General features: G+C 48.9%; 57 protein-coding genes, 17 tRNA genes, 3 rRNA genes and 5 pseudogenes. 8 read left to right on the forward strand and 74 right to left on the reverse strand.

What is annotated here, in order from left to right; translation table 11 throughout:
- From ACTWJ7_RS00005 to ACTWJ7_RS00210, 42 genes and pseudogenes are all read right to left on the reverse strand, one after another.
- Positions 1–1,585 (reverse strand): annotated as a pseudogene (locus tag ACTWJ7_RS00005) (hypothetical protein); the annotation flags it as partial.
- A complete protein-coding gene (locus ACTWJ7_RS00010; protein WP_443145015.1) occupies positions 1,586–1,963 on the reverse strand; it encodes a Gp15 family bacteriophage protein in 378 nt (125 codons plus the stop codon).
- A gap of 298 nt (positions 1,964–2,261) precedes the next feature.
- Entirely contained in the window at positions 2,262–2,714 is a 453-nt protein-coding gene (locus ACTWJ7_RS00015; protein ID WP_443145016.1) for a phage tail tube protein, read from the reverse strand.
- A gap of 9 nt (positions 2,715–2,723) precedes the next feature.
- Positions 2,724–3,017, reverse strand: a complete 294-nt coding sequence (locus ACTWJ7_RS00020; RefSeq protein ID WP_443146322.1) for a minor capsid protein — start codon at positions 3,015–3,017, stop codon at positions 2,724–2,726.
- A 208-nt stretch (positions 3,018–3,225) separates the two neighbouring features.
- Positions 3,226–3,498, reverse strand: coding sequence for a hypothetical protein (locus tag ACTWJ7_RS00025; protein WP_443145017.1), 273 nt, complete (start codon positions 3,496–3,498; stop codon positions 3,226–3,228).
- A gap of 1 nt (position 3,499) precedes the next feature.
- Entirely contained in the window at positions 3,500–3,694 is a 195-nt protein-coding gene (locus tag ACTWJ7_RS00030) for a hypothetical protein (protein WP_443145018.1), read from the reverse strand.
- 132 nt (positions 3,695–3,826) lie between these two features.
- Complete coding sequence (locus ACTWJ7_RS00035) at positions 3,827–4,192, reverse strand: hypothetical protein (protein ID WP_443145019.1); 366 nt, start codon at positions 4,190–4,192, stop codon at positions 3,827–3,829.
- Positions 4,193–4,196: 4 nt separating this feature from the next.
- Positions 4,197–4,505, reverse strand: a complete 309-nt coding sequence (locus ACTWJ7_RS00040; RefSeq protein ID WP_443145020.1) for a hypothetical protein — start codon at positions 4,503–4,505, stop codon at positions 4,197–4,199.
- Positions 4,505–4,636 (reverse strand): hypothetical protein, encoded by a 132-nt coding sequence (locus ACTWJ7_RS00045; protein WP_443145021.1) that lies wholly within the window; start codon positions 4,634–4,636, stop codon positions 4,505–4,507. The genes ACTWJ7_RS00040 and ACTWJ7_RS00045 overlap by 1 nt, the downstream gene beginning before the upstream one ends.
- Before the next feature lie 97 nt (positions 4,637–4,733).
- Positions 4,734–5,687 carry a major capsid protein gene (locus tag ACTWJ7_RS00050; RefSeq protein WP_443145022.1) on the reverse strand — a complete coding sequence of 318 codons (954 nt, stop codon included), beginning with the start codon at positions 5,685–5,687 and terminating at the stop codon, positions 4,734–4,736.
- A gap of 26 nt (positions 5,688–5,713) precedes the next feature.
- Entirely contained in the window at positions 5,714–6,295 is a 582-nt protein-coding gene (locus ACTWJ7_RS00055; RefSeq protein ID WP_443145023.1) for a phage scaffolding protein, read from the reverse strand.
- Positions 6,296–6,413: 118 nt separating this feature from the next.
- Entirely contained in the window at positions 6,414–6,635 is a 222-nt protein-coding gene (locus ACTWJ7_RS00060; protein ID WP_443145024.1) for a phage minor capsid protein, read from the reverse strand.
- Positions 6,532–7,701 carry a phage minor capsid protein gene (locus tag ACTWJ7_RS00065; protein ID WP_443145025.1) on the reverse strand — a complete coding sequence of 390 codons (1,170 nt, stop codon included), beginning with the start codon at positions 7,699–7,701 and terminating at the stop codon, positions 6,532–6,534. The genes ACTWJ7_RS00060 and ACTWJ7_RS00065 overlap by 104 nt, the downstream gene beginning before the upstream one ends.
- A gap of 337 nt (positions 7,702–8,038) precedes the next feature.
- Positions 8,039–9,043: a hypothetical protein gene (locus ACTWJ7_RS00070; RefSeq protein WP_443145026.1), complete on the reverse strand. Its 1,005-nt coding sequence runs from the start codon at positions 9,041–9,043 to the stop codon at positions 8,039–8,041.
- Positions 9,044–9,154: 111 nt separating this feature from the next.
- A complete protein-coding gene (locus ACTWJ7_RS00075) occupies positions 9,155–10,489 on the reverse strand; it encodes a PBSX family phage terminase large subunit (RefSeq protein ID WP_443145027.1) in 1,335 nt (444 codons plus the stop codon).
- The gene (locus ACTWJ7_RS00080; protein ID WP_443145028.1) at positions 10,482–11,279 is read right to left on the reverse strand and encodes a terminase small subunit; all 798 of its coding nucleotides are present in this window, start codon (positions 11,277–11,279) and stop codon (positions 10,482–10,484) included. The genes ACTWJ7_RS00075 and ACTWJ7_RS00080 overlap by 8 nt, the downstream gene beginning before the upstream one ends.
- A gap of 228 nt (positions 11,280–11,507) precedes the next feature.
- Positions 11,508–11,816 (reverse strand): hypothetical protein, encoded by a 309-nt coding sequence (locus tag ACTWJ7_RS00085; RefSeq protein WP_301880966.1) that lies wholly within the window; start codon positions 11,814–11,816, stop codon positions 11,508–11,510.
- Between the two features lie 4 nt (positions 11,817–11,820).
- Complete coding sequence (locus ACTWJ7_RS00090) at positions 11,821–11,934, reverse strand: Acb2/Tad1 domain-containing protein (protein ID WP_443145029.1); 114 nt, start codon at positions 11,932–11,934, stop codon at positions 11,821–11,823.
- Positions 11,935–12,156: 222 nt separating this feature from the next.
- On the reverse strand, positions 12,157–12,324 hold the full coding sequence (locus ACTWJ7_RS00095) for a sigma factor-like helix-turn-helix DNA-binding protein (protein WP_443145030.1): 168 nt from the start codon (positions 12,322–12,324) through the stop codon (positions 12,157–12,159).
- 5 nt (positions 12,325–12,329) lie between these two features.
- Positions 12,330–12,716: a hypothetical protein gene (locus ACTWJ7_RS00100; RefSeq protein ID WP_443145031.1), complete on the reverse strand. Its 387-nt coding sequence runs from the start codon at positions 12,714–12,716 to the stop codon at positions 12,330–12,332.
- A gap of 23 nt (positions 12,717–12,739) precedes the next feature.
- Positions 12,740–12,964 carry a hypothetical protein gene (locus ACTWJ7_RS00105; RefSeq protein WP_301880970.1) on the reverse strand — a complete coding sequence of 75 codons (225 nt, stop codon included), beginning with the start codon at positions 12,962–12,964 and terminating at the stop codon, positions 12,740–12,742.
- Between the two features lie 3 nt (positions 12,965–12,967).
- On the reverse strand, positions 12,968–13,369 hold the full coding sequence (locus ACTWJ7_RS00110) for a RusA family crossover junction endodeoxyribonuclease (protein ID WP_301880971.1): 402 nt from the start codon (positions 13,367–13,369) through the stop codon (positions 12,968–12,970).
- A gap of 308 nt (positions 13,370–13,677) precedes the next feature.
- Entirely contained in the window at positions 13,678–15,999 is a 2,322-nt protein-coding gene (locus ACTWJ7_RS00115) for an AAA family ATPase (protein WP_443145032.1), read from the reverse strand.
- Between the two features lie 20 nt (positions 16,000–16,019).
- Positions 16,020–16,127 (reverse strand): annotated as a pseudogene (locus ACTWJ7_RS00120) (PriCT-2 domain-containing protein); the annotation flags it as partial.
- Between the two features lie 18 nt (positions 16,128–16,145).
- Positions 16,146–16,532, reverse strand: a complete 387-nt coding sequence (locus ACTWJ7_RS00125) for a DUF3797 domain-containing protein (RefSeq protein WP_443145033.1) — start codon at positions 16,530–16,532, stop codon at positions 16,146–16,148.
- A 130-nt stretch (positions 16,533–16,662) separates the two neighbouring features.
- Positions 16,663–16,968, reverse strand: a complete 306-nt coding sequence (locus tag ACTWJ7_RS00130; protein WP_443145034.1) for a hypothetical protein — start codon at positions 16,966–16,968, stop codon at positions 16,663–16,665.
- Positions 16,965–17,270, reverse strand: coding sequence for a hypothetical protein (locus ACTWJ7_RS00135; protein ID WP_443145035.1), 306 nt, complete (start codon positions 17,268–17,270; stop codon positions 16,965–16,967). The genes ACTWJ7_RS00130 and ACTWJ7_RS00135 overlap by 4 nt, the downstream gene beginning before the upstream one ends.
- Before the next feature lie 38 nt (positions 17,271–17,308).
- Positions 17,309–17,842 carry a hypothetical protein gene (locus ACTWJ7_RS00140; protein WP_443145036.1) on the reverse strand — a complete coding sequence of 178 codons (534 nt, stop codon included), beginning with the start codon at positions 17,840–17,842 and terminating at the stop codon, positions 17,309–17,311.
- Between the two features lie 29 nt (positions 17,843–17,871).
- Entirely contained in the window at positions 17,872–18,000 is a 129-nt protein-coding gene (locus tag ACTWJ7_RS00145) for a hypothetical protein (RefSeq protein ID WP_443145037.1), read from the reverse strand.
- Positions 18,001–18,014: 14 nt separating this feature from the next.
- The gene (locus ACTWJ7_RS00150) at positions 18,015–18,266 is read right to left on the reverse strand and encodes a hypothetical protein (protein ID WP_301880975.1); all 252 of its coding nucleotides are present in this window, start codon (positions 18,264–18,266) and stop codon (positions 18,015–18,017) included.
- A gap of 2 nt (positions 18,267–18,268) precedes the next feature.
- On the reverse strand, positions 18,269–19,849 hold the full coding sequence (locus ACTWJ7_RS00155; protein ID WP_301880976.1) for a DEAD/DEAH box helicase: 1,581 nt from the start codon (positions 19,847–19,849) through the stop codon (positions 18,269–18,271).
- A gap of 10 nt (positions 19,850–19,859) precedes the next feature.
- The gene (locus ACTWJ7_RS00160) at positions 19,860–20,456 is read right to left on the reverse strand and encodes a hypothetical protein (RefSeq protein ID WP_443145038.1); all 597 of its coding nucleotides are present in this window, start codon (positions 20,454–20,456) and stop codon (positions 19,860–19,862) included.
- 29 nt (positions 20,457–20,485) lie between these two features.
- Positions 20,486–21,586: an ATP-binding protein gene (locus tag ACTWJ7_RS00165; protein ID WP_443145039.1), complete on the reverse strand. Its 1,101-nt coding sequence runs from the start codon at positions 21,584–21,586 to the stop codon at positions 20,486–20,488.
- Positions 21,586–22,893, reverse strand: coding sequence for an AAA family ATPase (locus ACTWJ7_RS00170; protein ID WP_076328793.1), 1,308 nt, complete (start codon positions 22,891–22,893; stop codon positions 21,586–21,588). The genes ACTWJ7_RS00165 and ACTWJ7_RS00170 overlap by 1 nt, the downstream gene beginning before the upstream one ends.
- 15 nt (positions 22,894–22,908) lie before the next feature.
- Positions 22,909–23,064 carry a DUF6877 family protein gene (locus tag ACTWJ7_RS00175; protein WP_443146323.1) on the reverse strand — a complete coding sequence of 52 codons (156 nt, stop codon included), beginning with the start codon at positions 23,062–23,064 and terminating at the stop codon, positions 22,909–22,911.
- Between the two features lie 150 nt (positions 23,065–23,214).
- Positions 23,215–23,466, reverse strand: coding sequence for an AbrB/MazE/SpoVT family DNA-binding domain-containing protein (locus tag ACTWJ7_RS00180; protein WP_301880982.1), 252 nt, complete (start codon positions 23,464–23,466; stop codon positions 23,215–23,217).
- Positions 23,467–23,509: 43 nt separating this feature from the next.
- Positions 23,510–23,701 carry a hypothetical protein gene (locus tag ACTWJ7_RS00185; RefSeq protein ID WP_278297921.1) on the reverse strand — a complete coding sequence of 64 codons (192 nt, stop codon included), beginning with the start codon at positions 23,699–23,701 and terminating at the stop codon, positions 23,510–23,512.
- A gap of 15 nt (positions 23,702–23,716) precedes the next feature.
- Positions 23,717–23,926 (reverse strand): hypothetical protein, encoded by a 210-nt coding sequence (locus tag ACTWJ7_RS00190; protein WP_443145040.1) that lies wholly within the window; start codon positions 23,924–23,926, stop codon positions 23,717–23,719.
- Positions 23,926–24,444: a hypothetical protein gene (locus tag ACTWJ7_RS00195; protein ID WP_443145041.1), complete on the reverse strand. Its 519-nt coding sequence runs from the start codon at positions 24,442–24,444 to the stop codon at positions 23,926–23,928. Before ACTWJ7_RS00195 ends, ACTWJ7_RS00190 begins: the two co-directional genes overlap by 1 nt.
- 39 nt (positions 24,445–24,483) lie before the next feature.
- Positions 24,484–25,101 (reverse strand): BRO-N domain-containing protein, encoded by a 618-nt coding sequence (locus ACTWJ7_RS00200; RefSeq protein WP_443145042.1) that lies wholly within the window; start codon positions 25,099–25,101, stop codon positions 24,484–24,486.
- A gap of 100 nt (positions 25,102–25,201) precedes the next feature.
- Positions 25,202–25,474, reverse strand: a complete 273-nt coding sequence (locus ACTWJ7_RS00205; protein WP_443145043.1) for a helix-turn-helix domain-containing protein — start codon at positions 25,472–25,474, stop codon at positions 25,202–25,204.
- A gap of 74 nt (positions 25,475–25,548) precedes the next feature.
- Positions 25,549–25,743: a helix-turn-helix domain-containing protein gene (locus tag ACTWJ7_RS00210; RefSeq protein ID WP_405154747.1), complete on the reverse strand. Its 195-nt coding sequence runs from the start codon at positions 25,741–25,743 to the stop codon at positions 25,549–25,551.
- A gap of 265 nt (positions 25,744–26,008) precedes the next feature.
- Between ACTWJ7_RS00210 and ACTWJ7_RS00215 the strand changes: the two genes are divergently transcribed.
- The 3 genes from ACTWJ7_RS00215 (at position 26,009) to ACTWJ7_RS00225 (ending at position 28,575) form a co-directional block, all read left to right on the forward strand.
- Positions 26,009–26,761, forward strand: coding sequence for a helix-turn-helix domain-containing protein (locus ACTWJ7_RS00215; protein ID WP_443145044.1), 753 nt, complete (start codon positions 26,009–26,011; stop codon positions 26,759–26,761).
- Positions 26,762–26,765: 4 nt separating this feature from the next.
- The gene (locus tag ACTWJ7_RS00220; protein ID WP_443145045.1) at positions 26,766–27,239 is read left to right on the forward strand and encodes an ImmA/IrrE family metallo-endopeptidase; all 474 of its coding nucleotides are present in this window, start codon (positions 26,766–26,768) and stop codon (positions 27,237–27,239) included.
- 85 nt (positions 27,240–27,324) lie between these two features.
- Positions 27,325–28,575 carry a tyrosine-type recombinase/integrase gene (locus tag ACTWJ7_RS00225; protein ID WP_443145046.1) on the forward strand — a complete coding sequence of 417 codons (1,251 nt, stop codon included), beginning with the start codon at positions 27,325–27,327 and terminating at the stop codon, positions 28,573–28,575.
- A gap of 96 nt (positions 28,576–28,671) precedes the next feature.
- On the opposite strand, the gene ACTWJ7_RS00230 is transcribed toward ACTWJ7_RS00225, so the two are convergent.
- The 31 genes and pseudogenes from ACTWJ7_RS00230 to ACTWJ7_RS00380 all read right to left on the reverse strand — a co-directional run bounded on the left by ACTWJ7_RS00230 (position 28,672) and on the right by ACTWJ7_RS00380 (position 48,953).
- Positions 28,672–28,742 (reverse strand) — tRNA-Gly (locus ACTWJ7_RS00230).
- Between the two features lie 9 nt (positions 28,743–28,751).
- A tRNA-Pro gene (locus ACTWJ7_RS00235) sits at positions 28,752–28,825 on the reverse strand.
- 7 nt (positions 28,826–28,832) lie between these two features.
- Positions 28,833–28,911 (reverse strand) — tRNA-Leu (locus ACTWJ7_RS00240).
- 14 nt (positions 28,912–28,925) lie between these two features.
- Positions 28,926–29,002, reverse strand: a tRNA-Arg gene (locus ACTWJ7_RS00245).
- 6 nt (positions 29,003–29,008) lie between these two features.
- Positions 29,009–29,083 (reverse strand) — tRNA-Gly (locus ACTWJ7_RS00250).
- A gap of 10 nt (positions 29,084–29,093) precedes the next feature.
- Positions 29,094–29,174: transfer RNA gene (locus ACTWJ7_RS00255), tRNA-Leu, on the reverse strand.
- Between the two features lie 6 nt (positions 29,175–29,180).
- Positions 29,181–29,256, reverse strand: a tRNA-Lys gene (locus ACTWJ7_RS00260).
- 8 nt (positions 29,257–29,264) lie between these two features.
- Positions 29,265–29,350, reverse strand: a tRNA-Tyr gene (locus tag ACTWJ7_RS00265).
- Between the two features lie 9 nt (positions 29,351–29,359).
- Positions 29,360–29,435: transfer RNA gene (locus ACTWJ7_RS00270), tRNA-Thr, on the reverse strand.
- Positions 29,436–29,455: 20 nt separating this feature from the next.
- Positions 29,456–29,531, reverse strand: a tRNA-Phe gene (locus ACTWJ7_RS00275).
- 121 nt (positions 29,532–29,652) lie between these two features.
- Positions 29,653–29,730 (reverse strand) — tRNA-Asp (locus tag ACTWJ7_RS00280).
- A 27-nt stretch (positions 29,731–29,757) separates the two neighbouring features.
- A tRNA-Met gene (locus ACTWJ7_RS00285) sits at positions 29,758–29,831 on the reverse strand.
- A gap of 19 nt (positions 29,832–29,850) precedes the next feature.
- Positions 29,851–29,926 (reverse strand) — tRNA-Val (locus ACTWJ7_RS00290).
- A gap of 7 nt (positions 29,927–29,933) precedes the next feature.
- A tRNA-Glu gene (locus tag ACTWJ7_RS00295) sits at positions 29,934–30,005 on the reverse strand.
- A gap of 4 nt (positions 30,006–30,009) precedes the next feature.
- Positions 30,010–30,085 (reverse strand) — tRNA-Asn (locus tag ACTWJ7_RS00300).
- A gap of 1 nt (position 30,086) precedes the next feature.
- Positions 30,087–30,162 (reverse strand) — tRNA-Ala (locus ACTWJ7_RS00305).
- Between the two features lie 28 nt (positions 30,163–30,190).
- Positions 30,191–30,264: transfer RNA gene (locus ACTWJ7_RS00310), tRNA-Ile, on the reverse strand.
- 39 nt (positions 30,265–30,303) lie between these two features.
- Positions 30,304–30,420: ribosomal RNA gene (gene rrf / locus ACTWJ7_RS00315) — 5S ribosomal RNA — on the reverse strand.
- An 83-nt stretch (positions 30,421–30,503) separates the two neighbouring features.
- Positions 30,504–33,422, reverse strand: a 23S ribosomal RNA gene (locus tag ACTWJ7_RS00320).
- Positions 33,423–33,775: 353 nt separating this feature from the next.
- Positions 33,776–35,326, reverse strand: a 16S ribosomal RNA gene (locus ACTWJ7_RS00325).
- Together the 16S, 23S and 5S rRNA genes with 17 tRNA genes alongside form the textbook arrangement of a ribosomal RNA operon.
- A 682-nt stretch (positions 35,327–36,008) precedes the next feature.
- Entirely contained in the window at positions 36,009–36,554 is a 546-nt protein-coding gene (locus ACTWJ7_RS00330) for a GNAT family N-acetyltransferase (RefSeq protein WP_301880994.1), read from the reverse strand.
- 53 nt (positions 36,555–36,607) lie between these two features.
- Positions 36,608–38,212, reverse strand: a complete 1,605-nt coding sequence (locus ACTWJ7_RS00335; RefSeq protein ID WP_301880995.1) for a response regulator — start codon at positions 38,210–38,212, stop codon at positions 36,608–36,610.
- On the reverse strand, positions 38,209–39,036 hold the full coding sequence (locus ACTWJ7_RS00340) for a sensor histidine kinase (RefSeq protein WP_443145047.1): 828 nt from the start codon (positions 39,034–39,036) through the stop codon (positions 38,209–38,211). Before ACTWJ7_RS00340 ends, ACTWJ7_RS00335 begins: the two co-directional genes overlap by 4 nt.
- Complete coding sequence (locus tag ACTWJ7_RS00345; protein WP_443145048.1) at positions 39,000–40,199, reverse strand: cache domain-containing sensor histidine kinase; 1,200 nt, start codon at positions 40,197–40,199, stop codon at positions 39,000–39,002. The genes ACTWJ7_RS00340 and ACTWJ7_RS00345 overlap by 37 nt, the downstream gene beginning before the upstream one ends.
- 27 nt (positions 40,200–40,226) lie before the next feature.
- Positions 40,227–41,074 (reverse strand): annotated as a pseudogene (locus ACTWJ7_RS00350) (carbohydrate ABC transporter permease).
- The gene (locus ACTWJ7_RS00355; RefSeq protein WP_285079965.1) at positions 41,071–42,021 is read right to left on the reverse strand and encodes a carbohydrate ABC transporter permease; all 951 of its coding nucleotides are present in this window, start codon (positions 42,019–42,021) and stop codon (positions 41,071–41,073) included. Before ACTWJ7_RS00355 ends, ACTWJ7_RS00350 begins: the two are co-directional and overlap by 4 nt.
- Before the next feature lie 46 nt (positions 42,022–42,067).
- Positions 42,068–43,405, reverse strand: coding sequence for an ABC transporter substrate-binding protein (locus tag ACTWJ7_RS00360; RefSeq protein ID WP_301880998.1), 1,338 nt, complete (start codon positions 43,403–43,405; stop codon positions 42,068–42,070).
- A gap of 320 nt (positions 43,406–43,725) precedes the next feature.
- Positions 43,726–46,068, reverse strand: a complete 2,343-nt coding sequence (locus ACTWJ7_RS00365) for a glycoside hydrolase family 88/105 protein (RefSeq protein ID WP_301880999.1) — start codon at positions 46,066–46,068, stop codon at positions 43,726–43,728.
- Positions 46,069–46,321: 253 nt separating this feature from the next.
- Positions 46,322–46,645: pseudogene (locus ACTWJ7_RS00370) on the reverse strand (BslA/BslB family hydrophobin); the annotation flags it as partial.
- A 76-nt stretch (positions 46,646–46,721) separates the two neighbouring features.
- A complete protein-coding gene (locus ACTWJ7_RS00375; protein WP_443145049.1) occupies positions 46,722–47,900 on the reverse strand; it encodes an S-layer homology domain-containing protein in 1,179 nt (392 codons plus the stop codon).
- A 234-nt stretch (positions 47,901–48,134) separates the two neighbouring features.
- Positions 48,135–48,953, reverse strand: coding sequence for an endonuclease/exonuclease/phosphatase family protein (locus ACTWJ7_RS00380; RefSeq protein ID WP_301881001.1), 819 nt, complete (start codon positions 48,951–48,953; stop codon positions 48,135–48,137).
- A 290-nt stretch (positions 48,954–49,243) separates the two neighbouring features.
- Here ACTWJ7_RS00380 and ACTWJ7_RS00385 point away from each other — a divergent pair, with 290 nt between their 5' ends.
- The gene (locus ACTWJ7_RS00385; protein WP_301881003.1) at positions 49,244–51,013 is read left to right on the forward strand and encodes an SWIM zinc finger family protein; all 1,770 of its coding nucleotides are present in this window, start codon (positions 49,244–49,246) and stop codon (positions 51,011–51,013) included.
- Between the two features lie 5 nt (positions 51,014–51,018).
- Positions 51,019–54,035, forward strand: a pseudogene (locus tag ACTWJ7_RS00390) (DEAD/DEAH box helicase).
- A gap of 164 nt (positions 54,036–54,199) precedes the next feature.
- On the opposite strand, the gene ACTWJ7_RS00395 reads toward ACTWJ7_RS00390, so the two are convergent.
- Complete coding sequence (locus ACTWJ7_RS00395) at positions 54,200–54,670, reverse strand: hypothetical protein (RefSeq protein ID WP_301881005.1); 471 nt, start codon at positions 54,668–54,670, stop codon at positions 54,200–54,202.
- A gap of 392 nt (positions 54,671–55,062) precedes the next feature.
- On the opposite strand from ACTWJ7_RS00395, the gene ACTWJ7_RS00400 reads away from it, so the two are divergent.
- From ACTWJ7_RS00400 to ACTWJ7_RS00410, 3 genes are read left to right on the forward strand one after another with little or no spacing between them, the layout of a single operon-like run.
- Positions 55,063–55,599, forward strand: coding sequence for an RNA polymerase sigma factor (locus tag ACTWJ7_RS00400; protein ID WP_301881006.1), 537 nt, complete (start codon positions 55,063–55,065; stop codon positions 55,597–55,599).
- On the forward strand, positions 55,583–55,930 hold the full coding sequence (locus ACTWJ7_RS00405) for a DUF4179 domain-containing protein (RefSeq protein WP_443145050.1): 348 nt from the start codon (positions 55,583–55,585) through the stop codon (positions 55,928–55,930). Before ACTWJ7_RS00400 ends, ACTWJ7_RS00405 begins: the two co-directional genes overlap by 17 nt.
- 5 nt (positions 55,931–55,935) lie before the next feature.
- A complete protein-coding gene (locus ACTWJ7_RS00410) occupies positions 55,936–56,706 on the forward strand; it encodes a DUF5643 domain-containing protein (RefSeq protein ID WP_443145051.1) in 771 nt (256 codons plus the stop codon).
- The last annotated feature ends 3 nt before the right edge of the window (positions 56,707–56,709 follow it).

Genomic DNA, 56,709 nt, shown 5'->3' on the forward strand with positions numbered 1-56,709 from the left:
CTGCAATAAGTGGCATGTTGGTGACAAAGGCGTTCTTCACCTTCTCCAGACTCGGCAACCAGACGTTTTCCCACAACTTAATGGATTGATCCGTGGAATTCCGGAATGTCCGATCCAAGAAATCAAACGTCCATACGATCTGCTTCGCAATAACAGGAGCGAATGATTTAACGAATCCAGTAACGATTTTTGGAATAAAGTCACCCAAAATGTATTTGGCCATCGGGACAAGAACCTTGTCTTTCAGGTCCAAAAACGTCTTGCCCATGTTGGATACCGATTGACGAATAGGAACCATCATATCAATGAACGGTTGCAGTGCCGGCCGCATTTCGCCCCAGCCCGAAGAGATATACGCCCAGGCTTTTGAAAATCGGGATTTGACGTCTTCCAAGAACGCCGCCACTTGCTGCTTGATAGGATCGATCTCAATTGAAGGTGTGCCCAAGTCCAGGTCACCAAATCCGGCCATCGCACCCAGACCGCCTATTCCAGCGCCTGCGCCCTTAGCTTTTGACCCTGCATCATCCAGAGCGGACGCCGCGGATTGGGCTAGTGTATTGAGCTGGTCAAATCCGGCCAAGCTGCCCTTCATGTCTTTTCCGGCTTTCTTCGCCTTCTTGCCTGCCTTCTCAGCCGCTTTCCCTGTATCCTCCACGGCAGGAGCTGCCGCCGCTGCTGCATCACCCATGCCGCCCATCGCATCCGTAGCCACAGTCATTCCGGCGCCGCCTGCATTTACAGCATCACCGAACACTAATTCCGTGAATGCTTTGAAATAGGCTGCTGCAACCTGTAGTTTGGCTATGATCCAGTTGAGCCCTTTCAGGATCGGCGTCAGGATGTTAATGAATCCTGCACCCATAGTGCCCTTGAAGATGTTCCACTGTTCCGACATCATACGGACTTGGTTCGCCCAGCTCTGACCGTTACGGGCAAAGTCGCCCTGAGCATCGGCCGTAACCTGTAGCAAATAGCCATACCGAAGCATGGCCTGTTCCGATTGCGTCATGGCTAACCAAGACTTGGTGATGCCCTGTGACATCGCGTAGGCTTCCATGTTGACCACAGACATGTTTACACCCAATTGCTTGAGTGGTTCTGTCTCCCCGACCATACCGCTAAATACTTTGTAATACGCTTCGTCAGTACTCAGGTTATAAAAAGAAGCCATGTCAGCAGATAATTCCGTCAATTTAACGGACATCTGTTTCATGGCTTCACCTGTGATACCTGACGACTTGAGCATGGCCCCCATCGTCGATGCATATCGTTTACCCGACAACTCGGACAGACCGAACGACTCGATCAGGTTGGATGACCAGTTGTTAATCTGGTTGGTCATTGATCCAAACGTGACGTTAACCACGTTCTGGACCTCTGCCAAGTCGGATGCCAGATTTATGGCTTCCTTCCCGAACTCTTTTATGCTATGAACTGCGAACGCTCCAGCAACAATCCCGCCCAGTTTCTTAAATGCCCCGCCAACAAGGTTGGTAGCTGTACCAGAGATACCATTGAGTTGCTGTTGGAAAGCTCCGTAGTTCAAGCCCAAATCTAAATCTATGCGGCCTGCGCTTGACATTTACCCACCCCCAAACATCCGGGCCATTGCCGCTTCCATATTCTTCATCTGCTGATCAAGCTTCACTGGGTCATCCAGTTTCTTATCTGCTTGCAGTGTTCGCCATTCCCTGTGAATGCGGCGCTGATCTGCATTGAATCCCTTAATTGTCTTCGGGTCCTTCTCCGCTCGGATCGTCACAATGCTGCCCAGCGGCGTATCAGGCATTAGGCCACCAACCAATGTACAAAACTCTTCCCACGACATATCCCCGTGCTGCCTGATGCGGATGCCGTACTGTTTGGCAAGGCTGGCTTCAATTAAAGACCAGTCCTCGCGCAAATCGTACCAGTTTTCCGGCGCGGCGCTATTGTCGAAATCGGGCAGCGGCTTCCTCATAGGATAAACCCTGCATAGCTGCAACCAGACCAGACATAAGCACCTTCAAGTTTTCAACGTTCATTTTCCTTACACCGATTTCAGTTACGGCTTTCTCACCCAAAGACCCTTGAATTGCGTTCAGAAGCCCTTTCACAGAAGCGTCATTTGCCAGTTCTTCAAAGCCCAAAACAGCTTCAACAGAATTGTTAATTGGATACTTTTTGTTTCCAATCTGGATGGATAGCTACCTCGTCTTTTGCAAATTTATCTGTAAGATTAATAATGTTGGCCATCTTAAAATCCCCCTTGGTTTGAATTATGGTGTAGTTGGTGCTTTATCAAATTCCGGCTTACCGTCAGACAACAATTCAAATTCCAGACCGTCAATGTTGGTCGAATCGCCGCCTGCTGGCGTGGTCAGGTTAATCACGCAATCCATAGTCAGCTTCGCGCCGGATGGCATGGTCCATTCAAAGATGGTTTCAACCTCTTGCCCAGTACCCAACATCAAGCCTGCAACATAGTCGTTACCTAGATCGCCATAGTTCCGCTTGCCGCTGAAACTGAACGATAAGGATTTACCTGTTACCGCACGTCTTGTCCAGCCTGCCTGATCCATGGAACTCCACTCTTCGGTGTTACCGTCGATAGCTGGCGCGAAATTCTCCAGATCCTTGATCATCACCATTTCTGAATCTGTAGAAGCCCGGCCTTTGATACCCACTTTGAAAATATTGTTATGAACCGGAAATACGCCCGTTGTCGCCATTCCATTCCCCTACCTCTCGTAATAAATCGTTGTCTCAATCACGTATTCATAAATGCCTGCATCGTCAGTACCCACATCAATCGGCCATGGCGTGCGCATTTCAAAGGCAATAACGCGGTGCCCTGATATATCGCCATCAGAACGACCAAATAGCGCAGCATAGACCTCATGGGCCTTACGCTCCGCTGTATCTGCATTCTTTGACCAGTGAACCAGGATGGATATGGACTTGCTGGCATAGCTGGTATTCTCCAGCCCTCCGATGGCAATGTAAGGTTGTCCAGTGTTCAGGTTGTAAATCACCAACGGATTGTTCCTTCTTGCCGTCGATCTTACCAATGTACCAATTTGGGGAATCGATCTGCGTTTTCAGCCAATCCCGAATCTCGGACAGTATCATTTGATGAACCCACCCCCAAACTTCTTGACCAGCTTTTCAAACGTTTTGCGAATCCAACCTTTCTGTTCCTTCTGCCAAGCTTCCAGCCATAGCCCTTGGGCGTTGGCGTTCTTATCTCTGCCTGAAATTGTATTCTGGATGCCAGTAAAGACGGCGCGCATATGGCGTGTCATAGACAATCTTGACCTTGCCCTTTTTGAGCCCCGTAGTATCTACCCAGGCACTACGTTCCAGCTCACCTGTTTGCTTTGGCACGACCTGAGCGTTGGCAATCTCGGTCAGGATGCTTTCTGCTTTCCCGTTGGCGACTTGTTCCAACGCCTTGATCGGAGCCTGGCTTAGATCCCGCATGGCCTTGGGATTCATGGTCACTTTAACCTTCATATCAACTCAGCTCCAATTCGGTAGAAAATACGCTGCCGTCTGGATGTTGTGGCCGTGATGCGCTGAATATGATCCGATCAGTTCCACCAACCCGGACAAAACCCTCAATCAGTTCTCCAGGTAATATGTCACCACGGATAATCACCTTGCCGGACAGCGTAACCAAACGGCGCTCCTTATCCAACTTCTGGCGCATCTTCTCGTCATAGCAAACGAGCCCGTCAAAGATTAGATTCCTCGACAGGCTCCCCATCTTCTGACAGTTTGGTACGAAACACCTGAACAGGTGTCTTCAATATCCAATGTGGAAACGGAAACTTACCCCGCATCAACATAGCCCCCTATTCATCAACCCTGTGGCTCTCAGCAGGTTTGTAACACCTTCGGTAGTCTTAACCCCTCCAGCACCTTCAACGGCCTTAAATGACAAGCTCACGCTGCCTGCTGAGTATCCAGAGAGTGGGAAGTCCAAGTAATCCCCATATTGGAACTGAAAATCCGCTTGTTGACATACTGCCTTGACCACATTCCCCCGCTGAAAGGCTGTCAGGCCGTCCAGGCTACGTTGCACGATGCGATTATAGGTCAGGCTGTCTATTTGGTCGGATGCCCGACTGAGAGCCTTGTTCAAGTCCTCAGCCGGGATCATACCGATTCCATACAGTTCATACTCATCAGCCGTGGCATAAGCCATAGGATCACTTCCCAGTTTCAGCAATCTCAGCCTCAAGCGTTTCAGCGTCTTTCTCTGCTGCGCCCTCGATCCCAAGATCCGTTGCTCTCTTACGCAGAGCCTTCAGTCGCTTCTCTGCCTCTTTCTTCTCAAGCTCAGCGGCCTTTGCAACCTCGTCTGTCTGCGGATCCGATTCAGACCGATCCACCGTGTAGCCCTTCCCCTCAAACCACTGCAGCAAATGCTCGTCGTCCGTTTCCCCAACACCATTAATAAACATGATGCTGGCTGAAAGTCCCGTATAATGCTCGTTTGGTGCAAATACCTTAGTCATCAAGCGCCGCCTCCCTCTTCCGGATCATCCGTTGCCGGTTCCGGATAATTCGGTTCCAAGGCATCCGGCGTCACTGTACCTATGCGTTCAGTGCCTCGTGGAACCTCGTAACCGTCAGCTGTAGGTTCCAAGGCGTCCGGTGTTGGACTGCCCTGGCGTACGCCTACGTCAGTACCCGTTTACATACCCGTTCGGGATATCGTCTTTATACTTCATCCTAGCCCCTCCTTACTGAACTTTGATCTTACGCATAACCCCGGCTGCTTTCGTTGCTTTCAACGCAACAGCGGAAACCATCTCGACCTCGCCCTGTTTCACTGCACCTGGAGTTGTGAAATCAGGCAACCAGGTACGTACTGGTGGTTGACCCGCCATCGATACTCCGTGGAATCCATCCAAGCCAAGGCGCACAATGTACAGCGAAGTTTCGCCGGATGCATTCGTACCAACAACAGGATCATTCGATCCGGATTTAGCTCCGAGATCCACGAGTGGGGTTGTGCCATAAAACTCTACCTGATTCCCGAACTCGTCCTGTTTCGCCATGTACATGCCAGAGCGACGAGCAACGGCTCTGATCCGTGCGATCATTTTCAGGTTCCCCATGATAGCCGACGGCGTTCCATCCAATCCCATCAAGAACTCGTCCAGTTGGTCCAGGAACGATTTATAGTTAGAATCCACAGCTGTAGAAGAAGAAAGGTCAATCGCCGCTGTCGGGTTGTATTCCGTGCTGGAACCGGTCAGGGCTTTGTCCAATCCATCAAACACTTCATCATCCACAGCGCTGTCACCATTGATTACCGTATCGTTGAACAGAGCCTTTGCAGCCTTGATCTTCTGCTGCATTTGGAATTCTGTTTCACTCACGATGCCACCCATGCCTGCAATAACGCGGTCGATCCCAAACGTTCCACCGAATACTTTCAGGTCAACCGTGTAACGTTGCTTCTTAACCTCTTGTGCAGTGTATTCGCTGTTAACTGCCCGAAACTGAGCTGTTGGCTGCGTAATCGCTCGTGTATAGCCATAGGTCAATGTAGCACCGCCGCCTGTTGGGGAGACCGCATCATCAAAGGTCATATTGTCCAACAGATAGTTGTTTTTCCGAAATTCATCAATAACGCCCAGTGTAATTGCGTCTTGTACGTTTTTCTTTGCTTCGCTCAATGTAATTGCCATGTAAAATCACTCCTTGTTTTAATTGCTTATTTATTTTGGAAATGGGACGAAATCGCATCTTTTAAGGATACAGCCGCTCCTGGTGGATTCGGATTCCCACCACCGCCAAGCTTAAAACCACCAGCTCCGCCGCCTGCTTCTTTGTTCTCCTCTTCCTTGAACAGATAGGCATCAGATGTCTTCAATCCTGTTAACTGCTCATCAAGACCAACAATCTTGCCATCGTCTCCAAGGACCAGCTTCGTCTTATCGATCAGACCTGTTACAACTTTTTCGTTATGAACCTTACCCGCCAATGCAGCCGCAATGGCATTGCTGATCTTGACTTCCTGCAGATCGGATTCATATTGTGTCTTGGCTGTCTGATTCTCGGTTTTCAGCGTCTCGATCTGTTGTTTCAGATCTTCAGACAGTCCTGCGGTTTTGCCTAACTCTGCGATTTGCTTATCACGATCAGCAACGTCCTTCTCCGCTTTGCTCTTTGCTGTGTTTACTTCATCAAATCGGGTCTTAGGAATAAATCCTTTCAACTCATCTTGAGAAGCAGTAGCTGCTTTCTCCGCTTGCTCCTCCGTGAACCCCAATGCAATAAACTGTTCCTTGTTCATATCAATTGCCTCCCTATTCGTCTTCGCTTATTACCCGGTCGCGTCCGGTGACGTCCTGTTCTTTTACGCCGACAGTACCGAAACGGCTAACAGGCCCCAGCAGTCTCAGCTAGGGCCTTCAAACTCTTACCTTCTCCCGTTTGGGATCTCTACGTAAGTAATCATGTTCCTTCAGGTGAATCCGCAATTGGGCTTGCCACTGTCTAACCTTGGCCTTGTAATTCGCCTGGTTTCCTTCATCCACACTGCCCGCTTCCAGGCGCTTGTACTTGCGTATCTGGCGTTCCATGTAGCGCTGTTTCTGCTCTGCCTGGTAGTTGGCCAAAGCTTTCTGCATCATCAGCAGGCTTAGGCAGTGAGCTGGTCCCCACAATGAACGTAGTCATGTTATGGCGACAGTTCGGATGGAACAAACCAGCAGCAATGGCGGTACTCAGAAGCGGATACTTGCCATCAGCTTCGGTCCCGCCTGAATAAACGTCATCAATGAACACTTTGCCCTGATATGGCAGGCACAGCTTCGAACAGTTGGCGTGTGATGATATCACCACAGTTCGGATGCCGAGCTGATCCCGTTTGGCACCCTCTCCAGCAAACACTGCACGCTGGGAGGCAGTACGCAACGCCATTTCAGCATAACTGGCAACGTTGACTCTACGGCCATTGGCGTACGTGATGGAGTCGAATCCCTTTTCCAGAAAATCCTTAGTAGCCCGGTCAATAGCCTGATTCAGCGAAGCCGCTCCACTGTTCAGGTATACCTGGGATTTGTAGATGGTCTGTCTATACACATCATCCGCTTGTCTCAGCATGGCGTGGCGGGCTAATTGCAGATTGTTCTCTGCTGCATCTGCGAGAGCGTTAACCCGCTTCTCGTTGATCTTGAAGAAGCTACGGTCTGAACCATCTTCAGCTTCGATATCCGGCTTTTTGCCCGTGATCTTGTTCCACAAGCCCTTGACTGTGTTCACAACACGATCAGCCCCGCGCCGCCAGGAGCCTTTGACCTCTTCCTCTGCGGCCTTCTTCACTTCCGGCTCATACTTCTTGGATATCTGGCGTGTCTCCTTGCGGTACTGCTGGATGTCTTGCAGCTTGCGTTGTTGCCACTGCTCCCACTCTTTGCCCTCTCGTTCCTCGTCATCCTTGTGACGCTGCAGGTTACGCTGCATGGACTTGATCAGATCCATTTCCATGTCGCTGAAGATCTGGCGGATGTCATATTTCTTCTTCATGCTCTCATCATCTTCGTCGTCATCTCTAGGATCCGGCGGGTCGTCCCGTTTCAGAGACGGTTCATCAAAGGTGATCCCCTGTTCATCCTTCAGGCGTTTAACCTCTTCAGCCTTCTCATCGTCAGTCCAGGTATCGCCATACATCTCTTCCACCGCACGCTCTACGCTCATCACACCAAACGTCCTGGCCTTGCCTACTGTCTCAACCACGCTGCCAAAGTCTGGCGCAGCATACTCACCAAACTTGACGGATGCTTCATATTCGCCTGGCTGTTTGGCTTCTGCAGCGTGTCATAGCACCTTCAGATACCGTTTCCACCAGCTCAGGGCAATGACCTCGTTCAGCGCAGTCAACAATCTTCCCGCGTGTGTATAGCGTGGCTTTCTCCTTCTCGCGCTGCGCTTCAGCATTGTCGGTCTTCTTCAAGTCAATACCCAGCGTGCATGGCGACATAACGCCCTGCAAGACACATATCCAAGAGCGCTGGCATAAGACTCAACAAACGCCTCATACAGGATCTGCGGCTGCAACATAGGTTAATCTGGCCTTTACCTTCCTCAGCCAAAGGAGCATGCCAGTCTTGATGAACTGGTTATCGAACGGGTTTGGCCGTAATGGTGCCCCTGTATTCGAATCTCTCGGGATCATGTCCTCTGGGATGTACTGTTTCACTCGCCCCGATCGGATCGCATCCACCCACTGGCTGACTACCTCGTCCAATGCATCGAAGTTGTCTCCCTTTGTTTCGAAAATCGATTTCCCGCGCCCCGGCCATTTCGTCGATTTGAACACCATCAGCGGAACGGCCATCAGGAACTTCCCATCATACGTAATTTCCGGAATCAGGCCAGCCGTATCCGGCAGCGTGTTCAGCGGAACCTCTTTGCCATAGGCATCCAGCAGACGGGTGTGAACGTAACCAAGCCCAAACACCTCTTCCAGGCGGTAGTCCTTTTCCTTCACCCGGTAGTCTGTATAGAAAACAACCTCATGGAGCCTGCCACGCTTCCGCCTGTACTCGACCTGATCTCCGCTGTAAAACTCAATCAGCGGGTACTTGCTCACATCCGGATCAATCGAAATCTTGAACGCCCCGTCACCTGTTACCAGCGCACCTGATACCGACTCTGGCAGCAGCTCCTCAAAGTCGTTATCTTTGGCAATCTCTTCCCACTGCTTCGTGGCCTGTTCATTCTGTAGCTGAATGCTATCCAAATCTGCAACAACGATATCCGCCAATCGATCCGCAATCATAGCCGGTAATCCGGAATGGATCTTGCGAATCGACATATCCTCGCTTGGCACGGCTGCCCAGAATCGCGCTCTACTCACACTGTCGAATGCAGCCTGCTTGTAGAACTGATCCAGCTCGGACGCATCTCCCCTGTACCACAACTGGTTCCGCAACACATTGGTCTGATATCCGTATGGCTCCCGAATGGTGAACGTCTTATTATCCGGTGCTGGTTGAATCCTCAATATCTTCATGACCATATTCTGAAACCACCCCACTCTCACCACTCCTATCTACTGCACATGCTCCATCGCAATGCGGTAATTCAGCAGCCTTGCAAAGACGCAAAAATAGGCAATCCTTACACTGTCCGTCTGCCTTGAACATCCTCATACCTCCAATCTGCGCTTGAACGGCTGCACGGCATATTCACTACTATCCAAGCAGTCAACCGGGTAACTGCCGTCATCCGTCCGGACCCATTCGCCTTTCTGGCGCTCCTTCTCATCCCATGTCGCATTCTCTAGGGCTTCCTGCCACTGCTTTAGATGGGCCATCACCTTATATCTGCCCTGGTTGATGAGAATAGTTGTGAGCCGGATCCGGTCCACGATGCCCTCTTTCTTGTAAGCAGGCACAACCGGAATGTGTATACCCCGTCGCCTTAGCTCATTTGCCAACGCCTGTCGGAACAGTTTGTCAGCAGATTCAGCAAAAATATGAGCGCATGACAAAAAGGCCGGATAGGTTTCCGACCATTCGACGATCTTATTCACGACTTCCTTGGCGTACCGGTCATGCGTATAACCAGACTCCTTGCCCTGCTTATGGTAATAGCCGTCCAGTAGGATGACATCTTTATACCTTGGCGTGAATCCGGTCAGCGTTGCCACCGTGGCGTCAGTACCCCCAATGTCGATACCTATGGAGAACTCAATATACCGGAAATCCTTAATATCCTTACGAGTAACAACAACTCCCGGCTTAGTGTATCCCGTGTAGATCCGCCCTGTGGCCGCTGTTCGCTTACCCAAGATATCAGCTTGATACCACAGGCTGCCTTTGTCATACGTGGATAGCGTGGTCTTGAGACGGTCGTTAGGGATAGACAGGTTATCAAACACGGTAAAGTGTTCGTAATTGTATCCGGTATTCTCTCCAAGCTTCAGCAGCTCGTCCTGGTAATCCAGAATGTCACGGTAGAACCAGTGAGAAGGGGGTTTAGGATTCAAATCGAAGAACAGTTGCCTGAAGCTACTCGCCAGTGTCCGGTCAAAGACCTCTTGCACGAACGACTGGTGGCACTCGTTGACCTCGGTAATGTACACCGTACCATACGAATTACCTTTGATCCGGGCAGCGTCATTGGCTTTACCACCACCTGCGATTATGACCACTTTCTCACCGGTCTTGGTCTGAATATACAGTGCATCCCGGTTCTTGTACTCTCCCTCACGGCAACGCCCTGCAAATAGGTGCTGGAGCCCAAAGCCGTTCGAGTCTATGGCGTTCATCTTCGCTGCAGCCAAAGAAACACCCGCAACCAGATGCAGCTTGTCCGGATGAACCTCTAGGCACATCGCATAAGCAATCAGGTTGATAATGTTTTTCCCTGCCCGCTTACCGCCCTCAGCTACGTTCAGCCAGGCGTCTTTACTTCGGGCAATATAACTGGCCTGTTTTTGATTAAACGGCGCATACGGGATCAGAGCGGCCTCAGTCATCGTCCATCACCCGTTCAGCTACCGGATTATTAATCATATCAGCCAAAGCCACGATCTGAGCGCTTGGATTGAAGCCGTCTTTGTCCGGAACCTTCGATTTCAGCACAGCAACACGGGCTTTCTGCTCCTCGGTCATGTACCCAGCATACCGATCCAGCATCTTCAGGGCGTCCATCTTGTCAGCAAGCTTAACGGTGGTCCCACTCTTGCCTATCTTGATTTCACTGACAATCGCCCCATCCACCTCGTCTGCATTCTTGAAATCGACGAAGTTGATTTGCTGCGTGATCGGCTGGCCCTCTCCATCCTGGCCAACGGTTATTTCCTTGCGACCAAAGTCCACGAAATCCGTGATATCCGCAAAGGCAATTTTCATGTACTCAGCAATGATCCGTTGAATGTCCAAGCCCAGCGCCTCGGTATACATTTCCTTATGTCGCTGGATCTCCGCATGCACTTTAGGATTTCTTAGCGTCTCCCATCCAACCACATGCGCTGAACGTTTGCTATAGCCCGCTGCCATGGCTGCGCGTGTGATGTTGAAGTCTCTCAGGTACTCCATAATGAAAATGCGTTGCTTGTCAGTCAGCTGGCTGTCCTCTGAGACTTTCGGCGCTGCGTGTTGCAACGTTGCAACGTTGCGTTGCGTCGCGGCTCCTCGTAGCCAGTTCTCTCGGTTCTTGCGGCTACGGATCGTTGAATCCTTGATGCCGTATTGCTCAGCAAGCTCCTTCAGCGTTAAATTGCTTGTCTCAAACAATCGTCTAATCTCTTCCCAGTTCGGCGTCAATTCATCTTCACCACCTCCGCTATTGTGTTTGTATGTAAAAGAAAAAGCACCCCGAAGGATGCTTGGTTTACTCTTCTTCTTTGGAACACTTCTCACAAAATCCAGTTAACGCATTTTCATCTTCGTAAATAGGTCCGCCACATTTCGGACAAGTTGATTCTACTTTGCTCATGCTATCATCCACCTCCTGTCAAACACAAATTCGACAAAAAGGGATGTTTTTCCTCTTTAACAACGACTCCGTGCCACCTGAAGAACCGGCTTCCGGTTCAGAACCTGGTGCCTCATCGGTAATGTCTTCGGTAGATCCCGCAAACGAAGCGGCTTCTTCTTCACAGGCTGCTCTTCCGTCTGCCTGAACTCCTGAATCTGTTCCCACATTTTAGCGAAGACTTCATTGTTTGCTGCAAAGGAATTCATTACGGAAATGACAGCATCCTGCAGCCGTTTGCTTAGTTGATTTATAAAATCGAGAACAGCAACCTTCTGCTGATCCGTCATCAAATTCCAATCTGCAAGTAATCTGATCCGATCCATATCGCTATTCATTCCGTGCAATAGCCGCGTTCGCCCAGAATACAGCCTGCTCCAAGTTCGTCATCGCAAGCGACTGTTCACGAGACTTCGGCGTCTGCTCGTCAATCAATTCAGCCAACTCCTTCCCCTTAGCCCGGATAGCCTCGTACTTCGCCGGTTGACCTTCTTTGGGGAATGGTAGCTGAAATTGTTTTCAATCTGCGGATTCTTCATGAAATTGACCTCCTGAATAATTTTGTGAAACGCAAAAAAGAGCCCTCCGCAATGGAGAGCCCTGTTATAGACAGACTTATGGTGTACATGTTGTACGGCACGATGTACGGCAGTCCGTACGGCAAGATCACAAAAATTCTTTTGAAATCTTGTCTTTAGCCCGGTCCACATAGTCCTGAACCGTTCTCTTACTTAGGCCTAGTTTAGACGAAATCTCCAGAAGCGTCAACCCCTGAGCCATATGAAGCAGGAAACATGTCCGCTCCCGATCACTCAGGGCCAACAGTGCATCCACCAGCTTCAGCCGTTCAGCATCGGTGATCTCCTGCCGGACAGCTTGATATAGATTTCCCTTTGCCGATACACGTCGGTAATCTCAGCTCCACGGCGGCTGCCTGGCCGTCTCCCGCGTTTTAACCACGTCAGGGCATATCTCATGTCCGATAACATTTCAGAGACCGTATCCGCCTCTTTCGCCTCCTGGAGATCATTCAGATCCAGACTCTTCCGGTAATTATCCAAGGCTCGGGAATCCGTTGCATATTGACTGATCAGCGTCTCAATCCACGTTGCTTTGGTATTAATCATCTCTTCCCCTCTTTCGTCCCAATCCATCTCAAACGTAATCTGCTCTGCCGTGAAGCCGCAGCTCCTGCACACATGCAGATCCGGCTGGATCTCGCGCATATCGCTGCAGCACTCCGGACAGATCAACCTGCCTGCCTTTGTTTCTCGTATACTTCCTCCAGCCATTCAATCATCATGACCATTTGCTTTACGGCCAGTCGGTTATCCTCGTACTTCCTGCAGATCGCACCAGCAGAATCTGCAACCCACTTCCAGAAGTCAGGGCTCTGCATCCCGAACTGTCTCGCTGCATCGTTCACACCCTGGGTCCACAGGAACATGTCCCAGAAGAATGCTTTGTAGTCCATGGCCTACAGCTCCTCGATCTTGACGTAAATGCCTGGATGATCAGCCCAGAACTTCTCGATGATCTCACTGGCCACAATGGCGTCATCTGTCCAGAATCCCAGATCAGTCATAATATCAAACGGCAACTTGTTCAGGTTGTGTGTATCTGGCTTTGTCTTTTTCCACTCTCCGTCGTAATGCTTGCTACCCTTCGTAATCGGGAACAGCCACTTTACAATCACACGCAGCGCACCCGTATATTTTTTCTCAGGCACATGCTGACCCAAGTGAGCTGTTAACTTCGCACGAGCTGCCTTCAGATCATCTGGTTCGTAAAAGACAGGTTTGCCATTCACAATCGTTACCTTCTTCTCCTGGTGCGTCGCTGTCGGTGGTTTCATCGGCATAAAGAATTCAGTCACCATCGTAATCAACACCTTGCCACTTTGCTGTTTCCGGATTATAAAACGTCTTCGACTGTTTGAACTGATCCACAAGATTCTTGTATCGCTGGCTGCTTTATCAACCACTGAACAACTCGCTTCTGAATATCAAATTTCATCAGGCAGTTTGTGATAACCAGGAGGCATCGTCTTACCAATATCCAATTTCTTACTTCTCTTGAAAAGCATTTGCCATAGTTGTTACCTCCCATTTTATTCCATCTCATTTTGCAATAGCGTTAAATAATCAGGGAGGGGAGGATTTTGTACCCCTTCCCTTATCCTTATTATTATTTAATAACAGGGTCGCCGCCGCGTGTTGCGGCAATCAGGACGTACCTAAATCCCCGCAACTTTTCGCGGAATTGCGGCAACCATGTTTCGCAAGTTGCGGCGACCATAAAATGATGATCATTGCCGCAACTTTTTGCGGATTGCAACCACCATAAATTTATGGTCTCCCCGCAACTTTCATTAATCCTGCTTCCTCTTCTTTTTTGACGATGCGGAAGCCCATGGGAACGATCAATTTCATATCCATATTTCTTTATCCAATCTCTGACGGTACGCTCGGCCACTTCTTTTCCAGTAGATCCGTACCAAGACATGACATCCATTAAAGTCGGAGGTTCACCAAAATTACAATTGTTCACGACATCCTCAAACTCTTCCGCTTTGGTCCGACGTTCCTGCTTTAGCCTTATCTTTTCGTTTGCCGGAAGCCTTTTGCCAATTGCCGGCTTTGAATTTGCTTCATTGTCCGGATCGATGTCCTTCAGGCTGCCCACGTCATCGATGCGGTGAACCGGATACTGGAACCACATGTTAACTGGCTTGAACTTGGCATACTCCCGAAGCGTTCCCTCCACACGCCACGCTGAATGCCCGTGTACGGTTTCAATGACACGATCGATCTGTGGTTTGATATTCGCCATAACGCCTGGAATTGCACGCTTGGCGTGGTCCTCCATAGCCTTCGCACTGAGCTGATCATCCTGGGATATATGCTCCTGCAGGTATGGTGGGTTGTACTGTTTGAAGAGACGCAGGTACATCGAACAGATCGCCTTGTTCTCTTCCTGATTCCGCAACGCTTCCGGAATGTCCAGTTCCACCAAGTCAATCAGTGCATCCGGATCCCGAGCGAAAACGCCGCTACCACTTGCCCGGTCCATGGACTTCTTGCCGCCCTGAGAACCCTTAGAGTGATGATGACAGTAAATAACGCTGGCGCCCAGCTCAGTAGCCACTTTGTCAAACTGATTGGTGAAATGGGCCATCTGGTCCGCGCTGTTCTCGTCACCTGTCAGGACCTTATAGATCGGATCGATAATGACAGCAATATAATCTTTCTTTGCAGAACGACGAATCAATTTAGGAGCCAGCTTGTCCATCGGTACCGTCTTACCCCGAAGGTTCCAAATATCGATATTTCCGATGTTCTTCGGCGGTAGCCCAAGTGCCTGGTACACATCCTTGAACCGATGCAAGGCGCTGGCTCTGTCCAACTCCAGATTGACATACAGAACCTTACCCTTAGTACACTGCCAGCCCAGCCACTTATCTCCCTCAGCCAGGGCAATACTCAGCTCGATCAGAGCAAACGACTTACCAGCTTTCGAAGGACCAGCCATCAGCATCTTGTGACCTTGCCGCAGTACCCCATGAATCAAAGGTGGAGCCAACACCGGCATGTTATCCCAATAATCAGTCAGGCTCTCCGGATCCGGAAGATCATCATTCACACCCTCAATCCATTCATGCCATTCCGCCCAACTTGCACGGCCAATATTGGTATCCACAATGAACTGCTTTTTCCCGTTACGTTCAACGCCTGGCATCCGTGAAAGCCTCGAGGGATTCCGATTCTGCTTATCAATGTTCAGACCGTTTTTCTTACAAACGTTATATAGGTAGTCAACCCGCTTCCGGTACTCGTCATAATCAGCTGCATCCACTTTCACAATAGCGTGAACACTCTTCCCACCACTGTAGACCATGACAGCGATAGGCAGCTCTAGTTCCCGCATGATCGCGTTCTGCTTTTCAATGTCCATCGTGTCCGATTCAACAAGTGCGTACCGGAATTCGGTCACGTTATCGTTCTTAACCCCTTTACCATCCAACGGGTTGAACCGGATCCACGCGCCGGCAGCTGCATCGTAATCACCCAGCACGGAACCGATATCATCACCACTCTGATTGAGCGCCTGGATCAGCTCACCTGCTGTCCGATCGTATGCCCCTTTGGTGGGCAGATACTTGCCTTCATCGTTCTGCCAAGTATCCGTTACATAGCCCACGTTCTCCGATGCTTCGAACAACGTCTGCAGGTATGTGGTGAGCTGCTGAATCGGATTCCATACGGCTGGCTCGTGGATTTCCTTACCTTCAATCCAGTTCTTATCGACCACAACATAATCTCCGCCAGCAATTTCATCATCCCAACCGAGTTCCCGATCCTCTCGACCTGCAGAACGTGGTACCCATCCGTTATCCTTGGCCATCTGTGTAATCGTTGCACCAGTAACAGGGATGCCGGATCCTTCAAAGGAAGTCCACTTTCTGAAGCACTCCCCGGACGGTACCGGCCGCTGTCCCGTTTGCTCCAATCATCCCAATCACTGGCCGTATAACCTTCATATTTCAATGCCATGCCGACATTGACCCATTCCTGGTAATCCAAGAACGAAGGATCAACGTGGTCCAACAGTGCCATAAGATCCAGTTTGTGCTCCATCCGTTTCACTACCTTTACTTAGATATTAAAAAATCGATTTTGATCTACCCAACATTTACCTTCAGGCGTATTAATAAAATCGTTCGTCTTCTCGGTATGGTTAATTCGCTTCACATGACCCAATTTCTGAAGCTTGTTCACATCGACATAGCCATAGAATCTGCCCTGTCTATCGTGGATCTCATAGACTCGTTTCGGTCCGATCGTTGCCCAGCAAGCAACCTTCAGATCGAGCAAAGGCTTGCCATCCTCGTCCACTTCGATGCTCCACCCACACTTACAACTGCGTTTGAAAATGTCGTCTTCAATCAGCAGGACACCTTCTCCGTCTCCCACCAGCTCATTACCACAATCAACGCACGCAGCGTATTTCCGCATCAACTTAACTGATTTCATTGCAAGCATTTATTTAACGCCTCCTTCTTGACTCTCAGGCTTATTGTCGTGTAACCACTGGTAAATCACTTTTAAAGCAGCCCCGCTCTATCTGGTGTTCTGCCCATGCTCAAAATGTCCGTCACTTGCACAAGTAACCTCATGACTCTGGTACAACGCTCAGCTTCATTTTTAAGCTCCAATTCGAGACGGTCAGCTTCTTCCTTGTGCTTGTGTAGAGCAGCACAGGCTGCATCATACGCTTCAGGTGTCGGGTATTTCCGAAAAGCTTCTTTACGCCACTTTTCTTTTCCGATACCGTGTGATCAAGTAAGGCAAGTACATCATCTATGATCTCATCACCATCGGTTGTAATTGTCATACCTGTGTCAAGCTGAACACCGAGACATTCCTCGCTTACAATCAGGGTGAATCCGTTGAGTAATTTGTATCGTCGTTCACTCAATCTTCGTCCACTCCTTCCCCACCCATATGAGGCATAACGCGAGCTCTAGGCAAACTTATAACTGCGAAAGCCCCGAAATCCCCCAATGCATCCTCGCCATTGATTGCATCCTCCGGAATCCATATCTCACATTTAATACGGTGATATCCTTTGTGTTTGCCACGTTTTGATGGACCATAAACTGATGCCATACCAGAGAATGGAGCAACTACATACATCCGATCATCCCGTGGGTTTTCCTCCATTGACTCTTTAAGGTGTGTGGGTGAAACATCAAAAAGTACACTTTTGTCTTTACTCAAATGTATCCGCTCCTTTGAAGGGGCCGGAGCCCCATAATCTATGCCAAGTGATCTGCAATGAAGAAGTTGCCCCAATCGTCCTTTTGAAGTGGCTCACCGAAAACTGCTTCGCGCACCTCATGAACCGATCCGCAATCATAGCAATCTACTGTCTTCTCTTCCGGAAGAATATAATGATTGCCTTTACCTCTGCATTTAGGATTCTTGCACCAGTAACGGCACTTGTAGTGGGCCACGCCGTCCTTGTACTTAATGCCAGTCACTTTATAGTCATCTACCTGCTCGTTTGTCTCAGAAGAATTGGAGATCACGTTCAGAGACTCTGAATCGATGTTTTGGTAAGCCTCGGCCAACTTTTCACCCAGTGAAGTTGAGAGAGTACGTTCAGAATGAATCATGGCTGGCTTCGTGACCCTTTTTGCATTCTCTATAACAGCATCTTTCAATATTTCTTTTACAGCCTGCTTACTCTTAATCGTGCTGGCCATGACCTTCGTCTGAATCTCAGCAGCAGGAGTTATATCCGAGGCAGATAACGGTGGAGAGATAGCCAGCGTCCGAAGTCGGCGCAATCACCTCAGGCTTGCTCTCCTCTTCACCTTCAAGCCAAAGGCTCCAAAGAATCCATCAATAACTGCTTTCGTTTCAGTAGAGCTCCAAGCTGATCCATTTCCAGTTCACCAGATAATTGTAATTGACCATTAAAAATGTTCATGCGTACCCAACTCATATATGATTGCTCCCTTATTGGTTATTTGAACGACGTTTGATGCCCACAATCGGCCCTGTGTAACCCGCTAGTTCAAGCTGCCGCTGTGCCTTGCGGAAAACATAATCAATGTTCTCGCCTTCCTTTATCTGCCCATCCGCTTCGAGGTGTTTATTGGGAATCCACACATTCTGGTTCGTGCCACCAAGCGTATAACGCTTAGCAGCACGCCCCTCATATTTCCGATTGATCAGTTCTAATCGAATGCCCTTATAGTCCTGGATCATCGTTACTCACCCCGGTACTGTTTCGGCTCAACACCTGCAGGTACTTTCCACCCGTTCCCGGCGATCCGATCAATCATCTTTTTGGCCGAGTCAAAGGACCAGGTACCCACATGTTCAAAACCTCTGCCTTCCAGGAAGCGGATCTGCTTCGGCGTAGTCAGCCCTTCTTCACGACGCTTGTCCAAGCGTTCCAGAAGCTTCGTCGCCTTGCCGGCATTATCGATTTGTTCTGGCATGATGCCCAGCTTCTCCAATGTTTTCACTTGAGCATCAGAAGGGGGAGCCTGTTCCCAACCGAACGATGGTACATAGCTGGATAAATCCTCAGCCTGGATACTCATTTCAAACTGCAGAGGATCCACCAGGGCACGTTTACGGCGCTTCATCTCTGCCAATTGCTTGGCCAAAGCTTCCTCACGCTGGGCAACGACATCCTCAGCTGCCTGCTTCTCCACGTCTTCCAGATCCAGCGCAATACCGGCTTCCTCGATCTGCTTGGTCATGGCCTGGGCAATCTCTTCATTTTCCGCAATGAGATGTGCTGGATGGCAAAGCTCGTGCCGCTCGGTATGCCACAGGAAGTCCAACAGCAGAAGTTCTGTCTTGCCAGGGAATAGACGGGTACCACGCCCGACCATCTGACTGTACAAGCTGCGAACCTTCGTGGGCCGAAGCACTACGACACAATCGACGCTCGGACAATCCCATCCTTCGGTGAGCAACATGGAGTTGCAAAGCACGTTATATTTGCCGCCATCAAAGTCTTCTAATATCTGTGATCGATCTTGAGAATCCCCATTTACCTCAGCTGCTCGGAACCCAATCGAGTTCAGAATCTGGGTAAATTTCTGACTGGTCTTCACCAGAGGAAGGAATACAACAATCTTTCTGTCTTTAGCTACACGAAGCATTTCCTCAGCAATGGAATCCAGGTACGGATCCAATGCGGTACCCAAGTCCTGCGTTTTGAAGTCGCCTGCCTGTTGGCCAACTGCTGACAAGTTTATCTGCAGGGGAATGGTCATGGCCTTGATCGGGCTAAGGAACCCGGACTTGATGGCTTTGGGTAAAGTGTACTCGTAGGCTAAACTTTCGAAGAAGCTGCCCAAGTTTCGCATGTCGCCACGATCCGGTGTAGCCGTAACGCCAAGTACGTTGGCTGTTTCAAAATATTGCAGCACTCGTTGATAACTGTCAGATAAACAGTGGTGCGCCTCATCAATAATAATTGTGTCAAAGTGATTTGCCGCAAATTGTTGCAGTCGTTTATCTCGCATGAGAGTTTGGATACTGCCCACAACAACCCGGTACCAGCTGCCGATTGATGTCTGATCTGCTTTCTCGGTTGCTGTTTTCAGTCCAGTAGATTTCTCCAACTTATCAGAAGCTTGATCAAGCAGCTCACCCCGGTGAGCCAGGATGAGCACACGCTCACCCAGCTTAACCCGGTCTTCTGTTACCTTAGAAAATACAATCGTCTTACCGCATCCGGTAGGGAGCACAAGCAACGTACGCTTGACTCCTTTGTTCCATTCAGCTTGGATGGACTGACGCGCTTCTTGCTGATAGGGTCTGAGTTCCATCGGTTACCTCCTAGAATTGACCTGGATTCCAGTTACCTGTTTGTTGTTGACCAGGAAATGGTGCGCTCTGTTGTTGAGCTGGTGGATTGTACTGTGTCTGTGGCTGATTATATTGCGTCTGTTGTTGTTGAGGTTGAGGTTGATAGGACTGTTGGCCCGTTGGCTGAGTGCCTGGTTGCTGAACCTCATCTTGAGCATAGAACGTCTTAATCTCATTGGCCGAACGCGGTTCACCTTTATAGGTATAATTCCGGATCTCAAGTTTCAAACGACCCTTACGTCCCAACGTAGCTGGCCAGTTCATTTTCAGCGGTTCACCTTTTCTCTTTAATCCAACCCCTGCGAAGAAGTTGGAAAGGAAGCCCTCTGTCTTACTGTGCAACAACAAGTTGTGGCTTAAAGTCACATCACCATGTTCCGGAGAATGAACGATAATCTCCATTTTCGCCTGATTGCAAGCAGGCATTTTTTCACTGCCGGCGAAACGTCCACGTTCAAATTTTGCTACCGTGAAGTTGTAGTCTCCAGGTGGGAGAATAGTGAAGCCTGTCCCTCCTTCATTGACAATCTCGTCATCCCAACCAAATTCTCTTTCCATTTGTGTCATGTATGAGTCCTCCTAATGTGTATTAAAATTTATGAAAACGGAATTTGTTTGTTCATATCTTGAACCATGCCGTACACTTGTTGCCAAGCTCCTACCAGGACACCATCCACAAACCCAGGGTCATAGTTGGCAATTGGTGTATCAATTGGGTAGTACCCCTTATTGCTCACCACAATCTGAATATCATTTTCTGTGACCTGGTACTGCAACATCAGATCGCGAAGCGATGCAGGGATGTTCGGATTCAGTCCCTGACTTGTATCTGCAACCTGTGCCGGAGCAGATGGCGCTGGTGTCTGTACAGTGGCAGGTGGCGGTGTAACAGGTTGTGCCGGCGGTGCTGCAGGTGGTGTGTTCACTGGCGGTGGAGTGACAGGCGCTTGAGAGGTGCTAGGTTGTACCACGCCATCAAAGATGTGTGCAATATGGCCATAATCCAACGGCAGCTCGTCAGGGAGTCCATGCCGGTTCTTCGCATCCCATGCAGGATGGTGAGTTGTGTACATGGTTCGGCTACCACCTTGCGCCTTATGCTTCTTGCCTTTCTCATCGGCAGCCACACTGAATGTCTTGTAATTGATGAACAAAACCATGTCAGCCCATTCTTTTACGAGTGGCGCTGTACGGCTTCCCGTCTTGGCACCGAGCTTGAGCTGGTACCGGTCATAGGCTCCCATTTCATCAGGCTGTTCAAACTTGATGATTTGAGCATGAGCGGTTAGCACCACATGGATTCCGGAATCGACTACATCCTGAAGGAGATTCAGGAAACGTCCAATTTCTTCGGCAACGAATACATATCCTTTGCCATACCCGAAGTCCTCGACACCACTTTTGTTGTGAATCGCGCATACACTGTTCACAGCCAGCATCTCCGCCCAGTCAATCGTGTCGATGATCAGAGTGCCGAATCGATTTCCCTGTTGCCATACCCATCTGACTTGCTCATTGAGCATGGTCCAGCTTGTGGGCTTGGGTACCCGATCGACATCCATTTCTGTTGTGGAACCTTCTGTATCAATGAATACGGGACGCGGGAAGCGACCTGCAAGAGATGATTTACCGATTCCCTCGGGACCATAGATGACAACCTTCTTTGCTTTCTGCACTTTTCCACTGATGACTTGCATCAGAACTCACCTGCTTTCCATGTTTTTGTTTCAGCTGCAGGCGGGGCGTCCGTTGCGATCGCTTGCTCCTGTCCAGCTACATAGCCGTCTTCGATAATAATGCTGCATTCATCTCCGGTGCTGACACGTGTTGCGATGGCCTGCAGGCCCTCTTGCTCAAGCCAAGCACCAAACTCGTTCAGCGTCTGCAGATCCATTTGCTCGAGCTTGTCCAGGAGAATGAAACCACAGTCTGGCTTCAACTTACGAACAATGGCTGTGGACACCTTCAGCTGATCAGATCCACTCATGTTATCCCAGCGCTGTCCGTTGTAGATCAGCTCACCATCATCCACTGACAATCCTTCTAGCGGAAGATTCGCATTGTTCAGCAGTTCTGCCTTTTGATCTCGGATCTCGTTGATCTGAGCGGTCAACTGTTCATATTGAACCCTGTAATCGCTGGCGTCTGTCTCGGCCTTGTCCTTGTCCAGGTTAGCTCGGACTTTTCGGTTAATCTCGTCAATCTGAGTAATATTCTGTTCCAGCTCAGTGGTTGATTGGTCATGCAGATCCAATGCGTCTTTCTGAGCGATACCCAGATCCGTCTGCAGCTGTGTGTATTTCTCCTGAGCAGCATTCAGGATTGCTGTCAGCCGAACGACTTCACGGCCTTGCTGCTCAAACTCCGCCTGGATCTGTGTCACACGTTGTCGCTTGAGTTGATTCTGGCCATTGCGTGCCAGGATCTCCTGTTGCTGACTGATTAGCTCTGAAGCAGAGACAGGTTCCTTCGGTGCATCTGTGAAGTAAGGCTGCTCTTTGGCAAATTTGGCTTTCTGGTCTGCAATCTGGCCAATGGTATGGCGACGACTGTAAACCTCCTGTTCCTGCTTCTCGAAAGCCTGAAGCTGTTCACCCACACCGATGATCCGGAGTAGAATGCTTGCCTTCTCTTTGTTGGTAGCATTCATGAACTTGGGAAGATCAATGGCCAACTCTTCCACAAAGCTATCCAGAAGTTGCTGACCGCCTTTCTGTCCATCCGGATCGATTACCTTCAGGTCAGAGTTCTTACCCTTCCGCTCGACTACCAGTCCGTTGGATAAGGTGAGTTGAAGATAAGGTGCCACCATCGATCCCTCACGGTTAGCTTGGGAAGGACGATATTTATTTCCACCAAGAGCCCATGCAATGGCATCCAGAACGCTTGTCTTGCCCTGGTTATTCCGACCACCGACGAGCGTAAGCCCTGCACTGGATGGCTCCATTTTTACTGCTTTGACGCGCTTTACATTTTCGATTTCGAGCTTATTAATTTTGATCATGGCGGTCACCTTTCTTTATTCAGATAAGAATCTGCGTGCAAATCGCAGTTGTTGTTCAATATAAGGGTCCGTTTCATTGCCACCAGAAGCTAGCCAGTCACCGATACGTCGATTGATGTCATTAAGAACAATGGTAGGTAGCCGGTGAGAAATCAGGGTTATTTCTTGCATTGGATTTATTTCTGTTGGGACGGGTTCTTGCTTTCCCATTTAGCTTGTCGCCTCCTTGGCGGCGGAACCGGCAAAGGCTTGTACACCTCACCGATCACCTTACCGCTATCGTCTGTGACAATATCCCAAGGGATATCTGATTTATAGAGGTCAGTGAACATTCTCAGCTGCCTGCTTAATGCAAGGTGTACAGATCTGCTTACCATGGAATAAGTTCAGACTTTCATCATTTCCGCAGAAGAAGCAGCCTGGTTGATACCTGCGAAGGATGATCTTGTCACCATCCACGAAGAATTCCAGCGGATCTCCTTCCTCGATACCGTGAACCCGGCGAAGCTCTTTCGGAATAACGACACGGCCCAGGTCATCGATGCGGCGGACAATACCAGTGGCTTTTAACATTGCATAATCCTTTCTGTCAGTGGTAAACTGACGGTAGAGTGTTTTAATTAAGTGCAGCTGACAAGGGGTAGGAGCCTTCCAGCTGCATTTTTGCGTGCAGACGATTACGATACGTGCGGTACTGCTTGTCTGCATGAGTAGCGACTTTTACATGGCCACTGCGACGCATCTGACTTGCAAGAGCCAAGTAAAATGCACATGCTGCTTTGTAATGCTGTTCTGTCATCAAGGGCAAGATTCTCACCTCCTCTCATTCGTCATCGTCATCAATTTTTACGGCATCGATGCATTGATCTGGATTGTCGCGCTTCGCAAGTCGTTTCTTCGCGGTGGGAGTTATCAGCCAGTAAATGTACGCTGCAGAAACACCTAGCGCCTTCGCACATTCATCAACGTTACCCGTAGCAATTAACTCATCGCCCCGGTAGACTGCATAAGCACTCTTCTTCGTCCGACTCATTAGCTGTTTTTCCTTTCAGAAATTTCAATATCGTACAAGTCCAGATCCGCCAAGATGCGCCGTCGTTGATTCCCGGTCAGCTTGTCAAGGTTCGCAGTCAGCCATTCCACTTGTTCCGGAGTTGGCTCGTCCCACATGAAGCAGTGGCAAGCTGAGTCGCCTGCTGGACCAGCCCATGTGCTACAGCCAAATTTGATGAAGTTGGGAACCTTGTTGCTGTCGCCATCGAAGAAGACTCCATATTGGGCAACCAATTTCATTGCCATCTCACGGTGCTTCCCGTAACCACAGTCATAGAACTTACCATCCGGAGCGAGAAACCCCGATACACCATATTTCGTTTGATCACCTGCTGTGATCGTTACAGCACCGATGGACTTCGCCATGCAGCTGAGCTTGCAGTACAGATCCTTGCCATGTCGTACAGCGATTTGGCCATCTACGATTTCAGATGCACATTCCTGACTAGCGCAGAAATCCATTACTTCTGGCGGTGCCAGGCTTGGTGATTTGTTCAAGTTATTAGCCTCCTTTATTCGTTGTTAGAGGATATAATTTTAAGTTGCATACCGATCATAAATCGTTTCACTCACCTTGATCGGTAGATCAAATTTACTCACAAGGCCCATAAGTTCAACAGTTTCATCAAGGATAGGCTGCCGATCTACAAGCATCTCAGGGGTCATGTGATTCTTTTTGACCATTTTCGAATGGCCATGTTTAGTTGAAACTGCTTTATTGGCAATCGTATTCGCTTTTATGAAATCAACTTGAACAGGATTCTTGATAGTCTTGCAAAGATTCGCCATCGCTGAACGTTGGTGATCCTTATCAAGCATTCGGAACACCTGAAATCCTTCAAGGCCAGTAGATTGACGAAGTGTTTTGATGATACTGAATACCCAGCGTTTGAACTCCTTTGCTTCCTTTTTACGGCTTTCAAACACCGTTTCATATATACCGTATTCGTTGACGATGAGCATTTCTTGTTTTCGGCTTAATGAATCTTCGACGGTATACTTTGAAAGTAGATCGTCGGATAAGCGCTGTTTAACTTTAAACGCCTTTAGCCCAAGTGCGTTTGCAACGTCAGCCAATACTGCCCACCAATCGCCAGGCACTTTTTCCACAAAACGAATTTCATGACCGAGCCAGTTTTCAGTGCGAATATTCATGTAATCGCCTCTCCTTCCTATTACGAGATAGAGTGTATTTGAGCTTTACTACACCGGCGCTACGGATTTACTACAGATTTACTACGGATTTAATGCCGATTCACTGTTCCTTTGCTTCTAGCCATTTATCTAAAGCGATCTGGCGGAAGTGAATTAATGTCCGATTTCGAATGAACGGGATATCGCCGTCTTTGACCATGCGCCGTAACGTTGAGTCCGAAACTTTTAAATACCGGCAAGCCTCAGCAAAGTCAAACACATTAGCATATAAGAGTTGTTCGAGGGTCGGTTTAAGCTCGGCCAGGATCTCATCTCTCAGTTCCTGTTTGATCTCCACTCGGAGCGCTTCAATAAAACCCACCGTGGATGGCATAATTATCACTTTCTTTCATTGTTAAGTGAACTAATTGAATATCAAGTTGTGTCAGAGGTACGCTTGACTAGGGTTTAGCAAACTTCGCTTTCCATACCCAGCAGCCTAGCGATCATAGGTTTTTGCTTCTTTCCTTCACGTGTTCCCTTAAGAATCTCGGAAACGTAAGTAACTGAGACACCGAGCTCACCAGCAAGATCCTTCATTTTAATGTTACGTTGGAACATGATCTTTCTCGCTTCAGCTCCAAACTCCGTATAATGCGGCATTTTTCACCCCTCCTTTGTAAGGGTTTGTAAAATAACAGCTTAATTATTGACAACCGACTGAAAATAAGCTAATATCACATAAGAAGGCATAACAAAATAAGCGTCGTTGGGGAACGATTTTTAGTACGGGGTCTGCTGACCTCTGGTTTTTTATTGCCTTTTTTGCTATTAATTAAGCTGTTGAAATAACAATAACCGATTATTTACGAATAGTCAACATTAATTAGTAAATAATCAGTCAATTATTTTGAAAGGGTGTCTGTACGTGTCTATAGTCGAAAATATCAAGTCACTTTGCGATGCAAAAGGAACATCAATCCCACGGGTAGAAAAGGAGTTGGGTTTCGGCAGAGGATCTATCTATAATTGGGAAAAAAGTTCCCCGTCAATAGATAAAATTGAAAAGATCGCAAAGCATTTCAATGTTTCTATTAATCGAATTCTGTATGGATTTGATGCAGATAAATTTTCGAATCTCACTAATATTGCAAAAGGTAATCGGACAATTACTGAATTCGTTTCAGAAACTGGAGTAGACCATAACGAGTTAATTAGAATTTGCTTAGGGTACACCTATGGCAGACCAGCCCTTGAGACTGTTAAGCGGATCGCTGCGCAGAACCAAAACTCCATTCTCTTCACAGAAGATGATTTCCTTGAAGCGGCAGGATATTTAAGTGAGCGTCAAATATCGGTTGCTCGAAAAAGAGCATTTGAGGAACTTGCTGAATACTACAGAGACCATGGGTTTTATGCTACTCTCCACACTGAGTTTTTCAATGAAGTTCATATTAGCCGAGAGAGAGGAAGCTGGACAGATGTTCTTCCCCTTAAGAAATTTCTTGAGAACGGTTATGATTTGCTCGATAAATACGAGTCAGAACTCGGAGTAGGTGAAATTCAAACAATTGCCGCACATCACGATGGCGATGATTGGACTCTGGAGGAGTTGGAAGACATTGAGGAATTCAAAGAACTGGTGAAACTAAGAAGGCAGCTTAAAAAGAACAAGGAGTGACGTGATGGTAGCCTACAACTACGAAAAACTATGCGCTGAGGCTTGTGTGTCAGACGTCGATATCGTCGAGAAGCCCTTACGAGGCAGAAGCAAGGGCTTCTACGCAGACGGGTTAATTCTTATAGATAAGCGAATCTCTACTATCATCGAAAAAACCTGCATACTTGCAGAAGAACTCGGGCACCATCACACGAGCTTCGGCGATATTCTTGATCAGAATATCATACATAAACGAAAGCAAGAACTTCGTGCCAGACAATGGGCCTACCAATGCATGATTCCCCTTGAGGGCATCGTCCAGGCCCATCATGCCCGAATTTCAGGTCGCTATGATCTTGCCGAATACCTGGGGGTGACGGAAGAGTTTCTTCAGGCTGCCATTGATCGCTATACCGAGAAGTTCGGTCTATCGCTTAGAGCAGATGAGCGACATATCATCTTTTTTGATCCGCTAGGAGTAATTGAATCCACCGTTTAACATCTCTCGTGATGGCCCATCACAACGGGCTTCTCATACCCAAAAACAGAACATACGTTCTTTAAAGGAGGTGGTTTTCATGTAATTGGAAGCAAAACAGATCGATGACAAACTAGAAAGGAAGAATGAAATGGCTTGGAGTGAACATCTGGTAGGCAACAAGTACAAAATTGTCGAGCGAGACCCCTCAAAGGCATCCAGACCGAAAAGGTCTGTTACCGTGTATATGCCTGAGGAGATTGCACGATCAAAGTCGGAAAAGAAAAAAGAATCCTGGCTTGCGCTTGAAGAGGCTAAATGGAGTGAAAAAGTAATAGGCGGGGAGGTTGTTAAGCAGGAGGATATTACATTTGAGAGTTTCATCCCCAAATGGGAAAAGGGCTATGCCACGCAAAACATGGGCGAATACACGCAGAACGTGAACCTCTACAATCTGAACAAATATGTAGTTCCAGAGTTTGGCCACCTGAAAATCAGTAAAATAACAACCCTGTACCTTGTCACCTTCTTCGGAGAGTTACGGCGCGAGAATGGCAAAGAGTTCGCCACTAATTCGAAATTGAATATCTACAAAGCGGTCAAGTCTGTGTTTGACGCTGCTCATGAGTGGGAGCTGATCGCGAAAAATCCAATGGATGGTGTTCAGCGTCCACGAACCAGTAAGAAAGAAAAGAAAGCCATGCGTGGGGTTAAAAAGGCATTCGATACCTCAGAGACAGAATCGGTCCTCCTGGCTCTATATGACCTCCCGGATAGGTGGAGACTCTATTACACTGGCTCGCTTCTTGGCGGCTTCAGACGGGGCGAATACTTGGCCGTAGAATGGCCTGATGTAGATTATGTTCGGAATGCCATCTGGATCGATAAGCAAATCACATTTGATAAAGAAGGCAAAAAGATTGAAGGCGAAGTGAAGACAGAAGAGTCCGAGGGTTGGGTAGCTATGCCGAAGTGGTACATGGCTCAGCTCAAGGAGTACGAACGATTATGGAAGAAAGAGAAATTCCAATGCAAAGATTGGGCTGGAGAGAATAAATCATATGTATTCCATGGCGGGAAAGGAATTATGTACTTCCCTACGACCCCCACAAGCACCTGGAGGAAGTTTTTACAGAAGAAGGGCATTCCACATGTCAAACTACATGGGTTGCGACACACGGCAGCCATGTTGCTCAGAGAAAGCGGCGCGGATCTCAAGACTATGCAGGAACGATTGCGGCATACCAAGATCGGAACGACAGCCGATATCTACACGCATCAGTCTGAGATGGTCTCCAGAGACGCCGCAGACCGTTTAGAGGTGTTTGATCCTAAAAAGTTGCGATTTGCCCCATGACCTGCCCCATGAACAAAAATAGTCTAGTCGTATGTCGAATTTTGGGTAAACAAAAAACCCTTGGTGGGCAAGGGTTTCAGGCGTTACAACTTACAAAGCGGGTGATGGGAATCGAACCCACGCTATTAGCTTGGAAGGCTAAAGTTCTACCATTGAACTACACCCGCATGTAAAAATCGGGATGACACGATTTGAACATGCGACCCCCTGGTCCCAAACCAGGTGCTCTACCAAGCTGAGCTACATCCCGTTATCTATACCGGCGAGAGGACTCGAACCTCCACGGTTTCCCACTCGATTTTGAGTCGAGCGCGTCTGCCATTCCGCCACGCCGGCATATGAAGTTATAATGGCGCGCCCTGAGAGATTCGAACTCCCGGCCTTTTGATTCGTAGTCAAACGCTCTATCCAGCTGAGCTAAGGGCGCAAATATTGGAGCGGACGACGGGAATCGAACCCGCGACCCTCGCCTTGGCAAGGCGATGCTCTACCGCTGAGCCACGTCCGCTTATAAAGGATGCGCGTGGAGGGACTTGAACCCCCACGTCAAAGACGCTAGATCCTAAGTCTAGTGCGTCTGCCAATTCCGCCACACGCGCATATGATGGTGAGTCATGAAGGGCTCGAACCTTCGACACCCTGATTAAAAGTCAGGTGCTCTACCAACTGAGCTAATGACTCATAGAAACTGGTGGAGGATGATGGATTCGAACCACCGAACCCGTACGGGAGCAGATTTACAGTCTGATGCGTTTGGCCGCTTCGCTAATCCTCCAGAATTACATGGTGCCGGCGAGAGGACTTGAACCCCCAACCTACTGATTACAAGTCAGTTGCTCTACCAGTTGAGCTACACCGGCGTATCCAATCATGATGAAAATGGTGGCTCGGGACGGAATCGAACCGCCGACACGAGGATTTTCAGTCCTCTGCTCTACCGACTGAGCTACCGAGCCTTATAAATGGCGGAACCGACGGGATACTCTCACTTCGTTCGAGACTGCGAAGCTGATGCTCTCGAAGTGAATGCTCCGACGAACCCAAAAACGGATTCTCATCCCTGAAGCAAAATCAAGATGGCGGAACCGACGGGATTCGAACCCGCGATCTCCTGCGTGACAGGCAGGCATGTTAGGCCAACTACACCACGGTTCCAGATCACTTTCTTAAAAGAAAGTATAATTGCGGGGGCAGGATTTGAACCTGCGGCCTTCGGGTTATGAGCCCGACGAGCTACCGGGCTGCTCCACCCCGCGTCGTTATTTAAAATCTATATGGTGGAGGCTGAGGGGTTCGAACCCCCGACCCTCTGCTTGTAAGGCAGATGCTCTCCCAGCTGAGCTAAGCCTCCATATTTATGACCCGTAGGGGATTCGAACCCCTGTTACCTCCGTGAAAGGGAGGTGTCTTAACCCCTTGACCAACGGGCCTTAATGGCTCCCCGAACAGGACTCGAACCTGTGACAACTCGATTAACAGTCGAGTGCTCTACCAACTGAGCTATCAGGGAATGGTGGAGCCAAGCGGGATCGAACCGCTGACCTCCTGCTTGCAAGGCAGGCGCTCTCCCAGCTGAGCTATGGCCCCATACACTTTAGTACATCTGGTATTACTATGGGCCCTGGTGGACTCGAACCACCGGCCTCACCCTTATCAGAGGTGCGCTCTAACCAACTGAGCTAAGGGCCCTTATGAAAATATCGAAAAAAAATACCCCAAAGGGGTTTCGCTTGGCGGCGTCCTACTCTCCCAGGACCCTGCGGTCCAAGTACCATCGGCGCTAGAGGGCTTAACGGTCGTGTTCGGGATGGGTACGTGTGGAACCCCTCCGCCATCGCCACCAAACGCATAGCTTAGCCTTACATTTCAGAGTTTATTCTCTGAAAACTAGATCCGAAACGAAATTTGCGATGTACAACCTGCATATCTTGGATAAGCCCTCGACCGATTAGTACTGGTCAGCTCCATGCATTGCTGCACTTCCACCCCCAGCCTATCTACCTCGTCGTCTTCAAGGGGTCTTACATACTGGGAAATCTCATCTTGAGGGGGCTTCACGCTTAGATGCTTTCAGCGCTTATCCCTTCCGTACATAGCTACCCAGCGGTGCTCCTGGCGGAACAACTGGTACACCAGCGGTACGTCCATCCCGGTCCTCTCGTACTAAGGACAGCTCCTCTCAAATTTCCTACGCCCACGACAGATAGGGACCGAACTGTCTCACGACGTTCTGAACCCAGCTCGCGTACCGCTTTAATGGGCGAACAGCCCAACCCTTGGGACCTACTTCAGCCCCAGGATGCGATGAGCCGACATCGAGGTGCCAAACCTCCCCGTCGATGTGGACTCTTGGGGAGATAAGCCTGTTATCCCCAGGGTAGCTTTTATCCGTTGAGCGATGGCCCTTCCATGCGGTACCACCGGATCACTAAGCCCGACTTTCGTCCCTGCTCGACTTGTAGGTCTCGCAGTCAAGCTCCCTTATGCCTTTGCACTCTTCGAATGATTTCCAACCATTCTGAGGGAACCTTTGGGCGCCTCCGTTACTCTTTAGGAGGCGACCGCCCCAGTCAAACTGCCCACCTGACACTGTCCCCGCACCGGATTACGGTACCAGGTTAGAACCTAGATACGATCAGGGTGGTATCCCAACGGTGCCTCCACACAAGCTGGCGCTCATGCTTCGTAGGCTCCCACCTATCCTGTACAGATCGTACCCAAATTCAATATCAAGCTGCAGTAAAGCTCCATGGGGTCTTTCCGTCTTGTCGCGGGTAACCTGCATCTTCACAGGTATTAAAATTTCACCGGATCTCTCGTTGAGACAGCGCCCAAGTCGTTACGCCATTCGTGCGGGTCAGAATTTACCTGACAAGGAATTTCGCTACCTTAGGACCGTTATAGTTACGGCCGCCGTTTACTGGGGCTTCGGTTCACAGCTTCGGATTGCTCCTAACCGCTCCCCTTAACCTTCCAGCACCGGGCAGGCGTCAGCCCGTATACTTCGCCTTACGGCTTCGCACAGACCTGTGTTTTTGCTAAACAGTCGCTTGGGCCTTTTCACTGCGGCCCCCTCGCGCTATTCACACTACCGGCATCCCTCTCCCGAAGTTACGGGGTCATTTTGCCGAGTTCCTTAACGAGAGTTCTTCCGCGCGCCTTAGAATTCTCTTCTCGCCTACCTGTGTCGGTTTGCGGTACGGGCACCATCACCTGGCTAGAGGCTTTTCTTGGCAGTGTGAGATCATGACCTTCGCTACTATAATTTTCGCTCCCCATCACAGTCCAGCCTTACGATGTGCGGATTTGCCTACACATCAGCCTCACTGCTTAGACGGACATCCATCAGTCCGCGTCACTACCCTGCTGCGTCCCCCCATTGCTCATAACGGCTTACGGTGGTACAGGAATTTCGACCTGTTGTCCTTCGACTACGCCTTTCGGCCTCGCCTTAGGTCCCGACTTACCCTGAGCGGACGAGCCTTCCTCAGGAACCCTTAGGCTTTCGGCGGATCAGATTCTCACTGATCTTTTCGTTACTCATACCGGCATTCTCACTTGTATAATGTCCAGCGCTCCTTACGGTACACCTTCAACCCTTATACAACGCTCCCCTACCCCTGATGCAAAGCATCAAGCCATAGCTTCGGTGGTGTGTTTAGCCCCGTTACATTTTCGGCGCAGAGTCACTCGACCAGTGAGCTATTACGCACTCTTTCAATGGTGGCTGCTTCTAAGCCAACATCCTGGTTGTCTGTGCAACTCCACATCCTTTCCCACTTAACACACACTTGGGGACCTTAGCTGATGGTCTGGGCTGTTTCCCTTTTGACAATGGATCTTAGCACTCACTGTCTGACTCCCGGAAGTAAGTCTATGGCATTCGGAGTTTGACTGAGCTTGGTAACCCTTGCGGCCCCGCACCCAATCAGTGCTCTACCTCCACGACTCTGTTTTCCGAGGCTAGCCCTAAAGCTATTTCGGGGAGAACCAGCTATCTCCGAGTTCGATTGGAATTTCTCCGCTACCCCCACCTCATCCCCGCATTTTTCAACATGCGTGGGTTCGGGCCTCCAGTGCGTGTTACCGCACCTTCACCCTGGACAGGGGTAGATCACCCGGTTTCGGGTCTACGTCCACGTACTAAGTCGCCCTGATTCAGACTCGCTTTCGCTGCGGCTCCGGCTCTTCACCTTAACCTTGCACGGGAACGTAACTCGCCGGTTCATTCTACAAAGGCACGCCATCACCCCTAAAACGGGCTCTGACTTTTTGTAAGCACACGGTTTCAGGTTCTATTTCACTCCCCTTCCGGGTGCTTTTCACCTTTCCCTCACGGTACTGCTTCACTATCGGTCGCTAGGAAGTATTTAGCCTTGGCAGATGGTCCTGCCGGATTCATACGGGGTTTCACGTGCCCCGCACTACTCGGGATCCGTCTCGGAGGGAACAGACTTTCAACTACAGGGCTTTTACCTTCTTTGGCGGGCCTTTCCAGACCTCTTCGCTTAACCGGTTCCTTTGTAACTCCATGTGAGACGTCCCACAACCCCAAAGAGCAAGCTCTCTGGTTTGGGCTTCTCCGCGTTCGCTCGCCGCTACTGACGGAATCACTATTGTTTTCTCTTCCTCAAGGTACTTAGATGTTTCAGTTCCCTTGGTATGCCTCTACACAACCTATGTATTCAGTTGTGAGTAACTGGAAATTACCCCAGCTGGGTTTCCCCATTCGGACACCCCCGGATCAAAGCTTGCTTACAGCTCCCCGAGGCAGTTTCGTTGTTCGCCACGTCCTTCATCGGCTCCTAGCGCCTAGGCATCCTCCGTGTGCTCTTAGTAGCTTAACCATACTCGCTCCGGTTTCGACTGCTCGCTTCCCTTGTTTTGCTTACGCAAAGCCAAAAGTCGCTCCCATTCGATACCATCGCAATGCAGTTTTCACTATTTATTGAAACTTGTTATACACAAGTTCAGCTAGGATGATTGTTGATCGGTTACTTGAACCGAACAAGCATTCATCCCTAAAAGGAATGTTCTAAATCGCAAAATTTCGTTTCGATATCTAGTTTTCAAAGAACAAGCTCCATGCAAAAGCAAGCTGTTTGAGAGTTTGAGCTCTCAAAACTGAGCAACGAGTGAGTAAGTTTTGCAGCTAAGCTGCGTATTTGAATGTTTCCACGCGGGAAACGATTCTCCATAGAAAGGAGGTGATCCAGCCGCACCTTCCGATACGGCTACCTTGTTACGACTTCACCCCAATCATCTATCCCACCTTCGGCGGCTGGCTCCTTGCGGTTACCCCACCGACTTCGGGTGTTATAAACTCTCGTGGTGTGACGGGCGGTGTGTACAAGACCCGGGAACGTATTCACCGCGGCATGCTGATCCGCGATTACTAGCAATTCCGACTTCATGCAGGCGAGTTGCAGCCTGCAATCCGAACTGAGACCGGCTTTTTAGGATTCGTTCCACCTCGCGGTTTCACTGCCCGTTGTACCGGCCATTGTAGTACGTGTGTAGCCCAGGTCATAAGGGGCATGATGATTTGACGTCATCCCCACCTTCCTCCGGTTTGTCACCGGCAGTCACCTTAGAGTGCCCACCCGAAGTGCTGGCAACTAAGATCAAGGGTTGCGCTCGTTGCGGGACTTAACCCAACATCTCACGACACGAGCTGACGACAACCATGCACCACCTGTCTCCTCTGTCCCGAAGGAAAGGTACATCTCTGTACCGATCAGAGGGATGTCAAGACCTGGTAAGGTTCTTCGCGTTGCTTCGAATTAAACCACATACTCCACTGCTTGTGCGGGTCCCCGTCAATTCCTTTGAGTTTCAGTCTTGCGACCGTACTCCCCAGGCGGAGTGCTTAATGTGTTAACTTCGGCACCAAGGGTATCGAAACCCCTAACACCTAGCACTCATCGTTTACGGCGTGGACTACCAGGGTATCTAATCCTGTTTGCTCCCCACGCTTTCGCGCCTCAGCGTCAGTTACAGCCCAGAGAGTCGCCTTCGCCACTGGTGTTCCTCCACATATCTACGCATTTCACCGCTACACGTGGAATTCCACTCTCCTCTTCTGCACTCAAGTCACCCAGTTTCCAGTGCGATCCGGGGTTGAGCCCCGGGATTAAACACCAGACTTAAATGACCGCCTGCGCGCGCTTTACGCCCAATAATTCCGGACAACGCTTGCCCCTACGTATTACCGCGGCTGCTGGCACGTAGTTAGCCGGGGCTTTCTTCTCAGGTACCGTCACCTTGAGAGCAGTTACTCTCCCAAGCGTTCTTCCCTGGCAACAGAGCTTTACGATCCGAAAACCTTCATCACTCACGCGGCATTGCTCCGTCAGGCTTTCGCCCATTGCGGAAGATTCCCTACTGCTGCCTCCCGTAGGAGTCTGGGCCGTGTCTCAGTCCCAGTGTGGCCGATCACCCTCTCAGGTCGGCTACGCATCGTCGCCTTGGTGAGCCGTTACCCCACCAACTAGCTAATGCGCCGCAGGCCCATCCCCAAGTGACAGATTGCTCCGTCTTTCCAGTTTTCTTCAGGAGAAGAAAACAACTATTCGGTATTAGCTACCGTTTCCGGTAGTTGTCCCAAGCTTGAGGGCAGGTTGCCTACGTGTTACTCACCCGTCCGCCGCTAACCATCGGAGAAGCAAGCTTCTCTTCAAGTCCGCTCGACTTGCATGTATTAGGCATGCCGCCAGCGTTCGTCCTGAGCCAGGATCAAACTCTCCAATAAAGTATTGAAAAGAGCGATATGCTCATTTTGAAACTGACGAGATTAAAAATCTCATTTATGCTTCGAAATCATACGGTCCGAAGACGTGTACCGATTTCTCAGCGTCGATCTTGCAAGCAAGATCGTTACTCACTCGTTGTTCAGTTTTCAAAGATCAAACTTGTTCCGTTACTAAGCTTCGTTCATCTCAGCAACTTTTATATCTTATCACTTCCGAACCAACTTTGCAAGCTCTTTTTTTAAGTTTCTTTCGAAGCTTATTCGTTTCGCTTGCCGCACCGTATTTCTCGTGTTTTCTTGGCCGGAATTAGAATATACCATGTGGCAAAATTAATTGCAACCCTTAATTAATAATTAATATTAATTTATTTATAACCATAACCCTGTTAAGCATCCCTATCTTAAAGTGAAGTGGTAGTCGTTACTGTTCATAGTAAACTGAGTGTCTATTCTTTTTAACAAACACGATCAGGCAGTTTAAGGGATCATTACTTTTGTACCTCTATATACAGAGATAAGAAATCATGTTTCAGGAAATCTACATCTAATAGATAATAACTCTCCCCGGGAGAGATGGGTAATGACTCTAGTATTTGTTCTTTCATATAATAGAATCGTTTTTGAAACAATAGACAGGATGGCAGATATCGCTAGCAACTACCCCATCGCAAGTTTCTCCACCTCAGCCCCTGAATCTTCCCATCATAACTGTATCGTAATACCGACCGTCCGCATGTCGTCGATCCTTTTTCAATATCCCCTCTATTTCGAAGCCCATTCCCTTATAAAGCTCCATCGCTTTATCGTTCGTTCCTACCACGCTCAAGCTCATCTTCTCAATTCCATTTGTATCTGCCCACTCTATCGAAAGTGCAAGCAGTTTCTTGCCGATCCCGTAACCCCAGAACTTTTTCGATACGCAAACACCAAATTCAACCTTATGAGAAAATCGCTTTAGATCCACGCCTTCACATCGGGAGTATCCTACAATTTGATCCTTTACGAGGGCGACGAGAAACAGGTTTCTCTTTCTTTCCGTGTCCAACCGGATTATTTCTTCAAATCCTGCCGGGTCAATGAATCCTTCACCTTGTTCGCGATCCATGTTCTCGGTCTCTCCATCCATTTGTACACGTAGTGAAGACAATGCCTTAGCATCCTGTTCCTCTGCGGACCTAATTGAATAGGTCAATCCTTTTACGTTAAACTCCTGTTGATCGATGATCATACGATATTATCCACCCAATCCACTTTATTTTTTGCCTAATCCTATTCATAGCTCTACCCGATTTCAGACGGACTCTTGCCCGTAAGCATCTTGAACACCTGACTGAAATACGTCGCGTTGCGGAACCCGGTCATCTCACTAACCTCGTAGACCATGTAATGCCCTGACTGTAACAGTTCCATCGCTCGTTGAATCCGGTACCCGTTCACATAACTCACAAAGTTATCTCCAGTTACTCTTTTGAATAGCTGGCTCAAATATTTGGGGTGTACAAACAGGCCCTTGGCAATGCCTTCAAAACTGATCTCTTCAGCATAATGAACTTCAACGTACTGTTTCACCTGCTCCACCAGTTTATTGCTTTTTTTCTCGCCCATCTCTTTCCGTGTCTGTTCCATCCAGTTTTGAATAATGCCATCCATCCAGCATATCAGATCCTGCAGCCCATATTTCGATTGAATTTCCCGCAAAAAATTACTCATCGCTACCGGCGGTGCCAGCGTGGGATAATGTCGGTTCCAGCTATGAATCAGCGTGTTGAATAGGCTCACCGCCACAACCTGCACATCCTGAATACTGGTACCACTCCCTTCGTTCAGCAGATTGCGAATCTGAATCCATATTTCCTCTGCCAGATCGGTCCTCATATCCGCCCAGAACTCATTCCAATGACGTAGCAATAGCGAATAGTCCGTCACACTCGACGTAGAGGAATCAGTTGAATCATAACGATATACGCGGCTCCCACCCTGAAATTCTGCTTTTTCCAGCGCATCCCTGCTCTCCAGATAGGAGTCCATCACTTCACATAAGTGACCTTTGGACGTCCCAATACCTGCACTCATTTCGATCTTGAGATACGTAAAAATCTGATCAATCATCCGTTCAACAATCGACTCCATATGTTCTAGCAGATCCTTCTCACCAAATAGAAGCAGTACAAACACCTGATCCGAATAGTCCACGATCTCCACCTGGCATTCATTTAGTTGCGAAGTCTGCTCCCTGACGGTCTCCTGAATAATATCCGCTGCCCCATACCTTAATAGCTGCCAGTCCCGCTCTTTCATCCGTGTCAGAAATGCAGGCCGATACAACTGCAAACTGATGGCGCGTACCTGAGCAGGCATGCGAATACCCACATAATCCATACGCTCCGCAGGTAACTCCTCTTCCTTATAGCGAGTAGTTAACAGTTCGTGGAGAAACAATTTGCGCAGATAGGGAACCACCCGCCCAATCTCCTGTTTGTACGTCCGCTCCAGCTGCTCATGCCGCTCACGTACATCCTGTTCCAGTAACACCTCACGCAAAACAGACTCAATCTCCTCCACTTCCGCGGGTTTCAGCAAAAAATGATTTACACCCCAGCGCATAGCCGCCCGGGCATTCTCGAATTCATCATATCCGCTAAGGATGATGATCGGCAGATGAGGATGGTCCCGCCTCAATGTTTGCGTGACCTCAAGCCCTGTCATGCCTGGCATATAGACATCCGTCATCACCAGATCCGGACGCAGCCGATGGAACAGCTCCAGTGCATCCATGCCATTGGAGGCCGTTCCTGCGATGCTAAGGCCAAGAGAGGGCCAATTAATATGGTCGGTTAATGCTTTTACAATATGCGGATCATCGTCTACAAGCATAATGGTTTTCATTCATTTTCACCGTCCAGCCAAAAGTTTAATTGCTCCTCCGTCTCAATGCGTGGCAGTGTAATGGTCACCTCTACCCCGCCTGATTCACCTGCACGTATATCAACACCATACCCGGCGCCACAATACAGCTGAATGCGCTGATGTACATTTCGTATACCAATTCCAGACGTCTCTTCCAGCTTCCAATCTTCAGGCAGGCCCTGTCCGTTATCCTTAATGCGAATGATGATTTTGGGTGCGTGCGCAGACTTTCTGGGCGGACGATAGCCCATGGATTGAATGCCCCGTTCCGTTAACTCTGGTGACTCGATGATAAGGTTGGTTGGCGAATCCTTCAACTCAGGTAAATTGCTGCTCTCCGATTCCTGCATATCCACCTGTATGCGAAGTTTTCCTTCCTTCGGATGCCCATGCATCACCGCATTCTCGATAAAGGGCTGCAAAATGATTTTGGGAATGTAGCACCCGCGCACTAGCGGATCGATATGTTCCTGATAATCAATGGAGAACGGCAGCCGCTCGGACTGAATGCTGACGTAACAACGGGCATGCTCCAGCTCATCACGCACCCGGATAAATAGTTTGCCTCCGCTCAATCCAATACGTAAAAGTTTGCTGAGTTGCACAATCATACGGCTGATATCCTTGGCTTCATAATCGAGAGCACGCCAGTGAATCATGTCGAGTGTGTTGTAGAGAAAATGCGGTTTGATTTGCGCCTCCAGCAAACCGGTCTGGGCTTCACGCTTCGCGCGGCTCTCTTCCTTGACCTGGTCCATCAGCTCTGTCAGCTGTGAAGCCATATGGTTAAAACCATACGCCAAATGGGCATATTCCTCGGTGAACGAAGCTGAACCCGGGTATTGAAGTCCCCTTTCTCCAGTTGCCTCATCCGTTTGATCAGCTGACGCAAGGGGCGAACAATCCGCCGCACGAACAAATACGCGAGTATCGCCGAGCATAATAACCCCAGTACGGCTATTCCAAGGACCTGCCATCCTGCCTGCCTCACAGGAGATAACAGTGTGTGCACAGGGATAGTCTGTACCAGACGCCACTGAAGCATGGCAGGTCTTGAATATAGAACAAGCTGCGCCCCACCGGGCTTGCCGGAAACCACTTCAAATCCGTCCTCTCCATGTTCAACATGCTCCTGAATCCATGCACGATCTACAACAGGTTCACTTTCCCTAGCAGCAGATGCATTAATAGAAGAAAAAAGTTTGGAGGCTTCATTGGTTGAGCTCAACTCCCTACTAGACGCTACCTCTAAATTGTTATCGCCCATCTGCATAACGACGTTGCCTGCGGTATCCACCAACAGTACCTGTCCATCCAGCACCATGGGCAGATCCGCAAATCGGCGAACAATATCCTCGCGACTCAGGCGGATGAGCACGTAGGCCACCGTCCCGCCCCGGCTATCAAAGATTCGCTGGGCGTATCCGATTAGCGATTGGCCAGACTCATTTTCCCGCAGAGGTACCCAGGCCGCGTCCGCCTGCTGCAGTGCAGCAAACCATGAATCACCGGCAATCGTATCCACTGGATAGATGCGATCAGCCATTGTGACGGTGACACCGTTGAAGGCATCCGTATACAACTCTATTGATGTAATGCCTTCACTAACTACCAACGTGTGCTCCAGTATTTTGGATACCTCGCGCCGTTGGTGAATCTGTGTCAGCCTTCCCGTCCCCTTTGTTTCCAGCAGATTGGACAGCTCACGGTTGCTCGCCAGAGCATAGGCCGTCCCTGTCACACCTGTAATAAAATCAAACCCCCGGCGCGTACTCTCATTCAGGAGAGCCAGCCTCGCTTTACTAATCTCGGTAAACGTGACGGCAGAGAATGACTGATATGCCAGCCAGACAATAACAGAGACGAGCAGCAGGTTAAACGCAATAAAGCAAGTCACCATCAACGTGGAGAGCTTGCTTTGTTGCAGCTTTCGATTTAGGAATAACGACAATCTTCGTTTCCGCATGTGGAATCAACTCGTTTCGTCTTGGAATTACCCTTTGAGCCCGGAGGTCGCGATTCCTTCCACGAAGTACTTTTGACACACGATAAATACGATAAAGCAAGGCACCAGCGACAGCACTGACATTGCAAACATTGGACCCCAATCGGACTGGGAGCTGGAATCGAGGAACAGGCGAAGGCCCAGCGGCACCGTGTATTTGCTGACATCACTCAGATAGATCAACTGGCTGAAGAAATCGTCCCATGTCCACAAAAAAGTAAAGATCATCGTCGTTACCAGCGCCGGAAAGGCCAGCGGAATGATAATTTTGGTGTAAATTCGTACAGGACCACATCCATCAATCGTAGCCGCTTCATCCAGCTCTTTGGGCAATCCCGGAAGAACTGGACCATTAGGAAAATGAAGAACGCATCGGTGGCCAGCCATTTCGGCACTACCAAAGGCAGATACGTATTCACCCATTCCAGATGGTTAAACAGAATATATTGGGGGATTAACGTCACATGATGTGGCAACATGATCGTCATGAGCATCAAGCCAAAGCAAATCGCTTTGAACCGAAAATTCAATCGGGCAAAGGCGTATGCCGCCATCGAGCAAGAGATGACATTGCCAAGTACAGCGCCCAGCGACAGGACAACCGAGTTGGTTAGAAAACGGGAGAAGGGATTCCCCTGAATGCCCGTCCAGCCATTGATGTAATTTTGCCAATTCCATTCTTGCGGCCAGAACCACGTTTCGGTGAAGATCATATGTCCCGGTTTGAATGAGCTGCCCAGCATCCAGAGCACCGGATAAAGCATGACAAAGGCAATGCCCGAGATCAGTACATGTTTGGCGACTACCCATGCAGCAGAGTTTCGTTGTCCAATCATGATTTCCCACCATCCTCATAGTGCACCCACAGCTTGCTGCTGCGGAATACCAGCAATGTAAAGACACCGATCAGGATTACCAGCACCCAGGCCATCGCGGATGCATAACCCATCTGGAAGAACGAAAAGCCTTTTTTGTACAGATATAGAGAGTACATTAATGTTGAATTGACAGGCCCTCCGCTGCCGTTGCTAATGACAAAAGCCTGAGTAAAGGACTGAAAGGACGTGATCAGCTGCATCACGAGATTGAAAAAGATCACCGGTGACAGAATCGGCAGTGTGATATAAAAGAATCGCCGGAGCGGTCCGGCACCGTCAACCGCAGAAGCTTCGTCATATTCAGGTGGAATCTGCTTCAAACCTGCCAGGAAAATAATCATCGACGATCCGAACTGCCATACCGACAGCAGCACGATTGAATACAGGGCATACTTCGGGTTGGCGACCCAATCGGGTGCTTTAATGCCTATCATGGCGAGCAAACCATTAAGAAGTCCATCCCCGCCCAGCATTTTGCGCCACAGCATCGCAATGGCTACACTTCCCCCAAGCAAAGTTGGGATGTAATACACCGTACGGTAGATGCCGAGCCCGCGAATGCCCTTGTTCAACAGCATTGCCACCAGCAGAGCAAAGATTAGCTTGATCGGTACAGATACGGCGACATACGTAAATGTGACTTTGAGCGATTGGATGAATAGCTTATCCGATGTAAACATCGTGGTGTAGTTATCCAGACCAACCCAGGAAGGGGCGGCCAGGATACTGTAGTCGGTGAACGAAATGTATAAGGAAACGAGCATCGGGCCAAGTGTCAGAAACAATAAACCAACCAGCCATGGGGCCAGGAACAGAAGCGCTGCTCCATTATGGGCATATCTCCGTTTCACCCGCCGGGCTGCCACACGCTCGGTTCGGGCTTGAGTGACCTGTGTTGTACTCATCTTCGCAACCTCCCCGCGGAATATGAAGTATGGAACCGTTCGAGTATTATTGACTTGATGCAAGTGTCGCTTTGGCACCTTCAATAAACTGCGCAATTACATCCGGTGTGTTGCTTTGACCAAAGGCGATCTGCTCGCTTGCACTTTTGAAGCTGGTATCCACTTCGGAAAAACCTTGCGGGTAGGGTGGGTCAATCTCACTGGAGTTTTTCGAAACGACATCGATAAATTGGAAGATCGCTTGCTCCGCTTCGGGCAGCGTAGGCTGCATCTTCTCACGGATGCTGGAATTGACGGGTACTCCGCGCTCCGAACCGAGAATAGCAGTAGCTTCGGGATCATTTACCATGAAGTCGATAAACATCGCCACTTCCTTCGGATGCTTCGTTTTGCCATAACCGGACAGGAACTGGCCCGCTTTCAGGTATTCACCGATTTGCTTTTCATCCACACCATGCGGAAGCACTTGTATCCCGAGCTTATGATCCTGATTTTTGTTTACCTGCTGGAACGTCAGCAATTGGTTAGACCAGGCAAAATCCATGGCTGCTGTACCAAGCGAAATCGGGCGTGTTTCGAGTGCATTCGTCGTGGATGCCGTCACTTCTGCAGAGGTCGCACCCCCGTTCTCACGAAGTGCCCCCCACATGTCAAACCATTGCTGAAGCTCTTCACTGGTAGCTGTCAGCGTCCCGCCATCAAATAGGCCCTTTCCTGATTGCCGGATAAATACTTCAAACATGTTGGTGGTTCCCGAAACATCTGCCGAACCGTAGAAACCGTCACCCTTCTCTGCTGCAATCTTGGCAGCGATATCGCTAAAATCCTTCCACGTCCAGCTTTCCTGCGGCTCCTCGATCCCGAGCTCCTTGAATACGGTCGCGTCGTAGATAACACCTGGTGCATTTACACCTAATGTAATCGCGTATAATTTATCGTCAATTGATCCGGCTTTGAGCATGCTCTTGTCATGATCGTCTGTACGCAGCTCTTTGCTCTCTGCATATGGGGTCAGGTCAAGTAAAGCACCACGCCGGGCGAAATCGGTAAGAAAGGCATAATCCATCTGTATGATATCCGGCGCATTGGAACCAGCTACCTGTGTGGTCAGCTTGTCAAAGTATCCGTCCCAACCGGAATATTCCGGTTTAATGGTAATGCCAGGGTGTTTCTCCTCAAACAGCTTGATCACTTTGGTCGTGAGATCGTGGCGAGTCTGCGACCCCCACCAGGTCATACGAAGTTCAATTTTGCCGGAAGCCTCACCATCATCCCCTCCTTCATTGGAGGAAGCAGATGGTCCTGAAGATCCTCCGGAACAAGCTGTAGCGAACATTAACAGGGATAGGCAGAACAGGGTTACCCACTTTTTGGTATTCAACATGAATGAATTTCCTCCCCTTTTTGCTATTGTGGAATCGCTTACAAAACTATTGTAACGGCCTATAGCTGCTCATGACATAAACAAAAGTAAGCTTTCCTGTCAAAAAAGTAAGGGGTTGGGACAAAGGTCCATTCAATCGAGCATTGCATAAATCCAAAGATCGCCTTTCTTTCGGCAAGATATAGATCGATATTCATAGTGATTAAATAACCACCAGGAATAATGCCCCAGTGGTTATCATATATACTGCAATCTTTATACAGCGGGCCGTGCCTCGCTACATCTCAACGGTGGTCCTTTACTGATTTCACCTAACCCTTTCAGGATTGCGTCACAGCAGTTGATGACACCTTATGCTGAGCCAGATGTTTCTTCATCTTCGCTACCTCGGTTCCTGCCAGCATCATAATGCCAATTCCGTGATTGTCATTCGTCACCGTGAGCAGGTCTTTATTGTAGTACTCTGCGGTAAAGGCATATCTTGACCCACTGCACACACCATGTACATTTCCCTGACGGTCAATCGCTTTACAGGTCAATCCGTTCCAAGCCCGCTCAGCAGCTTCAATGTAACGCGCGGGTTGATTTAACCAGCCAAAACGCACTCCCCGTGCAAAACCATAGGCAAACATCGCGGTACAGGAGGCTTCCTGGTATGTTTCCGAATCATTCAATACCTGATGCCATAATCCACCCTCTCCTTGCAGAGCTGCATATCCTTCACATAATTCATTGAAGAAGGCAATTAAAGCCGGACGCTCTGGGTGCTCTGCCGGCAAAGCTTCCAATACCTCAGACAACGAAAAGAGTGTCCATCCATTTCCCCGTCCCCACGGAATCTGTGTCGCCTGTCCATATTTGAAATCGTATACGTGAGACATGATCTTGAAATCCGGCATGAACAAATACTTCCGATACAGTAAAAATTGTCTGGCCGCTTCATCCAATGGTGACATATCCCCTGTCAGTCGGGCATACCGCACGAGAAACGGTGTGCTCATATAAAGGTCGTCTGCCCACATTGTGTTCTCGGCAAATTCTCCGATACACTCGCGGTAAAATGCACCGTCTGGCTGTCTTTCCAACCGGGTCAGCATAAAATCCGCAATCCGATCCGCAATAGGCAAGAACGTCGGCTCCTGACATTCTGAATAAGCCTCCAGCATCGCGGAGCCAAACGAGCCACAGTTATCCAGCATTTTCAGCATAACCAACTGCTGGTTAACCGCCGGGAAACCATACTGATCCCTATCCCATAATGAGTACTCATCCATTCGAGTGCACGCCTGCACATGATCTGCGGCATAACGCGTAATATCAGGTCGCTGCAAATAACGTCCGGTCTGCAACAGACCATACACGGTGACACCCAATGGATAGTCCCAACGACCATAGTTGGTCACACTGCCTACTGTCCATTTGTTACTGAGCATTGCATTTTCATAATAGGGACGTATCCACGCATCCGGCCTGTCCAGCTGCCAATACACGCGTCCATTTTGTGCCCGATAGCTACCCGTTTCTTCTCGGTTATCCTGCATTATACTTCCTTTATACACCCGATCTGTACGCATCAGATCCTGCAAATCAGGTTCGATCTCCTCCGATGTAAAAGGGCCGAGATATAACAACGACTCTCCGGAAGCTCCGTGTACACGCTGAGGAAGCTCCAGCTCCAGTTGCTCTCCATTCACCGTTGCGTTTATAACAAAATCCCATAGCTCAGCCGTATCACTACATTCACTGCGAACCAACAGGTCGTTCCGTCCAAAAGATGCGGGTATCTCCACGTCGAATGGGTCCGCTTCCTTTAATTGAAACGCCATTTCGCCGTTCAGCCATATATTCAGAGGCCCGGAAGAATGACCAGTCAAACGGATGGCGCAATCGCTTGAATCCCTGTTGATTAACCGTGTCCACGCATAAATTCGCTGACCAGGAAGATGTCCGTACATTCGCTCAAGTGTCGGTTGCGTCTGCTTTTCCGCTGACCATTGCGGTTCCGGCAGCCACTCTAGTCTGTGATTCTCTTCTTTTCCGAGCAAGTTCCATTCTGGTTGACTGTCCTCCGCTATTTCGGATGTATGGTCCAGGTTAAACGAGAACGTTTCTTCCGAATTTACAGGTTTGGAATACACCCATCCAGCCTGCCCCTGTCTCTCCTGGAAAGGAGCGAGCACATTCAGAATGCGCACTTTCCCCTCGTCCGAGCCAAACTGACATCCAAAGCCCGCAGGTGTAGACTTCATCTCCAGCAACAACGTATTCCAGCCCGGCTTAATGTCGATTCCCAGCTTCACGGTCGCGTCCAGACTGATCTCATCCATTACCGTGGAGCGATATACCAATTGCTCGTTAAAATAGAAGCGAACAGGTCCATAACAGCGGACCAGCACATCCAGATTTCGATCTTCATCTCCCCAAACCAGCGCTGCGGCGTAGGAAACCTGACCTTTTGGGGCATCAGGGAAGCGATTATTCAAATTCAGATCATACAGACCTTTTTCGTTTTGTAAAATACCAGACTTCTGGAATACCCGATATACAAAATCAGCCTGCGCATTGGCCCCAATATACCTCTCAGCCAGTACCTTCAGTACTTGATCCTGATCTTCCCCGAATCGATAATACATGCTCTGCGGTTCACTAAAATACGTTGTCATTGAATGCCCACATCCCTCTCTGTTATCATACAAGGTATAGCGCTTAACCTTTGTGAGAATTTCCCTTGTTGAAGGGGCCACGATGGCTTGTTAACCTTCAGAACAGACGAATAATAATCCAAGTATAACTGACATGCTCTATAGTGGCTACAGATTTTTGATTACGCTTACAAATAAATAATTGTGTTTTCAGTCTGACGGTAAAACAATACAACGGACTACATCGTTGTAGTCCGTCTCATTTAAATTGCACTTATCCGAAAATATCAAAGTTAACGAATAGCTTCCCGGTTTCTTCATATACGGATTTCGTTAATCCTTCGCCGTCAGCATCAACGCGAATGTTCAAATCATATAGACCTTTTGTCGCATTCATCTTATTGCCCAATTGCAAAGTAATACGTGTGCCGGATTGTACACTTACTTTAATCTTAAGCGTATGACCATCATTGCTGATCTGACTGCTATCAATCGTATAAGACTCACCATCAAGTACATAAGAATCATTTACGCTAAACTGGAAAGCATCCGTAGAGTACTCAATCATGCCATCCACAAAATCTTCCCCTACTTCGTAATTTAAAGAAAATGGAGCATTCTCATATTGAACCTGGAGATACTTGGTTTTGGCGTTACTTGAGTCGAAACCAAAATTATTGGACCCTGATAGTCGGCACGTCTACTGGCATCTCTCCTTTCACCAGTGTAAATGCCAGAACATGTGATGCATCCTTAGGCGACTCATTACCTGCTGAATCCTTGGCGGTAACCACATACTTGTAGTCTCCCGGAATCAAATTTTCCAACTTGGTAAGCGCAAGAGAACCATCCGCTTTGCTTTTGGCAAGGGGAATTCCTTCGTCCAACTCTCCTTCATCCACGACTCCGTTCGTATTCGCATCAGTCCATCTATAGAAAGTTACAACGGCTCCTTCTTCGCTGACTGCTCCAGGATCGCCCTGAACTTGATCCCAGGTTCTGCTGTAATTATCGATAATGCTAAATTTACTTACATCGACCGTCGGTGCTGTTATATCCGCAGGCACAGATGGACTCGTACTTTCGCCACCACTTCCACTCGATGATGACCCGTTATTATTCCAACTGATAGATGGGGATAGAGTAGGCACAGGCGTTGGTGTTACCTCTGGTGTTGGCGTCGGTACTGGTTCAGGTTGTGGTGCAGGTTGTGGTGCAGGTGTTTCCTTTATCGTTTGCAGTAATCGGGAAGCCGTCAATGCTGCAGCTTGACGATCCGCTTGCAAAGCCGGTTTGAACATGTTGTTTTGATCACCGATAATGAATCCAGCTTCGAGCGCCGCTCCAACTGCATCTTTCGCATACTCCGAGATACTTGCGCTGTCCTTGAATGTTAACAAAACACCTTTGCCCGATACATCTGTTCCCATCGCCCTCATCAAAGTTACGACCATATCCTGTCTGGATAATGTCTGGCCACTCCCGAATTTCCCGCTTCCCATGCCTTTAAATATGCCTGCTTGGTATACTGCTTCAACAGAAGTATAGGCATAACTGGTCACAGGAATGTCTGTAAATGTCGGATTGGATGGAGCATTATTGGTTACATCCAGCTTTAACGTCTTGGCAATAAGGATGGCAAAATCCTGTCTGGTGATCATACCTGATGGATTAAATCGACCATCACTGAATCCGGCGATAATCCCTTCAGTTTGCAACTCTACAATGGCATCCTTGGCGTAGGATTTATCGATATCGGTAAATGATACTGCGGCGTTAGCCTGTGTCGTCCACAAAGATGTTGTCAACAAGGATGCCGCTAGAATCGAGCTGATGAAATGATTTTTTCTCAAAAGAATGCTCCTCCTCAAAATCTAATGGAAAATTACTAAAATAATATGGACATGTACGATAATCCACATTATATAGAGGGGCTCTGAACCGATTCTGAACAAACATGAGTCTTTTGTATAACAGTCTGCCAAAGGCTGAAAATAAAAAACCTCCGACTGCACTTTCCTTTAAGGAAGTGAGCGGAGGCTTTCGTTTTCATTTTGATAAAAATCGTGTACAAGAGTGTCTTCGTGTTAAATTTCCACAGCTACGCCGTAATGGTCAGAGACCACAGGGCCGTTCTTTCCATTGAGAACCACAATCGACGACTTGGCCTGTACAGGTCCGTTGGAGAAAATATAATCTATACGCAGATCGCGTTTATTATCCGCCCAGCCAGCAATGGCTTTGACCACGGTCGCTCCATCATCCTTTTGCAAAGCTGTCGCGTACAGGTCATTCCAGCCTTTGCCAATCATGTAGTCGTATCCTTCCCCGCGGACTTCTGCCACATTATTAAAGTCACCCATAATATACAACGGCTGGTCCATGTATGGAGCAAGCTTGCTCTCGGTCAGTTCCCACTGGCCTTTAAAAGGTTCCTGATCATCATTCCACCAGTTATAGTGGCCATTCACAAACCAAGTCGCTTCACCTTCAACCACTGTCTGTATTCCGACAATTTTGCGTGTCCGGTAGTTGTCATAATCCCTCATGTGGGATACATATTCACCAAAAGCCTGTGAGATCGGTGTCCGGCTCAGGATCGCCAAACCTTCATCGTATATGCTAAATCCTACATGGGTCGGAATCCATGTCCAGTAATATTGCTCAGATAGCTGCCGGAGCAGAACGTAGGCATAATTATCTTTTTTAATAACAGCTTCGGAATCCGCGGTAAAGTAATGTTTCAGTTCCTCGGCGGACAGCAGCTCCTCCTGCATGGATTGATTGACTTCCTGCAGAGATATCACATCGAATTGATGTGTATTGATAAAATCAGCCAGCTGACTAATCTTGTTCAATTGATCCTCTTCCACCCAAGCATGTGTATTTAACGTAAGTATTTTCATATGCTCTCTCCTGTTGATTGAAATTTGGTCGGCGTCCAGCCTGCATTGTTCCTGAAAGGAATACATACCCTAAGCATACACAATACGAGGCTTTTTCGCATGGTTTCTGGTAGAAAGTAGAGAACAGCACTCTTGGATTTCCCTTGTCAAAAAGTCTCTTCCAAGTTCTCAGAACCGATGCACGGAGCACACGATAACTGATATGATGGATATATGATGGATATATGAAATGTACACCATTACGTCAAGACGTGGTGATGACTGAACCTATGATTTCCCCAGGAGATGGAATGATGAACATACCTAATGACATGAAAATGGATGATGCGCAGTGGCAACAGCTGATCAGGCAGGTCGCGGAACATTTTAACAACCTGACGATTATGCGCGGATTTCAATATTATAAGCAGAAACGCGTCGGACCATTAGCCTACACCGAACAAAATGGGATTTTGGCTGAAGTGCAAGGCTCAAATGACTATCAGGTAACCCTGAGCTTGCCATCGCTGAACACCAGTCACTGTACCTGTCCGGTTGGTTCTCGCTGCAAACATATGATAGCCGTTCTAATGGGTTACGCGGAGCAACTGGGGCGACCGGTACACGGCATTGTGAACGCCCACTCCAGTACGGCACTGAAACAGGCTCCAAAGCCTGCTGCTATAGCAACTCCGGGACGTTCCGATTACACTTCACACGAAGAGGATCTTACCATCCCTGATAATCAGTATAGCCAGATCAAGGAACGTGCAACAGAACTTGCCGAACTTGAGATTGCGGAATGGCATGAACTGTTTCGGGCATGCCTCAAACGATTAGGAACGGGCACGCCAAGTACATCGTATGTGCAGGCCGCAGCGGACGAGCTCTATTCGATCAAACCTAAACTGTCCGCTGGCATGGACCAGTTATTTGAGCTGCATGTTCAGTTATACCTGATTCGTTTCTGTGTGCCTGGCCGCAATTCAATCACACATACCCCTGTGTATCTGAGCTATCCTGCACAACTTGCTGTGGATGCGCTCCAGAAAGGGTTGGAACAGATCCTTAGCCGTCCGCTGGATCTCTCCGGTCTGAATGGTACGAAGCTTGAACAGCACTGGAATCGGCTTGAGGAAACCTCGGCGTACCTGCGTACGCAGATGATATCCGAGACATCCAACATGATGTTCTTTACGCCAATATATCGACAGCTTTGGTTAAACTGGATCGTACCTCATCTTCAGGAAAACCGGAAAACGCTGGAGTCAGAGATGGAGTTTCTACAGGAAATGGAGAACGGCCTGACTGCTGCTTCCAAACCAGATAAACCTGGCGAGAGCGTGCTGAGCGTAGCAAATCTGACCGCAAACGGGAGCGGTGCGCCGATTAAATCAATCACCCTGCCCTTGCCACTGGTGTTGGCACAGAGCTGGATTTATTTCCATTTGGGACAAGATGAACAGGCTTGGCAGCGATTAATCAGCGGAAGCTCGGCATATGGCATCCCGCCGGAGCATCTGCTGCATTTTCTTCACGTACTTGCAGATTCCTCCGACTGGAAACGGCTGGGCGAGTGGTTAGTGCAGCTCGGACCTCTGCTCGCGAACCGTCGAAACTCCCCTTTGAATGATTACATGCAGTTGTGGGACACAGCCATTCATCATCTGCCTGCTATAGAGCACCGCATGTGGGACACACTGGTCAGCATGCTGCCTCATTCCCGTCCGGCTTATGAAGAAGCGATGCATTCCCGGGGACAGTGGCGGCGATGGATGGATTTTCAACTGAGCACGGAGACAGAGCCACTTGAATTCCGTGTCGCTGTGCTACAGCCGATTGAGAAGGAGGCCCCCGAATTGCTGCTTCCTTTCTACCATCAGGCAGTGGATCGTTATATCGGGCACAAAAACAGGGACGGTTACAAAGCAGCAGTGAAGCTGTTGAAGCGGCTGTCCAAAATTTATAAAAAATTGAAGCAGGAAGAGCACTGGGAGCAGTTTATCACCACATTGGCCGTTCGCAACAGCCGACTGCGCGCCCTGCAGGAAGAGCTTCGGAAAGGTAAGTTAATCTCATGAGCCTAATGCACCCTTACACCGAAACGATTGAGGTCCATGTTGCATTGACCGGATACGGGGATGCCCTGTTCTATGGAGCGCTGAACACCCATCATTTTGTAACAGGACAATCGCTTAAGCAGCGATTATTTGCTTGGCATGCCCCTTCCTTCTACGGAACAGAACTGGAAACGAGACAGCTTGAAGAGATTGAACTGGTTGTACTGCCTGCGGAAGAAGTCATTCCTTTCTTCAGCGAAATGCACACCCTGCTTCATATTGAATGGAAATGGGATGAGCAGGCAGAGCATTTGATCCGGTTGGCCCCGGTACTTGCAGCGTCGATTGAAAATCGTAAATACATCCCCAGCTTCACCGCATTTCGTTCGGGACAACTGCAATGGACCTGGGACCCGGACAGCTTGAAAAAGCAGGATCGAACCGATCTTGGCAAAGCCCTGGAACAGTCGGATGAGAGCTACGCCGAAGGGCTGAGCGCTGCTTATTCGGCCTCCGTATTCCACCGATGGTACAGCACGGAGGAAGCTGCTACCGATCTTCGACGCGAATTCCCGCAGTTGTTTCCACAAAGCGGCACGACTGCGCAAACAGCCGGAATGGATGCACAATCCTGGCTGGTGTCCATCGGCTGGAAAGCAGACGCAGCCCCATTCCGTCCACTCCTGCAATTGCTGGAGCCGGAGGAGGATGAACCGGCATGGCGGCTGCGGCTGGTATTGCAGAATAAACTGGATGCAGCCGTACTCGTTCCCGTTCAGTTGGATTCACGCGGCCGGTTGGAAGGTGAATGGCCGGAGGTATGGACGCCGTTCATCCTTGATCGTTCGGCAGGATGGCTGGAACAGCTGCGTGCACATCTGCCCCGAATTCGCCGCTCCATCAGCGGCAGCCGGGATGTGCTCAGTGATCCATTGGGAGATCAGGATGCATGGCTGTTCCTGACACAAGACAGCGGACGTCTGCTCGAAGCCGGCTGGCAAGTACTGCTTCCGGGTTGGTGGGAAGCTGCACGCAAGAAGAAACCCAAGCTGCGTGCCAAGGTGAAACCGGAGGAAGGCAGCGATCGGGGACAGTCGTTCTTCGGACTGGACTCAATCATTCATTTTGACTGGCGGATTGCGATCGGGGATACGGATCTTAGCGAGGAAGAATTCGCTGATCTCGTGGCCCGTAATGAACGGCTTGTTCGTTTCCGAGGGGAATGGGTTCCCCTCGACCCTGCCTTGCTTGAGCAGATTCGCCGGGCCATGGGCGGTGTGGATCAGGAACAGGGCCTGTCGTTTCAGGATATTTTGCACCTGCATCTGCTGCACAATGAGCAGCGAGAATATCGTAACCAGAAGCGCAAGGAAGGACAGGAGGATCAGGAAGAGGAACAGCCTCAATCCAACGAGAACATTCGACTTGAGGTGGAACTGAACGAACACCTTAACCGGGTCATCGCACAGCTTGGCGGCGGGCAAGGCGGCGCTCCTTCCCTGCCGGTTCCGGCAGGATTGCATGCTGAGCTGCGTTCTTATCAGAAGGAAGGCTTCGCCTGGCTTGGATTCCTGCGCAGATTCGGTCTCGGAGCTTGTCTTGCGGACGACATGGGACTCGGAAAAACGATTCAGTTCATTACGTATTTGCTGCATCTCAAAGAGCATGAGCAGCGCTTGCCTGGGCAGGCCCCAGCCCTTCTCGTCTGCCCGACTTCCGTACTCGGAAACTGGCAAAAAGAGATTAGCCGCTTTGCTCCCTCTATTAATGTCAGTCTGCATTATGGAGCTCGCAGACTGAGCGGAGAGGAATTCCAGGCACAGACTGAACAGGTGGATATCATCATTACCTCCTATGCAACGGCTACGCTGGATCAGGAAATGTTGCAGTCGTATACGTGGGCATCGATCTGTCTGGATGAAGCGCAGAATATTAAAAATGCTCAAACGAAGCAATCTATGGCGGTGCGCAGCTTCCCTGCAAAACACCGTATTGCACTGACAGGTACACCGATTGAAAATCGACTGTCCGAGCTGTGGTCCATCTATGATTTTATTAATCCAGGCTATCTGGGCAGCGCAAGGGCATTCCAGACTCGATTTATCAGTGCGATCGAGAAGGATAAGGACGAGCAGCGCATGCAGGATTTGCAGCAGCTGGTGAAACCATTCATGCTGCGCCGCAAGAAAAAGATCCGAATATTCAACTCGATCTGCCGGATAAAAACGAAATGAAGACTTATATTCACCTTACGGGTGAACAAAGTGCCCTGTATGACCAGTCCGTTCAAGAACTGATGGACAAAATGAAAGAGCTGGAAGGCATTAAGCGCAAAGGCGCCATTCTCTCAGCCTTAACCCAGCTCAAACAGTTGTGTGATCATCCCCTGCTGCTGACCAAAGAAGCCTTACCCGAGACGATCTCCTCGGAAAGCTCTATAACAGCGTACGACCTGTACAGTCCTCAGGACATGGCCATGCTGATCAGCCGCTCTGCAAAGCTGGAACGACTGATGGAACTGGTCCGCGAACTGCGGGACGAGGGCGAACGCTGTCTGATTTTCACCCAATACATCGGCATGGGACAGATGCTGCAGCAGGTATTGAGACAAGAGTTGCAGGAGCCTGTGCTGTATCTGCATGGGGGTACGTCCAAGACAGCAAGGGATCGGATGATTGACGAGTTCCAATCGCGGACGTTGCCTGCGGCAGAGCAGCCGTCGGTCTTTATTCTGTCCATCAAAGCAGGCGGCGTGGGCTTGAACCTGACCGCAGCGAATCATGTATTCCATTTTGACCGCTGGTGGAACCCTGCCGTGGAAAATCAGGCTACGGACCGCGCCTATCGAATGGGACAGACGAAGGATGTGCAGGTGCACAAGTTCATCTCGCTGGGCACACTCGAAGAACGCATTGACGAGATGCTGGAGAGTAAGCAGCAGCTCAGCGACAATATTATCACCAGCTCTGAAAATTGGATTACGGAGCTATCGACGGATGAGCTGCAGGATCTGTTCACCCGGCGCCGCGACTGGTCGGGTTAACTCCAGATTAGACTGATGCAACATTCGTAACCCTGTAAATCGTAAATACAAAAAGAGCGAAGTGTCGGAAATGAATTCCGCCTTCGCTCTTTTGTACCTTAACCCTTGACCTTTCACTTGCAGGCGTTTAATGGTTAGGGTTGTTTAAGTAAGATAATTCCATTCTAGCGCATATTTCCGATGATGGATGATCTTGAATCTTGCATTTTTTTGATGAAGTTAGTCATCACATCAAAAGCTTCATTGCGTTTGTTGGACAAAGCCTGCAAACGCAGCATATCCATTTGTTGAGAACTGCTCAACGCATCGATTTTGCTCTTCAAGGCTTGCACTTGGGAAGCATCCCCACTCTGAATGGCCGCTTGCAATTGTGCGTTCAGCTCTGCGATCGCTTGATTGCGATTTTGAACTTCTTGAATTTGCGACTGCAATTGGTTATCCAGCAATTTGGCGCGTTCTTGCTGAACCATCATCAAAGCTGTTTCGATGTCCATACTGCTCAGATCAATGCTTGCAATGGAAGACATCACCGGGCTTGCCACAGGTGCACTTGCTGCAGAAGCAGAAGTTACAACTGATACAGCTGCGATGGCAGCAACAACCGTGGAAGAAATCAATTTGCCTGATTTTTTCATAACGTACACCTCCTTTAATGTTTATAGACACCATCCATTAACTGGCATCTTTCGACATCATATATCCAAGGTCCTAGATCCTACAACCCAGATTCGCCAAGTTGAGACTAAATTGATACACATCAAGTCCCGAATATTCAAAGTCATAGTCATACTCATCGGTATATCAATCTTTTTTAGGCCGATCCCCAAAAAGTCAGTCAATTGTCCAATATAAGAATCCGCCCTTCTTACGACCTGAAGGGAAGAGTTCAATTCTACTCGTCATATATACTGAACCTTTTTCCAATATGAAAAGTAATTGTGACCATATACAGCATTCGAAAGTCTAATCTATGTAAAACCAACCAAGGGCTGTCTTGATAGTCCCCTAATGAAAGGAGCTGTTATCCATGGATTCAACCGATCTCATAAACCAAGCCATAGAGGGAGATCGCGATGCCTTTATCAGGCTCATAAGAGAGATTGAAAATTCCCTATACAATACCGCAAAATCCATGCTGCGAAAAGAGGAGGATGTGGCTGATGCCATTCAGGAGACTATCCTGAAAGCTTATAAATCAATGCACACCCTTCGTGAACCCCAGTATTTCAGAACCTGGATGTTCCGCATCCTTATTAATGAATGTAATACCATGTTATCCCGCCGTTCCCTCTCCACCTCCTATGCGGAGGTGCCAGCACAGCAGAAGGAACATTCCAGTCCCTACGATGAGGTAGACATGAGAGAAGCAGTTGACCGGCTAGAAGAATCGAAACGAATCGTCATTGTGCTGCACTATTTTGAGGACTTGTCCCTGCGTCAAGTTGCAGATGCACTGGGCATATCCGAAAGTGCCGTGAAAATGAGACTCACCCGGGCAAGGCAGGAACTGTACCATAAATTCAAAAACTTTCGGGAGGTAAAATTGTATGTCAAACCCGTTTAATATGGATCAGAAATTAAAGGAACACGCGAAGGAGCGTCCCGTCATGTCTGAACTCGTACGTAATCGAATCGATGCTACACTGGAGTCACTGTCTGAGTCATCTCACACCTTGAAAACAGAACATGCTAAGCACCCCAGTCGACTTCAAAAGGGATTGCGTCGTACCGCAGCTGCTACCATCGCAGCCGGGGTATTAGGCGTGACTGTATTCGCATCCGGCTTTGTATCACCAGCCATGGCGGACTCCTTACGCAATATTCCACTGGTGGGCAGCCTCTTCAGTTCGATTGAAGCCGATATGGGTCTGAAAACGCAGGCAACGAAGGTCTGACAACTATGGTAAATAGCAAGGTCACCTACCAGGATGTGAAGCTGGAAGTGCTGGAAACGGTATATGACGGTACACGTGCAGCGTTTTTAGTTCAATTCACTGCGCCCAATCTGAATCAAGGCGAATATGACAACGGTAAAGATATTGTGAAGCTAAGCAATGGGATTGATAACGTCTTTTTCAATGTAAACGGGTCACGTCAGGACACGGGTCTGTTCTACAGTTCCATAGGAGAAACGCAGCCAAACACGCTGCTCTTTGAACAAGTCATCCCCTCCGAGCAGAATTCGGCCTTCCCGGATCAATTTGACGCCGAAATTAAGTTGACGCTGCAAGGAATTGATCATGAGTTCAAGCTAAATATTCCTTTTACCAAATCAACAGACGATATCCAGCATGTTCTGCCTGACACTACAATCTCGAACGATCTGTATACTGCTGCTGTTACGGAAGCCAAAGTTACACCTGTTACAACACGCATATCTACAATCATTTCCTTAAACAACAAAAGCACACTTACCGCGCAAGATGAAGAGCAGTTGCGCCATATCGGATTTGCCATTTTCGATGATCAGGGCCGGCAATTGACAGCCCTTAGCGGTGAGGGCTTGTATGAGGGAAACCAGTTGAGATCCGAGCGAATTTATGCCACAACATCCAAGCATCTGAAGTACTTAATCGTGAAGCCTTTTGAGATTAAGGATGATTTTACGGAAGTGATCAAAGACCATCAATTCATCAAGGGAATGGACATTAAGGTCAACTTGAATCAGTAATAA

The sequence above is a fragment of the Paenibacillus sp. 1A_MP2 genome (assembly GCF_052244825.1).
Taxonomy (GTDB): domain Bacteria; phylum Bacillota; class Bacilli; order Paenibacillales; family Paenibacillaceae; genus Paenibacillus; species Paenibacillus vandeheii.

Excerpts from the sequence above, each read along its gene's own strand:
- ACTWJ7_RS00400 (WP_301881006.1), top strand. The coding sequence starts at position 55,063 with ATGGATTCAACCGATCTCATAAACCAAGCCATAGAGGGAGATCGCGAT.
- ACTWJ7_RS00200 (WP_443145042.1), bottom strand. The coding sequence starts at position 25,101 with ATGAATATTCGCACTGAAAACTGGCTCGGTCATGAAATTCGTTTTGTG.
- ACTWJ7_RS00025 (WP_443145017.1), bottom strand. The coding sequence starts at position 3,498 with ATGAAGGTTAAAGTGACCATGAATCCCAAGGCCATGCGGGATCTAAGC.
- ACTWJ7_RS00015 (WP_443145016.1), bottom strand. The coding sequence starts at position 2,714 with ATGGCGACAACGGGCGTATTTCCGGTTCATAACAATATTTTCAAAGTG.
- ACTWJ7_RS00110 (WP_301880971.1), bottom strand. The coding sequence starts at position 13,369 with ATGGTGACTGAATTCTTTATGCCGATGAAACCACCGACAGCGACGCAC.
- ACTWJ7_RS00335 (WP_301880995.1), bottom strand. The coding sequence starts at position 38,212 with ATGAAAACCATTATGCTTGTAGACGATGATCCGCATATTGTAAAAGCA.
- ACTWJ7_RS00365 (WP_301880999.1), bottom strand. The coding sequence starts at position 46,068 with ATGACAACGTATTTTAGTGAACCGCAGAGCATGTATTATCGATTCGGG.
- ACTWJ7_RS00035 (WP_443145019.1), bottom strand. The coding sequence starts at position 4,192 with ATGGCTTATGCCACGGCTGATGAGTATGAACTGTATGGAATCGGTATG.
- ACTWJ7_RS00180 (WP_301880982.1), bottom strand. The coding sequence starts at position 23,466 with ATGTTAAAAGCCACTGGTATTGTCCGCCGCATCGATGACCTGGGCCGT.
- ACTWJ7_RS00145 (WP_443145037.1), bottom strand. The coding sequence starts at position 18,000 with ATGAGTTGGGTACGCATGAACATTTTTAATGGTCAATTACAATTATCT.
- ACTWJ7_RS00155 (WP_301880976.1), bottom strand. The coding sequence starts at position 19,849 with ATGGAACTCAGACCCTATCAGCAAGAAGCGCGTCAGTCCATCCAAGCT.
- ACTWJ7_RS00030 (WP_443145018.1), bottom strand. The coding sequence starts at position 3,694 with ATGCGCCAGAAGTTGGATAAGGAGCGCCGTTTGGTTACGCTGTCCGGC.
- ACTWJ7_RS00360 (WP_301880998.1), bottom strand. The coding sequence starts at position 43,405 with ATGTTGAATACCAAAAAGTGGGTAACCCTGTTCTGCCTATCCCTGTTA.
- ACTWJ7_RS00380 (WP_301881001.1), bottom strand. The coding sequence starts at position 48,953 with ATGAAAATACTTACGTTAAATACACATGCTTGGGTGGAAGAGGATCAA.
- ACTWJ7_RS00405 (WP_443145050.1), top strand. The coding sequence starts at position 55,583 with ATGTCAAACCCGTTTAATATGGATCAGAAATTAAAGGAACACGCGAAG.
- ACTWJ7_RS00190 (WP_443145040.1), bottom strand. The coding sequence starts at position 23,926 with ATGAGTCGGACGAAGAAGAGTGCTTATGCAGTCTACCGGGGCGATGAG.
- ACTWJ7_RS00385 (WP_301881003.1), top strand. The coding sequence starts at position 49,244 with ATGATGAACATACCTAATGACATGAAAATGGATGATGCGCAGTGGCAA.
- ACTWJ7_RS00205 (WP_443145043.1), bottom strand. The coding sequence starts at position 25,474 with ATGCCATCCACGGTGGGTTTTATTGAAGCGCTCCGAGTGGAGATCAAA.
- ACTWJ7_RS00010 (WP_443145015.1), bottom strand. The coding sequence starts at position 1,963 with ATGAGGAAGCCGCTGCCCGATTTCGACAATAGCGCCGCGCCGGAAAAC.
- ACTWJ7_RS00105 (WP_301880970.1), bottom strand. The coding sequence starts at position 12,964 with ATGGACTACAAAGCATTCTTCTGGGACATGTTCCTGTGGACCCAGGGT.
- ACTWJ7_RS00125 (WP_443145033.1), bottom strand. The coding sequence starts at position 16,532 with ATGCTTGCAATGAAATCAGTTAAGTTGATGCGGAAATACGCTGCGTGC.
- ACTWJ7_RS00040 (WP_443145020.1), bottom strand. The coding sequence starts at position 4,505 with ATGACTAAGGTATTTGCACCAAACGAGCATTATACGGGACTTTCAGCC.
- ACTWJ7_RS00220 (WP_443145045.1), top strand. The coding sequence starts at position 26,766 with ATGGTAGCCTACAACTACGAAAAACTATGCGCTGAGGCTTGTGTGTCA.
- ACTWJ7_RS00345 (WP_443145048.1), bottom strand. The coding sequence starts at position 40,199 with ATGCGGAAACGAAGATTGTCGTTATTCCTAAATCGAAAGCTGCAACAA.
- ACTWJ7_RS00085 (WP_301880966.1), bottom strand. The coding sequence starts at position 11,816 with ATGGATCGGATCAGATTACTTGCAGATTGGAATTTGATGACGGATCAG.
- ACTWJ7_RS00165 (WP_443145039.1), bottom strand. The coding sequence starts at position 21,586 with ATGCAAGTCATCAGTGGAAAAGTGCAGAAAGCAAAGAAGGTTGTCATC.
- ACTWJ7_RS00050 (WP_443145022.1), bottom strand. The coding sequence starts at position 5,687 with ATGGCAATTACATTGAGCGAAGCAAAGAAAAACGTACAAGACGCAATT.
- ACTWJ7_RS00060 (WP_443145024.1), bottom strand. The coding sequence starts at position 6,635 with ATGATGCAGAAAGCTTTGGCCAACTACCAGGCAGAGCAGAAACAGCGC.
- ACTWJ7_RS00410 (WP_443145051.1), top strand. The coding sequence starts at position 55,936 with ATGGTAAATAGCAAGGTCACCTACCAGGATGTGAAGCTGGAAGTGCTG.
- ACTWJ7_RS00355 (WP_285079965.1), bottom strand. The coding sequence starts at position 42,021 with ATGAGTACAACACAGGTCACTCAAGCCCGAACCGAGCGTGTGGCAGCC.
- ACTWJ7_RS00055 (WP_443145023.1), bottom strand. The coding sequence starts at position 6,295 with ATGAACAAGGAACAGTTTATTGCATTGGGGTTCACGGAGGAGCAAGCG.
- ACTWJ7_RS00170 (WP_076328793.1), bottom strand. The coding sequence starts at position 22,893 with ATGATCAAAATTAATAAGCTCGAAATCGAAAATGTAAAGCGCGTCAAA.
- ACTWJ7_RS00395 (WP_301881005.1), bottom strand. The coding sequence starts at position 54,670 with ATGAAAAAATCAGGCAAATTGATTTCTTCCACGGTTGTTGCTGCCATC.
- ACTWJ7_RS00330 (WP_301880994.1), bottom strand. The coding sequence starts at position 36,554 with ATGATCATCGATCAACAGGAGTTTAACGTAAAAGGATTGACCTATTCA.
- ACTWJ7_RS00175 (WP_443146323.1), bottom strand. The coding sequence starts at position 23,064 with ATGCAAGAAATAACCCTGATTTCTCACCGGCTACCTACCATTGTTCTT.
- ACTWJ7_RS00100 (WP_443145031.1), bottom strand. The coding sequence starts at position 12,716 with ATGCGCGAGATCCAGCCGGATCTGCATGTGTGCAGGAGCTGCGGCTTC.
- ACTWJ7_RS00160 (WP_443145038.1), bottom strand. The coding sequence starts at position 20,456 with ATGACACAAATGGAAAGAGAATTTGGTTGGGATGACGAGATTGTCAAT.
- ACTWJ7_RS00150 (WP_301880975.1), bottom strand. The coding sequence starts at position 18,266 with ATGATCCAGGACTATAAGGGCATTCGATTAGAACTGATCAATCGGAAA.
- ACTWJ7_RS00210 (WP_405154747.1), bottom strand. The coding sequence starts at position 25,743 with ATGCCGCATTATACGGAGTTTGGAGCTGAAGCGAGAAAGATCATGTTC.
- ACTWJ7_RS00075 (WP_443145027.1), bottom strand. The coding sequence starts at position 10,489 with ATGACTGAGGCCGCTCTGATCCCGTATGCGCCGTTTAATCAAAAACAG.
- ACTWJ7_RS00065 (WP_443145025.1), bottom strand. The coding sequence starts at position 7,701 with ATGAGCGTAGAGCGTGCGGTGGAAGAGATGTATGGCGATACCTGGACT.